This window comes from Metabacillus mangrovi (genome assembly GCF_009711125.1).
Lineage (GTDB): Bacteria > Bacillota > Bacilli > Bacillales > Bacillaceae > Metabacillus_B > Metabacillus_B mangrovi.
The window spans coordinates 114528-170826 of record NZ_WMIB01000004.1 but is presented as its reverse complement, the minus strand read 5'-3'; the positions used below and the strand labels follow the sequence as shown (position 1 = coordinate 170826).

The following is a 56299-nucleotide window of genomic DNA, read 5'->3' as shown; positions in this document are numbered from 1 at the left end:
GTGGAAAGCAAGTCACTGAAGCTGTATCTGTTCAGCTTCCGCAATCATGGAGACTTCCATGAAGACTGTATGAACATCATCATGAACGACCTGATCAAGCTGATGGATCCCCGTTATATCGAGGTGTGGGGCAAATTCACTCCTAGAGGCGGCATCTCCATTGATCCGTATACGAACTATGGTAAACCGGGTACGAAATACGAAGCAATGGCCGAGCACCGGCTGATGAATCATGATCTGTATCCGGAGAAGGTGGATAACCGGTAATAGAGAAGAAGTTCGCTATTATGATAAGCGGGCTTTTTTCTTTTTCTGCTGTGTTAGAGGAGAAGCCCCCGTACATGTTGAAAAGGTATAGTGAAAACAAGAGGGAGGCTGAAGGATGAACAAGTACAAAGTACGGTACCATTTCAGCAACGATTTTTATGTCATGAGAGAGGTAGAGGCGGAAGGGAACAAGGAAGGAGTGCTTGAAGCATACAGCAGCGGAGACCGGATCAGCTTTGAGGACAAGCGCGGGGATTTGATCAGTTTTCTGATGAAAGACGTGAAGCTGATCACAATCGAGGATGAGCGGACGAAGTATACGAATATAGCGGGGTTTTAATTGAAGAGACAGCAAATGCTGTCTCTTTTGCATCAACGGCCTGACCATCCGGCTCGAGCAGAAAGAAGAGGTGTCGAAAACCGCCGAAAAATCGATATAGGAGCATTTTCGGAGATAAATTTTTATTTTCGATAATAAACGGTGCTTTTCGGAGAAATATGGTAATTTTCGAAGATAAATCTATTTTTTCGAAGATATCCCGGTTTCCAATGAACCCTGCCGCTCATTTCAGTCCGTATTTGCTTCCGTCAGAGTCCGTTCCGGCCATTTTCTTTGATCAGTGAAAGCATAATCAGGTCAAAAAACGATCCGCCTGTATATTGATAGCCGTGCAGAAGTCCTTCCTGCCGGAACCCCATTTTTTCAAGCAGTTTAAGTGACGCAATATTTTCCGGTCTGACCGTTGCTCCGATTCGATGGAGCCCGAGCGTCCGGAAGCCAAAATCGGCGGCTGCATGCAAGGCTTCGGAGGCGAATCCCATCCTCCAGAAATCAGGATGCAGCTCATAGCCGATTTCTGCCCGCTTATGGATTTTGCTCCAGTTATGATAGCCGATGGTTCCAATGAGCCGGCTATCATATTCCAGTCCCCACCGGATGGAGCTGCCGCTCTCCCAGCCTTCTCTAAATTTACTGGCAAGCAGGACAGCTTCTGCTCTTTCTTTCAGAGGCTCCATGCCGTAGTATTCCAATACGTTTTTCCTTGAAAATATGTCAAGCAGAGCAGCCGCATCCTCATCAGCCACTTTTCGTAAAAAAAGCCGTTCGGTCCGCAATTCAGGAAATGTCATAGCAGCCTCCCCATTATGTATTCGTCTACCGGTTCCCCATCTGCTGTCAGGGAAGCCCGGATGGTTCCCTCGATCAGAAATCGCTTCTTCTTATATAGCGATACAGCGGCTTCATTATGAGTCATCACGGTTAGTTCCAGTCTTTTAAAAGATCTCTCCCGGCAAAAGTGTATAGCTGTATCCATCAGCCGGCTTCCAAGCCCTTTATTCTGGTGACTGGGCAGTAGTCCGATGACAATGGATGCTTTGTGCGAGGTTCTCTTAAGCTGTCCTGGAATGACGGTTACATGCCCTGTCAAGGTCCCGTTTTCTTCCCAGACCCATATGAATAAGGTGCTGTTTAAAGCAGCGGCAAGCCTTTTCGCATGCTGCCCGGCATCATCGGACCGCTCCCCCGGTTCATAGAGCATGGTTCCTGTCTGCTCATCAAGAGCAAGCATCAAGTTCAGATGCTGTTCCGCGTCCTCTACTGTCAATCTCCGGATCATCTGTTTCTCTCCCTTCCATTGATCAATTTTACCATTTTTCCTCCTTTTTGACCCTGCGGGAAAATAGTCATACCCCGCCTATAATTATGGAAGATTTCTAGTCCTGCAGATTCGTTTTTGGTTCAGTCCCGCTATAAAATAAAAGTTCCGGCGAAGTTTTTATCTGTTAATCAGATGCAGGGAGGAACGAACGGGAATGTTTAAAAAAACAAGTGCCGTGATAGGCTTGAGTTTGATGGGTGCAGCCTTATTTTCTCCTGTTAAAGGAGAAGCAGCGCTGGGAGACCGGCTCCTGTCCGAAGGGATGGCTAACAGTGATGTAAAAGAGCTGCAGACGTATTTGCTTACAAAGCAGGTTTATCCGTATCATGAAGCAACCGGCTATTACGGCAGCATTACAGAAGAGGCTGTCAAAAAGTTTCAGGCAGCAGCAAACATTACGGAAGACGGGCTGGCTGGAAGCGTGACCGCAGCAAAGTTAAAGGTATTAAAGCCCGGCAACATAGGAAAGCCGGTGGCTGATCTGCAGAATAAGCTCAAAGCATGGGGGGCTTATTCCGGCCCGGCAGATGGCATTTATGGAAGCGGCACAAAGCGTGCAGTCGCTTCTTTTCAGTCCTCCAAGGGGCTCGTTTCAGATGGGATTGCAGGTCCTGCTACATATCGTAAGCTAAATGAAAAAGCAAATCCTGCTGCCGGCTCCGTGAAGGAGCTGACAGTTCACAGTACAGCCTATACGGCTAGCTGCGATGGCTGTTCGGGAATAACGAAGATGGGGATTGATTTGAACCGGTTTGGGGAAGCGAAAGTGATTGCCGTTGATCCGAACGTCATTCCCCTCGGATCGATTGTGGAAGTAGAAGGCTACGGAAAGGCCATCGCCGGAGATATTGGCGGTGCGATCAACGGAGCAGAAATTGACGTCTTTTTTGAAGATTTGAGTGAAGCGCTTGAATGGGGAACAAAATCAGTAAAGATCAGGGTTTATCAGTAATGAAAAAGGAATGGCTTAGGCCATTCCTTTTTTAGAGATATAACGAGAAGGAGCCCGATCAGGATTCCTTTAGAATCTTGTAGTTTTTATGATTGACAACGGTGCGCCTCTCCAGTTCAAGGTCCAGAAAATTCTCCATATAGGTCAGATCCACAATGACCGAATTTTCGTTAACCTTTTCTACGATGCCGCGCAGTCCGTTTTTAAATTCAATCAGGTTTCCAACTTTAGCAATCTTCATTTCCCTCTCTCCTTCAATCGTACTGAATACCCCCATTAGAAAACATTTTGCACTATTTTGCCAATAAAGTAAAGGGTGAATTGACAGCGCTGTATCAAAAAGACAAGGTCCGGTTAAAGAGGCGGGCAATGGTATTGTGCTATTATGTTTCATAGGGTTGTATATGAATACGAAACGCCTGCTGATGATCAGGGGCTGCAGTTCGAAAAAGGGAAAGGGGACAGAAGAATTGGATACAGGTTTAGTGCTGGAAGGCGGAGGAATGAGGGGCGTCTATACAGCGGGAGTTCTGGAATATTTCATGGAAAAGAAGCTCTATTTTCCCTATGTCGTCGGAGTCTCAGCCGGAGCATGCATGGCCGCTTCCTATCTGTCACGGCAGATGGACAGAAACCGTACGGTGAATATTGATTATGCCGGGGACCCGAAATATCTCTCGCTTCAAAATTATATTAAGAGCAGACAGCTTTTTGGAATGGATTACATTTTTGATGAAATCCCAAACCGGCTTGTCCCTTTTGATTTTGAAGCTTTTTCAAACAGTACGGAGAAGCTCGTTATAGGAACGACCGATTGCCGGACAGGAAAACCGGTCTATTTCAGCAAACCGCAGTCGATCGGAGATCTGCTTACAGTCATACGGGCATCAAGCTCTCTCCCGTTTATCGCTCCGATGGTGCCTTACCGGGATATGCTGCTGATGGACGGAGGGATTGTGGATTCCATTCCGATCCGCAAGGCAGAGGCGGACGGGATGCAGAAAAACGTAATCATCCTCACCCGAAATGAAGGGTACCGAAAAGCTCCGCCAAGGGGCCAATGGATGGTGCGGAGATCTCTCAGGAAATTTCCGGAACTGGCCACTGCTATTCTTTCCCGCTATGCCATGTACAATGAAACGCTCGCATATATTTCCGAGCAGGAACAAAAAGGAAATCTATTTGTGATCAGACCGGAGGCAAAGCTTGAAGTAGGAAGAATTGAACGGAATCCTGTTAAGCTTGACGCTCTGTACAGACAGGGAATCGAGGATGCAGCAAATCAGTATTCCAGGCTTTCAGAGTGGCTTCGTTCCTAAACCGCAGAGCAGCGGCAGAAGATTGGCCGGTTTAAGCTGATTATCTGCGGGGAAAGTTAGGAGCAGAGGAGATGATAGAAATGAAAGTACTAATCGCAGGTGCTAATGGAAGCACTGGAAGATATGTTATTGAAAAAACCGCTCAAAAAGGGTACCATCCGATCGCGATGATCCGGGATGAGAAGCAGGCAGAAGATCTTGAAAAGCTTGGGGCCAGTACGATTGTAGCCGATCTGGAAGGAGAACTCAGTGAAGCGGTGCAGGGAGCTGATGCCGTTATCTTTGCAGCAGGCTCCGGTTCAGGCACAGGCGATGACAAGACAATCGCTGTCGATCAAAATGGGGCGCAGCGGCTCATTGATGCAGCGAAAAAGCATAATGTGAAAAAATTCGTTATGCTCAGTTCAATTGGTACGGATTCTCCGGAGGAAGGACCTGAGGAGATGAAAACATATTTGAATGCGAAAGCGGCAGCTGATCAATATTTGCGTGATTCCGAGTTGAATTACACGATCGTCCGTCCTGGTGCGTTAACGGATGACGAAGGCAGCGGCCAGATTGAAGCGGCGAAACAGGTAAATCATGAAGGCTCGATTCCCCGTGAGGATGTGGCAGAAGTGCTGGTAGAGTGTCTGAGTGAAGAATCAGCACGGGACCAGACTTTTGAAATCATCAGCGGAAATTCAGGCGTCAAAGAAGCCGTCCAGTCCATCATGTAAAGATTGCATTCAGGCCATTCTCTTTGTAAACTTAGGAAAGTTAGAGGAGGATGCCAAGTGGATCAAGATACCATTTCCAGGATGCTGGACGAGCTGAAGAGCGGGGAACGGAGTGAAATAACCGTTCCGAAAGACATTTTCCTTTCTGTGCGCGATGTCCTGGTGAACCGGCCGGACTTTAAGCACTTTCGGGGAATAGCAAAGCACAATGGGCTGACCATCTACCGTTATTCCGAATCCGCGAGAAGCTAGAGCGGCAGTTCGTACCGTTAAATTTACCAAATGAAACGAGAAAACCCGGGAGCTATACCATCTTCCGGGTTTTTTTCTGTTTACGTTTCCAGCTGCAGCTTCTCTTTAAGCTTGCGGAGGGCATCTCTTCTCCAGCCTTTGACTGCAGCGGGTGTTGTGCCTTCCTTTTCAGCTATTTCCGTAATGGTGTCTCCGAGGCAAATGTGATAATGAAACCACTTTTTCTGGTTCTCAGTCAGTCCCTCAGCAAGGACATCCCAATCTGGTTCATTCTCATGGGGAAAGGGAACACTCGTGCACATGTCCAGGTCCACAGACTCTTTCAGATCCTCCCGGCTTATGAGCTGATTCTGCCTCGTCATTTCATTCATCAGCCTTCCTTTAATAAAAAGATAAAAGTAAGCATCTTTGGACCCTTTCTCCGGAAGGTACTGATTAGATGCCTCCCAAAGCGCAATACACGCTGTCTGGAAAAACTCTTCATGGTTGCGGTAAATACAGAGACGTTTCATCAAATGGAGAATCATCGGTTTATACAAGTCAAGCAGCTCAGAAAACTTCATTTTTTTCCCCTGACAGGGATGCATCCACTCTAATTTTTGCCGGCAGTTAAAGAATAAAATTCTTTTTTTCTTTTGAAAAATGAATAAATGGCCCTTATGAAAAGGGATTTTTAATATAAATCGGGGATACGAAAGTTTCTTTTGGATGATGAAGGCAGAGTAACAGGTTCCATAAAGCGTTATGGAAGGAATTTGCTAATGAAATTCGTGCGATAACCTGTTAGCCTGATACGTATGACTTTTACAGGAGCCAGGAGGAGAAAAAATGAAACAAAAAGTAAATGCAATCTTCACTGCTGCCTGCGGACTGTTCATTTTATATGCAGCAGAAGCAGCTGCACAGGAAAAACATAAGGTGAAGCCCGGAGAAACGCTGAAGGATATCAGCTTTGCGTATATTGTAACGATCGAAGATTTAGAGAAATGGAACGAAATGAGCAGAAACGCAGCAGTAGAAGGAGAGGTCCTGCAAATACCTGACCGGAGAGCTGCAGAGGCAAAGGGAGCAGAAGAGGGAATCTCCGTTTCAAAAGAAGAGAAGGAACTTCTGGCAAAGCTTGTGCATGCTGAAGCGAAGGGGGAACCGCATGAAGGCAAGGTGGCGGTTGCCTCTGTTGTATTGAACCGTGTGGAAAGCAGCCAGTTTCCCGATACCGTGAAGGATGTTATTTATGAAAAAAATGCTTTTTCCCCGGTAGCAAACGGAAGCATTCATAAACCTGCAAATGAAGAATCAAAACAAGCCGCAGAGGAAGCGCTAAGAACCAAAACGGTAGACTATTTGTATTTCTTTAATCCGGAAACAGCGGAAAGTGAATGGATTAAAAAGTTGAAAGTTGAAGAAAAGATTGGGAATCATGCCTTTGCAGGCTGATAGGCAAGGACCGGCTCTCTCGGAGAATGTATCCGCAGAAGGAGCCGGTCCTTTTTGTATAACTTCCGGCCAACTACAGCAAAATAAACCGTAGATAATTTACACGGACCGGGGCTGAGTTTCAATGGATACGATGAAGAATATGGATGGTTCTCCTAAAACTTCGATACCGGAGATGATGGCTGTATTAAGGAGTTCTTCCGATTTTATTCAATATGGGAACAGCGGGGCCTCGGGGCGCTTCTGGATTTCGTACTTCCGCACGCTTGTCGATTCAAAAATACTGCAGGAAAGTGTCCTATCGGCTGTAACTTCCGGACAATGGAACGATTTGGACGAGCTGAAGCAAACCGTTCCTGTAGAAAATGCAATGGTAACCTCTGATCCCGATGTGATGAAGGAAAAGCTGCTGCAGGGTTTTATTATGATTACGCGTTCTGAATATGGAAAGAGCTGCCTCCTTGTCAGGGTCTCAATGGAAAAGTCGAGGCAGGTCAGTCTGCCTGAAGTTGAATTCAGTGTAGTAGGACCGAAGGAAGCATTTGTCGAGTCGATCGAATCGAACATCCATCTGATTCGTAAACGCCTTCCTTCCGAGCATTTGCGTATTAAGGAAATCCATCTGGGGAAGCTTACGTCGACAAAGACAGCGATTTTGTATCTGGAGAACATTGCAAATGACGAAAATGTCAGGTCTGTCTGGCAGAGGGTGAATGAAGTTGAAATCGATAACATCGTGGACAGTTCGCTGCTCGCCCAGATCATTTCAGATAACCAGCACACCCCTTTCCCACAGCATGTGGATACAGAGCGGCCGGACCGGGTCGTGTCCGTTCTTTCTGAAGGGAAGATTGCCATTATTGTAGACGGTTCTCCTCAGGTTTTAATCGGGCCGAGCACACTGGTCGAATTTTTTTCAGCTTTCGATGATTATTTTTTTAATTATATTGTGGCTTCCTTTTTCAGGATTGTCCGGCTCGCTTCTATGGCCTTCTCCATTTTGGTGACCCCAATCTATGTGGCTGCTTTGAACTTTCATTATGAGCTGATTCCAAGAGATTTGTTGAACACGCTTGTCAGTTCGAGGGAAGAGATCCCTTTGCCTCCGATACTTGAAGCACTGTTCCTCGAACTGACGATTGAGCTTCTAAGGGAAGCGGGAGCACGTCTCCCTACAAAGGTTGGCCAGACGATCGGGATTGTCGGAGGTATCGTTATTGGAACAGCCTCCGTTGAAGCGGGGCTTACGAGTAATGTCCTCTTGATTATCGTTGCTCTTTCCGCTTTAGCGTCATTTACTTCACCTGTATATAGAATGAGCAACACGGTGCGCCTAATGCGCTTCCCCTTTTTGTTATTCGCTGAATTTTACGGTTTACTCGGCATCGTTTTTTGCTTCTGTATCCTTGCAACCCATTTGCTGAGGCTTTCTTCACTGGGCAGGCCTTACCTGGAGCCGATTTATCCACCGAGGACAGCTGATATGAAAGATGCCATTATCCGTCTGCCTTTCTCACAGATGTTCAAGCGGCCTTTGCAGCTTAGAACGAAGCAGCCCATCCGTTTCAGCAAAAAGAAGGCAGAGAAAAAACAGGATATTGATGAGTAGGAGGCGGCGTTCATGCCAAAGATTGCAGAAAAATATCAAGTGTCCCATTTCCTTGTTTTTTACCTGATCCACTCCCTGCAATTTGGTGTCGGTGTCCTTGGTTTTCAACGGATCATCACAAAATCAACCGGACAGGATGCCTGGATTCCTGTCGTCTTGTCCGGGCTCTTTTCTCACTTGATGGTTTGGATGATTTATAAGATTTTAAAAGGGGCAGAAGGCAACATTCATGATATTCATCTCCGCATCTTCGGCAAATGGGCAGGGAAAGCAATCAATCTGCTCATATCTTTGTATTTCACCCTCTTGGCAGTAGAGGTGCTCCGGACGTATATGGAGATCATCCAGGTATGGATGTTCCCCGATATTAACCTCTGGGTGTTCAGCTCCTTATTCCTTCTTCTCGTTTACTATATTGTGAGCGGGGGCTTCAGGGTGGTGACCGGGATCTGCTTTTTTGGAGTCGTTCTGCCCAGCTATCTGATTTTTACGTTTATTTTCCCTCTGGAATTTGCCCAATGGAAAAACCTTTCTCCGGTGTTCGACCACTCTTTGATGGATATTTTATCTGGCACGAAGGGAATGGCATTAACCGTTCTTGGGTTCGAGGCTTTGCTCGTCTATTATCCGTTCATCAAGAAACCGGAAAAATCCCAAATCTGGGCTCACGGAGCGATTTTTTTCACAACATGCATCTATCTCCTCATTATGATTGTGACACTGGTTTTTTTCAGCTCAGAGCAGCTGCAGAAGAACATCTGGGCTACATTAACAATATGGAAAATCGTTGAGATTCCGTTTGTGGAGCGCTTTGAATACATCGGGATTGCCAATTGGGTTCTGATTATCCTTCCGAATGTATGTCTGGTGCTCTGGTGTGCCAGCAGGGGAATCAAACAAACCTTTAACTGGAGCCAGAAAAAGACACTGATCGGGATTATTGCCCTTACATTGCTGGCGGTCAATCTGTTTGAAACACGCGAGCAAATCAATCAATTTAATACGATTGTCGGAATGACCGGGACATATTTTTATCTATACATTCCCGTCATCCTCATTCTCCAGCTCGTCGCGAAAAGAATGAAAAAACAGGGGGGGACGGGATGAAAAAAAGGAAGCTTGCCGTTCTCTTTATCCTCCTTTTTCTTTTTCCTGCAACAGGCTGTATTAAAAAAGAAATCATTGACGATGTAAATATCATCCTGGCATCAGGCTACGACAAAGGAGAAGATGGACTGATTAAAGGAACAGTCATCATTCCTGTCTATCAGAAGCAGCAGCCGGTTCAAAGTGAGGTGCTCGAAGAAACTTCCACGCTGACCCGTGATCTCCTGACAGATCTGCAGCGGAAGTCATCTGATCCGCTTGTGTATGGAAAACTGCAGGTGGCCATATTCGGAGAGGAGCTGGCAAAGGAAGGCTTTGAAGAACTTCTTGATTCACTGCAGCGGGATGCGAGTGTAGGATCCAGGGTATATTTGGCGGTCGGACGGAAATCTGCATCGGAAATTTTAATGGGGCAATATGGTTCACGGGGAACGGCGGTTTACTTGAGCAATTTAATCCGTCACAACATGAATAGCCGGGATTTATCCAGGCAGAACCTTCACCTGTTCTTATATGAGCTGTACGACAAAGGAAAGGATGGGTACCTGCCTATCCTTTCGCTCTCCGGCAAGGATGAACTGGAGATTTCGGGTGTGGCTCTGTTTGATAAAGACCGGATGGTAGGAGAACTGCCGAATGAAAAAATGATCTTCTTTAAACTGCTGACCGATGAATACATGGAAGGAACGTATACATTCAAACTTGATGACGGTGACATGATTTCCGTAAAAAGCATTACGTCGGATAAGAACCTTGTCATGAAGTCAGAGGATCGTGTCGTATTTAAAATTAAACTTGAAGGCCATATAAGGGAGTTTACCGGAAAGAAGATCACGCCAGAAAAAATTAAAGAAGCTGAAAAGACCTTCGCGAAAACGGTAGAGAAAGAGTGTCTCGATCTTCTCGGTCAGTTTCAAGAGATGAATATCGACCCAACCGGAATCGGAGATGAAGCTTCCCACACTTTTCGCTCCTTTGATATAAAGGAATGGAAAAAAACCTATCAGGATGTGAAAACGGAGGTAGAGGCGGAAATAACGATTAATGAATCAGGGGTGATCGAATAATAAAGAGAGTGCCTGAATGCAGCGCTGAAAAAAGAAAGATAATTTGTCCATCACACTCATATGATGAAAATGCAGAGTTTCAGATGGGAGTGCATGGAATGAATTCTTTCGCAAAAGGTGCCCTGCTGCTCGCGCTGGCAGCATTTATCGGCGAGTGCCTGGAATTTTATCTGAATATGATCCTCGCTAAGGAGCTTGGGGAGCATGGGATGGGAATGTACATGCAGCTGCTCCCCTTCATCTTCTTTGTCGTGATCATTTCCAGTCTTGAGCTGCCGGTCAGCATATCGAAATTTACAGCAGAACAGAAAAAGGAATACCATTACAGCATGCTCCGCCACGCCCTTGCATTTGTATACAAGCTGACGGGGATGATTTTGATCATCCTGCTGGCTGTTCTCCCTTTTCTGCCCGTGTTTAACGGCTACCACCCCCTTGTCCGCTATTTGCTGTTTATCCTTGTACCTGTTGTATCCTTCTCATCCATCGCCCGCGGGTATTTTATGGGTGTACAGCAAATGGATAAGATCGCGATCTCCTCCTTCTTAAGAAAGGCTGTTCAGCTCCTTGCGCTTTTTCTTGTATTTCAAAGCATGCACTTTACGGAAAGCACCGCACTGTTTATCGCCCTCGCTGTATTAATCGGAAGTGAAGCAGTGGTTTTTTTCTACTTGTTTACCCAGTATGTGCTGCAGTTCAGGATGATGAAGAAGGGCAAGCATACACATATGAGTGAAGGGGAAGTCAGGAAAAATCTGATGGCTGTATCGGTACCGACTACAGCGCTGCGGATTTTCAATGCGGTCACTAATGCTTTTCAGCCCTTTTTGATTAAAGGAGCTCTAGCCGTATCCGGGGTGGGAGGGGTTCTTGCAACTGAACAATACGGACTCCTGGCAGGCGTCGCCATGAGCATCGGATTTTTCCCTGCTTTTCTTTCCCACTCCCTGATGATCGCCCTGCTTCCGAACGTATCTGAGTCCTTTGCCAGGCAGGAAGGGGAAAGATTGAGGAGCCTGCTGCAGCAATCGATGTGGATTACATGTCTTTACGGGATCCCGGCTGTATATTTAATGTACTGGTTTGCAGAACCGCTCACTCATTTGTTTTTTAAAGCACCGGAAGCTTCTCTATATCTTCAGCTGCTGTGGCCTTATTTTCTTTTCCACTTTTTCATTCACCCGCTTCAGGCTTATCTAATCGGGCTTGGACTTGTAAAAGATGCGTTCTATCATTCGGTCTGGTCGCATGCGGTTTCTTTTTTAATGATGTACATCCTCGGATCCATGCAGAATTTTCAAATGACGGGCATTATCCTTGGAATGAATGCGGGAATCATTCTGCTGTTCCTGCTCCATTATGTAACGATCTGCAGAAAAATCGGCCTCTCCCTGTTTCTGTTATCAGAAAGGCGTTTTACGTAGAATACACAAAACGAATAAAACGGCTTCCTGCTTGAATGGGAAGCCATTTTCATTTGTTTCTCAAAGCTTTAAGCTTGTTCAAGGTTTGAACACGGACGCATTTTGCTTGCCGGTGCCGTTGCAGCCGCTGCATTTAGAACTGAAGGGAAGAAAGGAAATACGCTTTTGCTTTCCTGATCCGCTGCACGTTCTGCAAATAATAACCAAAGCCATCATTTCCACCTCCTGTATGGTCAGTCTTTCCATATTTGAGAGAAATAATTTTATCAGAAAAATCAAAAAACTCATTTCGTTATTCTATGCTTCAACAGACGTTTTGCCCGCTGTTAAAGGTTCAAATTACAGAAAAACTAAATTGGAGAGATGTAAACAAAAACGATACAGCACGTTTGGATTCATCATTCAACGGAAGCAGATCTGGGGGTTGAGGGACTGGTAAAAGCGAGCCGGGAAGGAAGAGCATGGCTGAAAAAAGAAAAATAGAAAATCACTCATTTCCATCAGGCAGACCTGTATTAGCTGGCTGCCTTTTCGGTCATCAATTAATGTGACAAGGAAGCGAAGGATGAAGGCATTGGAGGGGATCTTAGAGGAACCGTATGGGAGGTGTATGTTCATTCATCTATTCATTCACAACGGCCAAAAAGGAAGCAGGTTGATGCATCCTAAATGGCCTGAGGCTGTCCAGTAGAATCAAGTGCCTGTTTCCGTTTCAGGTCTCCTGATGACAATGATGTACGCAAGAACAAAACAGACAAATCCTGCAATCCAGCCGATAAGCGAACTGTAATAGTAAAAATCAATAAGCGCCATTCCAATAAAAGGGCAGGCAAATCCGAACAAAGTTAAAAGCAGAACACTGCGTCTTTTAAAAAATTCAGCCATTTATCATACATCTCCTTGAGGAATGCGAACACCGTTATTATACAAAAAACGTATTAAAAGAGAAATAGGTACAGGTTATCTTTTCGATGAATTCCTGATTAGCTTTTCCCCGGGCAGACAAACCATACAGGCGGAGAACCGGGAGGGGAAGGCCTATTCATAGGACCTGCCCTTCCAATCGTATCCCTTCCGGCTGAAGGACGCATAGATGGAAACTGCCATCAATGCGATAAATATAGCGGCTGAAAGCGGTATTGCGGGAGCAAGCATCAGGCTCTGGCGGGAGCGCCAATCCACATACATCTTTTGAAGGACAGATAAAACGTATGGGACAAAATAGAGAGCTGTAAATGTCTGCTTGGCAGCCAGTTCATAAGCACCATATATAGCGAACAGTCCCGGGAAGATGCAAACGGCGGCAAAATACAGACAAAGAGCGGCTGCAGCAGGGAGGGAGCGGCCGAACCCAGGGAAAATATTTTTTTTGAAACCGTTCCAGGCTTCCTTTCCCGAGCGGTACATATAACACGTAACGTCTTCTGTGACATTTGCTAGGATCACCCGTTTTCCGGTGGCTTTCATTTTTCGGGCAAGATGAACGTCGTCCACAAGGGAATCTTTAATGGCAGCATGCCCTCCTGCTGCCAGATAATCTTCTCTTTTAAAGAGCATAAAGGATCCGTGAGCGGCAGCCGCAGCTGGAAAGCCCGTATAATTGGCAAGGTATAAAGGCAGGTGAACATAGATGAGATAATGCTGCATGGGCACAAGCCACTTCTCAAGAAGAAAGGTGACTGGAAATCTCGGAAAGCCAGTCAGCAATGAGGCGTTTTTGGATCGCATCATCGAAACCGCCTTCTCAAGTGTATCCGGCTGCAGCCTTACGTCTGCATCGAGAAAAAGCAGCAGGTCCGTCTCAGCGTGCCTGCTGAGAAGATGACATGCATGTACTTTCCCAGACCAGCCTTGCGGAAGCTTTTCCCCTTTAAGAAGGGTGAACCGTTTATCGGGTCCTGCATGCTGCTTTAAAAGCTCATATGTTTGATCCTCTGATTGATCGTCCAGGAGAAAAAACCTTACATTTGGATAGGTCAGCTTTTTCAGCATGGTGATCAGTGAAGGCACATTACGCTCTTCATTACGCAGCGGAACCAAGATGCTGACAGCATTTCCAGGTGCCGGACCAGACCTTTTCAGCTTCGGCATGAAAAAAGAATTAGCGATTGTAAATAAAAGCAGGATCAGCAGTACTGATGAATAGGCAAACAGCATCCGGTACATTCTCCTTTCCGGAAAATTCCCGCTCGCCCTGAACAATGGACAGCAGGGGATTCAAAAAAAGAAGGCAGGCCCGCAGAGGACCAGCCCTTCTTTCAAGTATACCGCTTAACAGGTGATCTTGCGACCATCAGCCGATTTCTTTCTGAGTGGCTTTAGCCAAGTCATCCTCGAGAATCAGATCAGCAGTCAGCTGGCCTGACAGGGTAACCATTGGAACCCCTCCTCCAGGATGGGTAGAACCGCCTGTGAAATACAGGTTGTGAAGCATTTTGCTTCTGCTCGGAATTTTAAATCCGCCGTTTTTCTTACGATCCGTTGCCACTCCGTAAATCGAACCGCCATTTGAGCCGTACAGCTCCTGAATATCATCCGGAGTGAACTGGTATTCCCATTCGATGTGGTCACGGAGACCGCTGACACCCATACGCTCGAGCTTATTCAGCACTTTTTCACGATATTGCTCCTTGATCTCTTCAAATGATTCCCCTGGCTTGAGCGGAGGGACATGGGTAAGAACAAACAGGTTCTCTTTGCCCGCCGGAGCCTGGGAAGGATCTGACTTGGAAGAAATCCCTATGTAGACGGTAGGATCATCAGCAGGAACGCCTTCGTTGAAAATCTGGTCAAATTCCTTTTTCGGATCTTCCGAGAAAAAGAAATTATGGTGGGCAAGGTGCTTGTATTCTTTGTCGACACCGAGAAGCAGCACCAGACCGGAAACGGTTGGAACGTATTTCTCCAGCTCTGCTGCCGTTTTCTTGCTGCCTGGATGATCCTCTAGAACCGTATTGTAAGCAGGGATGGCTTCCAGGTTGGAAACGACGAGATCCGCTTCGAGCGTTTCGCCATTCTCAAGCTCTACTCCTTTTGCTGTGTCTCCATCTGTTATGATCCTTTTCACCTTGCTGTTCAGAAGAACATTGACGTTCATCTCTCTCAAAAGTTTGCCCATCGCTTCGGCAATCTTGTACATGCCGCCTTCCACATAATGAATGCCGATGCCAAGCTGGACATACACGAGCTGGGACAGGATGGCCGGTGCCTGATAAGGAGATGAACCGATATACATGATCATGAAATTGAAGAGCTGCTGCAGATGCTTGCTGCTGAAATGCTTTTTTGTCACCTGATCCATGGATTTTATTGGATCCATCGCGAGCAGTTCTTTCATGGAATGCATGTTGCGGAGATCGTTGACACCCGTTAAGCTTCGTTTATAGAAGCTTTTCATGCTGTATTCATACATTTTGGTGCAGTAGGACATGTACTGAAAGAACTCATGAAGGTCATCCGGGTTGTGCTCTTTCAGCTGCTGCATCATTTTTTGAAGGTCGCTTGTGAGGTCAATCGTCGTTCCATCCTCAAAAAAAGTCCGCCATTGAGGTTCGATCCGTTTGATGGTTATGTAGTCATGAAGGTCACGGTTTGCGCTCCGGAACAGCTGTTCAAGTACCCATGGCATCGTCAGGATGGAAGGGCCTGTATCAAACTTGAAGCCTTTTCCTTCCCGTACGTTCAGTTTTCCTCCAAGTCTTTCTCCTTTCTCCACAACGGTTACATCATACTGGTCTGCTGCAAGCCGGATGGCAGCAGACATGCCGCCAAGGCCTCCGCCGATCACAATCACTTTCTTTCTCATGCTACAGTGCCTCCCATAATTCGATTTTTTATCATTCATACTGATCCTGAGTCCGTCTATCATTTTAACCAAAAGCGGGAATTATTCATTCATCGCATACAGAATATTTTCCACAAAAAAGCAATTAGGAAACCTCATTCAGCCCTTTCCCTGCGCATTTTTAATAAAAAAGGGTATAATGGAGAAACCATGCCAGTGAGGTGGATGTAGATGGCAATGATTATAGCTGCGCTGCTAGCCGGACTTTTTCTTTTTTGGAGGATTCCTGCATTTGAAGCGATTCCTTCAGACAGCAGCAGAAGATTGGTAAAAGACAAACTCACGATTATTATTCCGGCCAGAAATGAGGAAGAGAACCTTCAAATCCTCTTTCAATCCATAGCATCCCAGAGCGAAACGCCTTTTGAAATCATCGTAGCGGATGATGGATCTGAGGATCATACAGCCGCTGTAGCGGAGAAAAACGGTGCTGCAGTCATCAAAGTTCCTGAGTTGCCGGAAGGCTGGAAAGGCAAGTCCTGGGCGTGCTGGAACGGGGCGCTCCAAGCTTCAGGGGAATGGCTCCTGTTCATGGATGCTGATACATATTTTGAAAAAAACGGAATGGCCCGGCTGACAGGTTTATTCAGGCATATCGAACGCAAGTCTGTGCTGACTGTCCATCCCTTTCATGCGATGCAAAAACCGTATGAAACCGGGTCTGCCCTTTTTCATCTCATGACGGTCGGAGCGATCGGGGCTTTTGCTCCCGCTTGGGCAAGGAAAAAAGGAAATGGGGCTTTCGGCCAGGCTTTGCTCTGCAGGAGAGAGGATTATTTCGGATGGGGCGGTCATGAATCGATCAAAGATGAAGTCGTTGAAACGATGGCGATGGGCAAAAAAATCACAGAATCAGGAAAAGCAATCCTGTATGCAAGCGGAAGAAAAGCCATCTCGATGCGCATGTATCCGGAAGGACCGGTCAGTATGTTCAACGGCTGGGCAAAAAGCTTTGCCTCTGGAGCTGCAGCAGCAAAAATCCGTTTTCTGCTGCTGTCATCTATCTGGCTTGGGGGACTTTTCTCCTTTTGGGCCAAGATTCCGGTACTGTTCACGAATGAATGGCCTGCATATCTTCTTCTCTATACAGCAGCCGTGATTCAGCTATCGAGTGCACTTGCGAAATTTGGAAGGTTCCCGATTTGGAGCATCCTCCTCTTTCCGCTGCATCTTCTGTTCTTTTTGACGGTATTCTGTTTTTCCCTCTATAAAACGTTCATTCGCAAAAATGCAGTCTGGAAGGGCAGAAAGATCAGCGGCGGCCAAGAGGGAGCGTCGCGCAAATGAGTCAGGCCGTTCAGATTGCGTTAAATATCGTATGGCTCGCAGCTTTTCCTGTCGCGCTCTCCTGGATGCTATCCAAATTTTCACCGGAAGCATTCAAAGGGCCTTCCTTTTTGTTCAGGCAAAGAAGGTGGGAGAAGGAAGGCAGGATATATGAAAAGGCTGGGATCAAAAGGTGGAAAGACAGATTGCCTGAAGCCGGGGGCTGGTTTAGGAACGGGTTTCCGAAGAATAAATTAGCCGGCAGCAAAAGTACCCTGCTGAACCGGTTTATCCTGGAGACAAACAGAGGGGAAACGGCGCATTGGCTGCAGATTTTTTCAGCATCAGCTTTCTTTCTATGGAATGAGCCTTTTACGGCCTGTATTTTCATGCTGTATGCCATTTTATTCAATTTGCCCTTTATTGCCGTTCAGCGGTATAATCGGTTCCGTCTGATCAGAACACTTGAAAAAAGAAAAACAAAAGAAAGAACACCTATCACATACAGAAAGGCGAGAGATCATGAATAGAAGAATTGAAGAACTAAGAAGCTGGATGGAAGCAGAAGCGGTTGACATCACTTTTATCCATTCGCCGGAGAATGTATTTTACTTAACCAATTTTCTGACCGATCCACATGAGAGACTGATGGGTCTGTTTGTTTTCCGGGATAAGGAACCGTTCTTCATTTGTCCGGGAATGGAGACAGGACAGGCTGCAGATGCGGGATTCAAGGACGAGATCATCGGGTACGGCGACCACGAAAACCCTTTCCAAAAAATTGAGGAAGCGCTGAATTCAAGAGGGCTTGGCACCATTCAAAAGGCTGCAATAGAAAGTGAACTCCTTTCCTATGCAAGAGCGGAGGCATTTCGAAACATATCCGGATCTCCCCGGCTTGTGTCAGCTGAAGAGAAAATGAATGAGCTGCGGGTCGTTAAAGACCAAAAAGAGATCAGCATCATGGAGAAAGCGGCCGCTTTGGCTGACTTCGGCGTAGAGACAGGCGTGGCAGCCTTAAGGGAAGGCGTCTCCGAAATGGATGTTCTGGCGAAAATAGAGTATGAGCTGAAAAGAAAAGGTGCCCAGGCTATGTCCTTTTCAACCATGGTCCTGTTTGGAAAAAAATCCGGCCAGCCGCATGGCAACCCAGGTACCGCTGTTCTGAAAAAAGGAGACCTTGTCCTGTTTGATCTGGGAGTCGTACTGGACGGGTACTGCTCTGATATTACGAGAACCGTTATGTACGGAGAACCCGATGATCAGCAAAAAGCGATCTACGAAACAGTGCTGAAAGCTGAAATGGCGGCACTGGAAGCCGCAAAGCCGGGTACAAGGATCGGGGATCTGGATAAAATTGCCCGGGGAATCATTGAAGAAGCAGGCTACGGGGAGTTCTTCCCGCACCGCCTGGGCCACGGGCTGGGGATTAACGTTCACGAATTCCCGTCGATGGCTCATACGAATGACGGGCTTCTAAAGGAAGGAATGACGTTTACGATTGAACCAGGGATATACATTCCGGAAATTGGCGGCGTGCGGATCGAGGATGATGTGGTCATCACGGAGAACGGGGCACAGACGCTGACTTCCTACCCGAAAGAGCTGCAAATCATTAAATAGACAAAACCACAAGTATAGAGCGCCAGCTAAAACCCCCCTGGAATCGCTGCATCCCAGGGGGTTTTTCATGAGCTGCTGATCAAGCGAACAGCAAGTGGCCGGAGGCAGGTTCCGGTGCAGGTTTGCCGATGTAATATCCTTGACCCAGAGCGATTCCGATAGACTGAAGAAAGGTAAATTCTTCAGCGGTTTCAATCCCCTCGCCAAGTACGGTGATGGAAAGATCCTGGGCAAGTGCCTGGACATTTTTTAAAAAGGACTGTTTCTCTGAATCGTTATGACAGTCCGAAATAAAACTCCGGTCGATTTTGACGAAGTCAGGCTTTAGATGCTCGAGTACCTCGTAGGTGGAGTAGCCGCTTCCCATATCATCAAGAGCAACTTTCATTCCGTTCGCCCGGTAAGTGTCCAGGATGCTTTTTAAATGATCAATATCATTGATTTTTTCTGTTTCCACCACTTCAAAAATCAGATCTTCCGGGGAAACCCGGTATTGTTTGACCATCCGGAACGTATGCTGAAGACAATGAGCAGGATTGTAAATGGAGGAGGGGATAAAATTGATAAACGATTTTATGCCTCTCTTAACGCTTTTGGAACGTGCGATGATGGCAAGTTCTCTTGCTCTCCGGTCCAGGACGGACTGTAAGCCGGTCTTAATGGCTGTATCAAAAAGCTTATAGGGTGTGAAGGCAGGCTGAGCGTGCCGCAGCAAAGATTCATAACCGAAGATCTGACCGCTTTCCATCTGGATGATCGGCTGAAAAAAGCTTGAGAAATCTCCTTCCATGATGATGTCGACCGTTTCCTTCGACACCACCCTTTCAAACACATAACTGAAAGAGGAATAGGCTGTGGGAAGGCCGGGGTCTTCAGTGAGAGCCGCTCTCAGGTGCTGTACATCTGCTCTTTTATTGCATTCTTCGAGGAGAGAAGCAAGATGGTGTTCGGATTTGTAAGGCAGTGTATCAGATTCGCCCGTGGCTGAATCAATAATTAGGTACCCTGCGGAGGGAATGGCAAGATCGGGTGAGCAAGCTGAGCAATTCATTAAATAGACTCCTTTAATCAGATTTGGTTCATTCGTAATAAGTCTATTTTACCAGACTGCTTTATTGGTTTGAAGTACCATGCATGAAATATTGTCATTTTAAGCTTTTAAGGGTTTTGTTTTGAGAAAACCGATGCGGGGGATTATAGTAGAAGCAGCATCGTATATGAAGAGACATGATGAGGTGAAACGATTGAAAAAAATAGCAGTATTGACAAGCGGAGGAGACTCTCCGGGAATGAATGCAGCCATAAGGGCTGTCGTGAGAAAAGGAATTTTCAGCGGTCTTGAGGTGTACGGGGTTTATCAGGGCTACCAGGGACTCATGCAGGGACAGATCAAGAAGCTTGAGGTCGGTTCTGTAGGGGACATCATACACCGGGGCGGTACGATGCTTTATACGGCAAGGTCGGAAGAATTCAAAACAGATGAAGGACAGTATAAAGCGATCAGTCAGTTAAAGGCGCTTGGTATTGAGGGCCTTGTCGTAATTGGCGGCGACGGCTCTTATCAAGGGGCTGCCAAACTTACCGAGAAGGGCTTTCCATGCATCGGCCTGCCTGGAACTATAGACAACGATATCGCAGGCACAGATTATACAATCGGCTTTGATACAGCATTGAATACAGTCGTCGATGCAATTGATAAAATCAGGGATACAGCTACTTCCCATGACCGTACATTTATTATTGAAGTGATGGGGCGCAGGGCCGGAGACATCGCTTTATGGTCGGGACTTGCAGGCGGTGCCGAAACAATCCTGATTCCGGAACACCCGCATGAACTTGAGGAAATGATGGAACGGCTGAACAGCGGCATCAGCCGAGGAAAAAAACATTCCATTATCGTGCTTGCGGAGGGTGTCGGCAGTGCCGATGATCTCGCTGGAGAATTGATGGGTAAATTCGGGCTGGAGACACGGATTAGTGTACTCGGTCATATTCAGCGGGGAGGCAAACCTACAGGAAGAGACCGTGTGCTTGCCTCCCGCTTGGGTGCGAAAGCAGTGGAACTGCTGCTTGAAGGCAAAGGCGGAAGAGCAATCGGCATAATCAAGGAACAGATTGTTGACCTTGATTTACAGGAAATAGCCGGAAAAAAAGACCCTCTGCCTGAAAATCTTTATATACTTTCGCAAGAACTGTCGATTTGACGCAGCATACGTAAAACACCCCGGAGTGCCTGGAAGCATTCCGGGGTGTTTTGATTTGCGGCGGGGTTGAACAGCTTTGACCGAGGCTCAGCAGGAAGGTTTACTTTTTTTCAGCTTCAGGAGTACGGCCCTGACTGCGAACCCTGAAACAAGCCCCGGCACTGTAAAGATCATAGGAACCCATACAGGACCGGGCTGCACACCGAAAAAAACAATCTTTTCCGCAAGCATGACCCCTACTGTAACAAAGTAAGCTGAAAAGGCAAATGGAAGGAACGAGTACGGGGGAGAAGCACCGCCTGCATACTTATAGGCATCGTACATGGCGAAAAAGTATACACAAGGATAAAACATCAGCCACTGCAGGTCTGCTGACTGGAAAGCCTCTGCAATGTCACCGTTAAAACTGTGCTTGATGGCCAAATTGAACGCACCATTGACATTAATGACAATTTCCAATGCAATAAACACGATGCCTTTTCCGAAATGGCCGTTTAAAAGCTGGCCAAAGCCCGGAAAAGCGATGCTCCATAAAACGGCTTCCAATTTTCCCGTCTTTTTCATTGCCAGACTCCGATCATTGTTTTTAATAGGCTTCCCGATGAGAGAGAGAGCATACATCTCAGATGCGCTTTTTGAAAAAAAGGATTGAAATTATTCCCTTTATGGGCTAATTTTACTATAGAAAGATATGCAGGAAAGGAGATTGCCATATGCGCTATAACCGGTCTGAATCCTTCCGTTTTGTATTCTCTGATCCCATTGATGCTTCTTTCTCGATTGCAGAAAGAGGCGGAAAATCAGTCAGTACGAAACAGGGAAAGGCTGTAATCGCCGACATCAGTCCTTCAGGGCTGAAGCTGATGACCCATCTGGAGCTTCCAATGGAAGAGCCGCTGATCCTCTCCATTTTCTTTAAAATCAGAAATGAGGAATTAGAGATTAAAGGGGTGCCGATGTGGAAGAAAAGAGTCAACTCCGGCTTTCAATATGGAATCAGAAGCACAGAAGAGGATGAAATTTTACGAGACCGGATTGTAAAAGAGCTCAAAGATTACGCACAGCACAACCCTAAAATGTAAAAACTGAGAACGATTGAACCCCCTGGATGGCATCCGGGGGTTTTTTAGATTGGACTTGAAGTGTAAGAGGGGAAGGCACGTCTCTTCTCTATGGAGCCGGGAATGGCCGGAACTGACCGTGCGAAAGCATAACAGGTCTCGGCTGATAAAAAAAGATTCTGACATGCTTCGCTACTTTCTGCCCTCTTTCCTGTATTGCTATAGCGAAAGGGGGTGAGAAACATGGCACAAACAATCCTGATTGACAGACAGCTTCGCCTGGTATATGACTTAGGGCAAAATCCGGAAGGCAAACAAGTATTCAAATCGAAAACGTACAGCAATGTAAAATCATCAGCTGATGCGGATCAAATGCTTGCAGCGGCAGTCATCCTTTCCGGTCTTCAGCAGTATCCGCTTTTCGCAGCAGAACGACTTGATTCAAATGAAATCCGAAACTAATTAAGGAGTGGGACTAATGGCAAAAACCCTGGAAATGCAGTTTGTGAACGAAGAGGGCAAAACAGTGACCATATCTGTGGATGCTCCGAAAGAAACACTGACAAAGGAAGAAATCACAGCAGCAATGGATGGTCTTCTGAATGCGGGGATCTTTACTTCCGGCGGAGGAGATCTAACCTTGAAGAAGGGTGCGAGGACAGTTGACCGCACTGTAACCGAAATCAGCATTTAAAAGGCCGGGGATCTGACGAGTGTCAGGTCCCCGTTTTAAAGGAGGGGCAAATGATGGAGCAATGGCTGCAGCTGATTGGAAACACCGGTTTTCCGATTGTCGTCACCATGTATTTGATGCACCGGATTGAAGGCAAGCTTGACGTCCTTATCCAAGTGATGCATTCTCTGCCGGCCCGTATGTATGAAGAGGGCGCAGTCGATCGGATCAGCAGGGTTCATATCAGTGACAAAGCCCGGTAGCATAAGCCCGGGGCTAAGAGAATAGAAAGAACCGGCCCAGGACCGGGCCGGTTCTTTGTTTATGCTTCAGCGGCGGCTGAAGCTTTTTTTCTTTCTTTTTTAGACTGCTTGAAAAAGAACAGCTCATACACAACAGGCACGATAATCAAGGTTAATAGAGTGGAGGACGTTAATCCGCCGATAACCGTGATCGCAAGGCCTTTGGATATCAATGTCCCTGATGATGTCGTAAAGGCGAGCGGGAGGAGGGCAGCGATTGTAGCAAAGGCTGTCATTAATATTGGACGAAGCCTCGTTTTACCTGCCTCAATAAGTGCTTCCCGAATGACGAGTCCTTTCTCTTCCCGGTTTTGGCCGATCCGGTCAACAAGGACGATCGCATTGGTTGTAACAATTCCGATCAGCATCAGTAAACCGATCATCACACTGACACTCAACGGTTCTTTTGCCAGATACAAACCGAGAAGGGAGCCTATCGGTACAAAGATCAGTGAAGACAGGATGACGAATGGGATCCGTGCCTTACCGAACGTGATCAGCATCGTGATATAGACGAGTCCGATCGCAACGAGCATTGCCAGCCCGAGCTGCTGGAACGTTTCGACGGTCTCATCGCTTCCGCCTCCGCCTTCTAGAGAGACGCCATCCGGCAGATCAACATCTTGTTTGACCCCTTCTATTACTGATGAGGAAACTTCAGCAATGTTATCACCTGTAATTTGAGCACTTACTTGTGCATACACTTTTCCGTCCAAACGCTGAATGGAAGTGAAGATGTCTTTTTCCGTAACTTCTGCAACATCAGATAGTTTTACAGGCCCTTTTTGACTGAAGATGGTCGTGTCCTTGAGTGCATCTACGGATGTAACATCTTCATCATAGCTCAGCTCTACACTTCGTTCCTGTCCGTCAAGCTCGAGGTCACCAACGTCAACCGGTTTTGTCTGGTCTGACACGGTTCCAAGCACCTGGAAGCCAGAGACTCCGTATTCGTCCGCCTTATCAGGGTCTATTTCAACGACTGCCTGCTTTTGCTTTTCGGCAAAGTTATTCGATACGTATTTCAGGCTTTCATTCTTATTCAAATAATCTTCTACTTTTTTCGCTGCAGCGGATAATTGATCAAGATCATTTGAATACAGATCGATATTCACATTGTTATTGGATGGAGGACCGCCGCTGCTTTGTTCCTGAATGCCAAGTTTCGCTTCAGGAGCCTTGTTTTCAGCAATCTCTTCCATTTTGGTTTGAAGATCTTTGATGTATTCAGTCACTTCGGTTCCGTCTTTTAAGGTAATAAAGTAATTGGCTTTATTCTCCCGTTTAAGGCCGGTATTGAAGTCGCGGCTCCCTACACCTGTCGTAACTTCTTCGATCGGTTCTTCCTTATCAAACATCTTCTCAAGTTCCAGGGACACTTCATTTGTTTTATCCAGATTAGTTGAGGAAGGAAGCTCTACGCTTGCCACGAGTGTTTTTTGCTCCTCGTTTGGAATAAAAGTAAATCCGAGTCCGCTTACCAGAAAAACAGAGCTGAAAAGCATCAGGAACGATACGGCAATAACAGCGATCTTATGATTCAGAGACCATTCAATCACTCCGGCATAAAACTTCTGCAGAGGTCCTTCTTTTTCTTCCTTTGGAACCTTATTAAATGAAAATTTCGCAAGGATCGGTACAATCGTAATGGAAACGAGCAGTGATGTAAGCAATGCGAAAATAATGGTCAAAGCAAACGGAAGGAAGAACTCTCCGGTAATTCCGCCTACAAATCCAAGCGGAAGGAAAACGACCACTGTTGTAATAGTGGATGAAGTGATTGCTTTTAAGATCTCTTTTGTAGAGTCCTGGATGAGCTCGTTCGTTACAGGGCTGTTTGCTTTGCGCACACGGCGGAAAACGTTCTCGATGACAACGATACTGTCATCCACCACACGTCCTACGGCAACAGCCATTCCTCCTAAAGTCATGATATTCAGTGAAATATCAAGCTGGTTAAGGAAGATGGAAGTAACCAGCAGAGAGAGCGGGATGGAAATGATCGCTATGATGGTTGCCCTGAAATTACGCAGGAAAATCAAAACGGCAAGTGATGCGAAAAGTGCTCCAAGCAAGCCTTCTTTGATCAGTGTTTCCACTGATTTTTCAATTCCTTCTGCCTGGTCGAATCCGATGGAGTAATCAATTTCATCATCGTATTTTTTGAGTGTTGCAAGGACGCTGTCTGCTACTTCAACTGTGTTTGCATCCTGCTTTTTGGTGATCGCCATCGACAGGGAATCCTTGAGGTTGTATCTCGTTAATTCAGGACGGTCCGTAATCGTTTCGATTTCAGCGATATCCTTCAGTTTCACAGGTTCAGGCTGCTGGGCGCTCTGTGCACCGGAAGGGGGTGCTGACGGGGGACCCTGCTGCTGTCCTGCCTGGCCTTCTCCTGCACCTGCCTGCCCGGATCCTTGCTGGCCGCCGCTTTGCTGAGGGCCTGCCTGAGGAGGGGATGCCGGAGCAGATATCTGCATTTCTTTCAGTGATTCAACTTCATTTAACCCTTCCTGAACCCGGATAGGGATTTCCGTTTCTTTTTCCGTAATGTTTCCGGCTGGGAAGGATAAGTATTTTTCGTTGATTTTATCTTTGATTTGGGACAAAGCCAGACCATTTTCTTCAGCCTTCTCTTTGTCAACGGTAATACGGACAACTTCTTCCTTCAGTCCGCCAACCGAAACACTGTTGATTCCTTGAATCTTATTCAGTTCTGGAATCACTTCATCCTGAATGAGATTTTCGATATCAGCATCTTCTTTTTGAAAAAGTGAAATGTTGAAGATCGGGAAGGTGCCAAATGAAAAGCGGTTTACCTTAGTTTCTGCGGTATCCGGAAGGTTCGCCTCCTGTATCAGCGTGTTAAGCTGGTCTTCAACCTTGTCAATGTCCGTGTTAAACGGAAATTCAAGGTTAATGATCCCTACACTTTCGTAGGAGGAGCTCGTAATGCTCTTAACGCCATCGATCGCTTTGAACTCATCTTCAAGCTTGGAAGTCACCTGTTCGCTTACATCATCAGGAGATGCACCTGGGTAGACAGCTTCAACGGACAGCTGCGGGAACTCGATGTTTGGGAGAAGGTCCACTTTGAGCTGGGAAAAGCTGTAGAGTCCTCCAAGGATCAGTAAAAAGGAAATGATAAATACAGCTACTGCATTTTTTAAGCTAAATTTGGTCAGAAAATTCATGGCTACACCTCTCCGGTTTATGGTTATACAAAAGTTATACAAGATAACTATACATTCTTTTCAAAAAAAAAGCACCAGATAAACTGAAATATTTGTGTCGAAGTGAAAAAAAAGCTGCTGCATCAGCATGCAGTCAGCTTATCTTCTTCCTGGATGAGCGTGAGCCGGCGGAAAGAATCAGGTCTTTTCGGAAAATGCGCACCCCGCCCCGCAGGAGGCAATGGGCTGTTACATGATTACCTGCAATTTTAGTGACGATGATATTCCGCTGGCTCAGGACACCTTTTTCAGACATATAAATAATCTGGACCGGTTCTTGGTGATCTTTGCTGAACTGAAGATGATAATTCATGCTCTCAGCCTCCCGCTGTTCTTTATAGGCAGCAATACTGAAACAGGCTGGTAATTTTACTGCCTGCTCAACAGCCAAGTTTAAAAAAAGCTTTCTCTGTAACCAGTATATGCGAACGTATGTGCTTTATGCTACTATAAAGGAACGTTTGTTCTTAATTATATTGCTGGTTCATATGGAGGAAGATGGAAATGAGACACCGGATCATGTACACATTTGTTATACAAGGCAAAAGAGTCATTAAAATTATGGATTTTACGGAAGGGAGAATTGTGTCAGTCATGGAGGAGGAGTTGGCTGAAGGGGTCATTTATCAGGAACTTTTAGACGATCTTGCTGTTTTCCGGGAACGAATCAGATCAGGTCACTACGATTATGTTCCGCCAAGAGCGAAAAAATAAAGGAAAAGCCTGCCTGAAAGCGAATAATATACATAACAGATATGAGTTGAATTGGCAGCACATACACTATACAAAGGGGTGTTGGGTATGTCTGAAAAGGAACAGCTGAAAGAACTTCATAAACTGTCACAGGAGATCCTGCGAACCTTGCTTAAAGACGGGTATGAAGGGGACAGAAAAGATCTTATGCTTGCAGTAGAGCTGCTTTCGAGGTCGGTCGGGGACTTATCTGCGATGTACGGAAAAAGAGATGCCAGCCATGAAGATTTGCTCAAAGGAACCCTTGCTAAGCTGCAGATTTCCTATAATGCCGTTCAGCATCAATAAAGAACCCGCTCCGGTGACCGGAGCGGGTTCTTTATTAGCCGGCCAAGTATAACTTTTATCATTTAAAGGCACTGCTGTTCGGCAGATACTGGGCTATAGGACTTATTTTACCAAACACTTGTTCTGTTTACAGGCATGGATGTGCTATAATGGACTTGCAGCAGGTTGCCCGGATAACGGGAGAGTCCCCTTGCGGAAAGGGGGTGAGGCAGCGTGACCATTTATGAGAGTTTAATTCTGATGCTCACGTTCGGTTCAATGATCATCGCGATTCTTTCTTTTCCGAGAAAAAAATAGCCCTCTCTATTAGAGAAGGCTGAATCCCTGAGTAATTCTGCTGTGGCTGAAATAGATGTTGGCGCATCTATTCAGCCTTTAACTGAAATGTAATCCAATAAAATTATAACACAAGTGTCTGTTAACCTGCACTTTTTTCTTGCCTTTTCCGTCCGGCGGGACATGGCAGGGCGGGCAGAAGGCCGCAGTCCTGATGGCTTTTCACCGGCCTCCTTTTTTTCCTTCAGTCTTTCTTTTTCGTGCATCCCTCTCTTGTCCAGACCCGGTATCCAGGCCCTTGTTCTGCTTCAGCTGCATTTTTTGCTCCTTGCTGGCATCGCGTCGTTCATTCCTATCATGCAGGCTTCCTTTGCTTAAAGGTTGTACAGATGGGGTATTTATCCATCACATATGCTGTATCTTTTCCCGATGACAGATCGTATTCTTACTAATCCGCAAAGGAGTCGCGCTAATATGGAAAAAATTCGCACAGGACTGGTCGGCTTTGGATTATCTGGACAGGTTTTTCATGCACCATTCCTCCATGTACATCCAGGCTTTGAATTAACTAAAGTAGCAGAACGGTCCCAAAACCTGGCTAAAACCGCTTATCCCTATATTCAGCGGGTCCGCTCGTATGAGGAGCTTCTTGAAGATGAATCAATCGAATTAGTGATTATCACCACACCCAATGAATTTCATTACCCGATGATTAAAGACGCGCTCTATAAAGGAAAGCATGTGATTGTGGAAAAACCGTTCACGATTGCCTCAGCGGAAGGATATGAGCTCCAGGAACTGGCCAAAGAGAGGAGCCTGCTCCTGTCTGTTTACCATAACCGGAGGTGGGACGGGGACTTCATGACCGTACAATCGATAGTTAATCAGGAACTGCTTGGCAACGTTCATTCATATGAAGCTCATTTTGACCGGTTTGAAACAGAAGTGAATTCGGATCAGTGGCGGGAGAAAGCCCAGCCGGGTGCAGGGATTGTCTATGATCTTGGATCCCATCTGATTGATCAGGCCCTTACCCTGTTCGGGCAGCCATATGAAATCAGTGCGGATATATGGGTTCAGCGTGAAGGAGGGCATACCGATGATGCCTTTTCCATCCGGCTGCATTATCCTGGATTGACGGCGGAGCTGAAATCAGGAGTGCTCGTCCGTGAACCGGGGCCCCGATACCTCGTTCACGGCAGCAGAGGTTCTTTTGTGAAATATGGCATTGATCCACAGGAGGGACGCCTTAAACTGGGAGCGCTTCCGACGGATTTAACCGGAACTGAAGAGGAAAAGGAGTGGGGGATTCTCAATACAGAAATGAGCGGTCTTCATTACAAGGGCCGTGTAGAAACGATCCCGGGACAGTATATGGCATACTATGACCAATTCTATAAAGCTGTACGTGAAGGCGGGGACGTGCCGGTTACGGCAGATTCTGCAGCCAGGGTCATTAAGGTGATCGAATGTGCAAAAATGAGTGCAGAAGAAAAGCGGTCTGTTCCGTTTTTCTGATCCGGTCTGTTCCGGCTTCCTCTGGCCTTTTATTAAAAGGAAGATCTTTTTGGCGTCACCCTGTAAAGTATAAGCGGCTCTTTCTTTTGCCAACATAAGGGCAAAGGAGTGAATACCATGAAGAAGTACATGGCTTTACTGATGATAGCTGTAACGCTGCTTGCAGGCTGCAAGGAAGATGACCAGACTGCCCCCCGGACGTTTCTCATTCCCAAGGGCTATACAGGATGGGTGAAAATCGAATACACAGGCCAGAAAAATGTCTCTGCCTCCGAAAAGAAAGTACCTGTCCTTAAGGCAGATTCAAATGGGCTGATCAGAACAGAAGAAAGTCTCATTCATGAAGGCTGGGCGGACAGCGACTACTATTATGTGGACGATAACGGCAGTAAAACAAAGCTGAACCCTGATAAAATGATTCATGGCAATTCAAGCGGCAGAGAATCGGATAAACGGACAGAACAGTACTTTTTTGTCGGTACAGATGATCAATTCAGGAAAAACCAATATAAGCCCGAGCACCAATAATGGGACTTCACTCAATCCGGCGCTTTTCTACAATAAACGACAATATTCGTTGACGTACGGAGGAAAGACCTGTACGATATGAAGGGTTATAGCATGAAAAGGAGCTGGGTTGGTCGTGGAAACGCCCTTTATCGTTAAGAAAGTCCTTAATAATAACGTGCTGATTGCCGATCACCCGGAATTTCAAGAGGTTGTGCTAATAGGCAGGGGAATCGGTTTCGGCAGAACAAAAGGCGCCCGGATTGAAAAAGATGCCTATGAAAAGATGTTCGTGCTGAAAAATGAGCGTGAGCAGGAACAGTATAAAATGCTGCTTCCTTCCATTGATGAAGAAGTCATCGCAGTCATTCATGAGGTCATTGAGCATATTGAATCCAAGTTGCAGCAGCCTCTTAATGAACATATTCATATCGGTTTGACCGACCATATCTCCTTCGCTTTAAAAAGGCTGAAACAGGGGCTTGATCTTAGAAATCCTTTCCTTATTGAGACAAAGACGCTGTATCCTTTAGAGTATGAGCTTGCCAAAGAAGCGGTCGAGATCATTCAGGACAGGCTCAGTGTTGAACTTCCTGAGGGGGAAGTGGGATTTATCGTTCTCCATATCCATGGGGCGATTACGGATAAACCATTAAGCGAGGTAAACCAGGCGTCCCAGCTGATTGCGGTTCTGACTGGAATCATAGAAGATTCCCTGAAGATCGTGATTGACCGTGAAAGTGTCAATTACATGAGGCTTGTCCGTCATATCCGTTTCACGATTGACAGGGTGCTTGCCGGCGAAAAAGTCGAGGAACCTGAAAAAATGGCTAACCTGTTGAAAAACGAATATCCTCTATGCTATAATACGGCTTGGAAATTAATTAAAGTGATGCAGCAAACGCTTAAAAAACCCGTATATAATGCTGAAGCAGTCTATCTGACGATGCATTTATACCGTTTATCCAATAAAATATCGTAACCGGTATCAGCGTGTAACTGATTCGATCAGGCATGAGTGAACGAGGTGCAGTTCTCAGCTTCCCATTTGGAGAAGCGCCTATTTGGAGAACCTGCAATACCTTACTTCACCATGCCTTTTTGCGTTTCAAATAAAGGGGTCATATTCCTTTGTGAGAAAACGGTTTCAATCAGCATGTATGGATTTTTTAACCGCTGCTCGCGCACACTAAAATCAAGGAGGTTTGAATCGAATGTTTAAAAACTTATTCGGAGTCTTGCAGAAGATCGGGAAAGCATTGATGCTTCCGGTTGCAATTCTGCCGGCTGCCGGGATTCTGCTTGCATTTGGTAATGCGATGCAAAATCCGGAGCTGACTGCTAAAATACCTGCACTGACAAATGAAACGTTCACACTAATTGCAAAAGTTATGGAATCGTCAGGTGACATCGTTTTCTCGAATCTGCCGCTTCTATTCGCAGTAGGGGTTGCGATTGGACTCGCTAATGGTGATGGTGTTGCCGGAATTGCGGCAATCATCGGATACCTCGTCATGAACGTAACGATGAGTGCTGTTCTGACGCAAACAGGCCAAATTCCTACAGATGCTGTAGAGCAGGCTCAGTTTTTCCTTGCGGGTCACCCCGAATATGCGAAAGTGCTTGGAATGGCCACGCTTCAAACAGGGGTCTTTGGGGGTATTATTATAGGTGTGCTTGCTGCAGCCATGTACAACCGCTTCTATAATATTGAACTTCCCCAATACCTTGGATTTTTCGCTGGAAAACGCTTTGTTCCAATTGTAACCGCTGTTTCTGCACTGGTTATCGGTTTGATCATGCTGTTTGTCTGGCCTCCGGTTCAGACAGGCCTGAATGCTTTTTCAACAGGTTTGCTCGATGCCAATCCAACATTGGCCGCTTTCGTATTCGGTCTAATCGAACGTTCTTTGATTCCGTTCGGACTGCATCATATCTTCTATGCACCGTTCTGGTTTGAATTCGGCAACTATACAAATCAGGCCGGAGAACTGATTCGCGGAGATCAGCGGATCTTCATGGCACAGATTAAGGATGGAGCCGAGCTGACAGCCGGTACGTTTATGACAGGTAAATTCCCATTCATGATGTTTGGTCTTCCGGCAGCCGCTCTTGCCATTTACCATGAAGCGCGCCCGGAAAATAAAAAGTTCGTAGCAGGAATCATGGGCTCTGCTGCCCTGACTTCTTTCCTTACAGGGATCACTGAGCCGCTTGAATTCAGTTTCCTTTTTGTAGCACCTATCTTGTTTGCTATTCATGCAGTGTTTGCGGGTCTTTCTTTCATGATCATGCAAATCCTCAATGTAAAAATCGGTATGACCTTCTCAGGAGGAGTCATCGATTATGTTCTATTTGGAATTTTGCCGAACCGTACAGACTGGTGGCTGGTCATTCCAGTCGGACTCGTACTGGCTGTCATCTACTACTTCGGCTTCCGTTTTGCGATCCGCAAGTTCAATCTTGGTACTCCAGGACGCGAGAAAGCATCTGCTGAGGCAGAAGAGGGAAGAGCTGCAGCACAGCCGGGCGACCTTCCATTTGACGTTCTTGAGGCACTTGGCGGACAGGAAAACATTAAACACCTTGATGCATGCATCACAAGATTGCGCGTTCAAGTTCAAGACGTGAAACAGGTTGAAAAAGACCGCCTTAAAACCCTGGGTGCTTCAGGAGTTCTTGAAATCGGAAACAACATCCAGGCTATTTTCGGACCAAAATCCGATAACCTTAAATCGCAGATCCAGGATGTGATCGCCGGCAGACGCCCTCGTCCTGAAAAGCCTGTAAACATGGCTGATGAAGTCGAACAGCAAATCGAAGAAGTGAATCCAGAGGCGCTGCAGAACCATTTTGATGAAAATCATTTTGTTTCACCGATCAAAGGAAGAATCCTTCCGATCACAGAAGTGCCGGATCAAGTATTCTCCGGAAAAATGATGGGTGATGGTTTTGCTATCGAGCCTTCTGAAGGTACGGTTGTATCACCTGTAGACGGGAGAATATTAAATATCTTCCCAACGAAGCATGCGATTGGAATTCTTTCCGAAAGCGGACATGAAATCCTGATTCATGTAGGCATCGACACGGTTAACCTGAAAGGAGAAGGATTCCAGTCCTTCATCAGCGAAGGGGACACTGTGAAGAAAGGGCAGAAGCTGCTTGAAGTGGATTTGGAGTTTATTAAAGCCAACGCTCCATCAACCATCACACCAATCGTCTTCACGAACCTTAAAGAAGGCGAAGTGCTGGAACTGACTGCTGAAAATGATGTTAAACTTGAACAGAAGAACATTGTAAAAATCACGAAATCATAACAATCATGCAGTCCCACTTGTCAGATGACAAGCGGGACTGGTAAGATAACATATTGTGAACAATACAAAATATGCATAGCGATAAAGGAGAAGATAAACATGGCTGAAAAAACATTTAAAGTAACTGCGGAATCCGGAATTCATGCACGTCCTGCAACGGTATTGGTGCAAACTGCAAGCCGTTTTGATGCAGATATCAACCTTGAGTACAATGGTAAAACAGTGAACCTTAAATCGATTATGGGTGTTATGTCTCTTGGCATCGCTAAAGATTCCGAAATCAAAATCACTGCTGCCGGTTCTGATGAGAATGAAGCAGTAGCTGCTCTTGAAGAAACTATGAAAAACGAAGGGCTAGGGGAATAATGCTGGAACTTAAAGGTATCGGAGCTTCTGCCGGTATTGCGATAGCGAAAGCTTATCGCCTTGAAGAACCAGATCTTACTGTGTCCAAAACAACAGTAGCGGATCAGGATGCAGAGATTCGCCGGTTTGAAGAAGCCATTCAAAAGTCTAAACAAGAGCTGGAAAAAATTAAGGAACACGCTTTTAAGGAACTAGGAAAAGACAAAGCAGAGATTTTTGCTGCCCACTTGCTTGTTCTAAGTGATCCGGAGCTTTTAAATCCAGTTAAAGATAAAATCAGCAGTGATGCATCAAATGCTGAGTTTGCGATGAAAGAAACGGCAGATATGTTCGTCAGCATGTTTGAATCGATGGACAACGAATACATGAAGGAGCGTGCAGCGGATATCCGCGACGTGACAAAACGTGTCATCGCCCATCTGATCGGAGTTGAGCTTCCAAGTCCATCTCTGATTTCCGATGAAGTGGTCATTGTAGCAGAAGACTTGACTCCTTCTGACACAGCACAGCTTAACCGCCAATACGTACTTGGATTTACGACGGATATCGGCGGACGGACTTCCCACTCTGCCATCATGGCCCGTTCGATGGAAATTCCTGCTGTAGTAGGAACGAAAGAAGCTACAGCGAAAATCGAGAATGGAACGATGGTTATTGTGGACGGTCTGAGCGGAGATGTCATCATCAATCCTTCCTCTGAAACGATTGCGGCATACGAAGACAAGAAAAAGAAACACGAAGCTCAAAAAGCGGAGTGGGCCAAGCTTGTTAACGAACCAACCGTTTCAAAGGACGGACAGCACGTTGAACTTGCTGCAAATATCGGTACGCCGAAAGATGTTAAAGGCGTAATCGAGAATGGCGGAGAAGCAGTTGGACTCTACCGTACAGAATTCCTGTACATGGGACGTGACCAGCTGCCGACTGAAGACGAGCAGTTCGAGGCATACAAAGCGGTACTTACAAACATGGAAGGCAAGCCGGTTGTTGTCCGTACTCTAGATATCGGCGGAGATAAGGAGCTTCCATATCTTCACCTTCCTAAAGAAATGAATCCGTTCCTCGGTTTCCGTGCCATCCGTCTTTGCCTGGAAGAGCAGGATATTTTCAGAACCCAGCTTCGCGCTCTGCTTCGCGCAAGTGTTTATGGAAACCTGAGAATTATGTTCCCGATGATCGCGACCCTGGATGAATTCAGACAGGCAAAAGCGGTTCTGCTTGAAGAAAAAGCAGCGCTTCAATCTAAAGGAACAGCTGTTTCTGATGAGATTGAAATCGGAATCATGGTTGAGATTCCATCGACAGCTGTTATGGCGGATTCGTTCGCGAAGGAAGTCGACTTCTTCAGTATCGGAACAAACGACCTCGTTCAATATACGATGGCTGCCGACCGGATGAACGAACGGGTCTCCTATCTTTACCAGCCTTACAACCCAGCCATTCTCCGCTTGATCACAATGGTCATCGAAGCGGCTCATAGAGAAGGCAAATGGGTAGGCATGTGTGGAGAAATGGCAGGCGATCCAATTGCTATTCCAATTCTTCTCGGCCTTGGATTAGATGAGTTCTCCATGAGTGCGACTTCCATCCTGCCAGCAAGAACGCAGATTTTAAATCTTTCAAAAGAAGAAGCTGCGTCTTACAAAGAAAAGATTCTTGGTATGCAGACTACACAGGAAGTCATTGATTTCGTAAAAACCACTTTCAATGTGGAATAAGTTTTTCTGAAAAAAGACAGGTGCAGACCTGTCTTTTTTTGCATTTTTTTGTAGAAAACTGGGCCTTTATCAGGAAGAAAATGCTATAATGATGCTAAGTATAATGTCTGAATGAGTTGATCCTGACATGCTGCAAGCAAATCTGTAAGCGGGAAAAAGCAGCCGATGCCGCAGAAGCAGCTGCGAATCAGTAGATATTGGCGAAGATGAGGTTTTATATGGATAGAATGCAGCTGATTAAGAAACGAAACCGGTTTTTAATAAGATTGCTCCTGGCATTTTATGTGTTGGATCTGATCTTTATTTTTGCAATGAGCGGAGTCCGTGATTATTGGATTTACTGCCTGCTGTTCAGTTTCACTTTTATCTATCTTTTTACTGCTGAAAAGAAGCTGAAGCCGCAAATTGTGACGCTTTCTATCCTGCTGATCCTTTATGGATACCTGATCATGCTGAACTGGACCGTTCCGGCATTTGTAAATATTATGTTTCTTGCTCTTCCCCTTCTGATGAGCACCGTCTACCAGGACCGCAAGCTGCTGATTGGTTCGGGAGCAGCCACTGTTTTTCTGCAGCTGTATTTTTTCAATTCAAGCTTTGATTTGCTCCTTTTGGATCATACAAGAAAAGATATCGCGTATTATCTGATGTTTACGATGCTGATCATTTTCTTTCAGCTTTATTACCTGCGCTTTATCGGAAGGCTGTGGGAGCAGGTGCATGATAAACAGGAGGAACTGGCAAGCACGCTGGATTCAACGAAAGCCCAGCTCGAACTTCTTTTCTCGCAAAGCAAGGATGCGATCGTGCTTCTCGATTCCGAATTCAGAGTAATGGCTGTAAATCCTGCTTTTGAAGAGCTTTACAAGTGTCCGGAGGAAGAAATAACCGGGAAGCTCTATCCTTATGGAGATTACATAAACGGGACCGCCTTAAGCGACAGTCCTGACAATTGGGTTCAGCGGACGGACCGCTCCAGAGATGGCCGGCTGCTTGAGGTGGAAGTGGCTGTTTCCCCGATATTCAGCGAGAGGGGCACACTGATTGCCCGATCGGAGATTATCCGTGATATTACAGCAAGGAAAACCGAGGAACAGATCCTGATTCAGGCGGAAAAGCTGAAGACGGCAGGAGAAATGGCGGCTGGAGTCGCCCATGAAATCAGAAATCCTTTAACCGTACTCCGGGGTTTTCTGCAAATCCTGCATGAAAGCAAACCGGCTGATTACCCTTATACAGAACTGATGCTTGCAGAATTAAAAAGAGTGAACGATATTGTCAGCGAGTTTCTGGTGCTTTCCAAACCACAGACTGCCGTAAAGCTTCTGTTCAATTTAAGTGATGTATTAGACGAAACCATCGCTTTTTTCGGGACGGAAATGTCTTTAAAGAATATCGCTGTCAAAACAGAAGGAAATCCGCCCTGCATGGTGGAAGGAGACTGTAATCAGCTGAAGCAGATTTTAATCAATCTCCTCAAGAATGCAAGTGACGCCATGCCAAACGGGGGCAACATTTACATCACCCTTAAAAGGCTTGAGACCAAGAAGGCCGTACTGGTGATAAGAGATACCGGCACAGGCATTCCAGCCGGAGAATTAAAAAAGATTAAAGAACCTTTTTATACAACGAAGGAAAAGGGGACCGGCCTTGGTCTCGTTATTACTGAGCGGATTCTCGCCCAGCACGGCGGTTCGATGGAAATCACAAGCCAAGAAGGAAAAGGCACGGCTGTAACACTGACCCTGCCATGCATGAATTGACCTGCTAAAAACAACACAGTCCGAAACTTAACTTGCTGCAAAGATTTTAAAGGGAGACGCCCCTGGCGTTTTCCTTTTTTTATTTGGCTTTGTTAAAGCATAGTGTTGATTTTTCGCACTTGTTGATTGGAGCGAACGCCTGCTAGCTGCAATCAACCACCAAGTTTAACAGAGCTTTTTATTTAAGCAGGAGATAAATGCGAAGCAAAGAAAAACGAGCCCTGCAGGAAAATGACTAACGATTTTTTTCCATGGGCTCGAGTGCCTGAATAAGGAAATCTGGCTCCTTCCCCTTTCACAACATAAAAAAAGGGCATTTAGTAAAAATTAAGAGAGAAAAGTTTTAAAAAGGAGCTGACATACAAAAATGGACCGTGAGCAGGTAAAAGCAGGAGATACTGTTTATGTTATCTACCGGAACCCTCATGCAGCAAACGTTGCTGTGATAAAGGAGGCAGAAGTTGTTCAGCACCCTGCAGATGAGAATGATGTAGCTCTTTTCCTCTATGACACGTATCACGAATTGCTCCCGGATGATGCCGTGTTCACTGATTATAAAGAAGCTGAAAAGCTTTATAATGAATTGTTTGATCAAGAATCTTATGAAATGTAGAAGGAGGGAGCTTTTTGGTAAAGCCGTTTGTGCCGCAGCTTGTATATATTGAACCGAGAGCTCTGGAATATCCGCTTGGTATGGAGCTCAAAAAAAAATTCGAAGGAATGGGACTTGAAATCAGGGAAACCACCTCACACAACCAGGTGAGAAACATTCCGGGGAAAAATCACCTTCAGCAGTACCGGAATGCAAAGTCGACCCTGGTGGTAGGCGTTAGAAAAACACTGAAATTTGATACCTCGAAGCCATCGGCAGAGTATGCGATTCCCCTCGCTACAGGGTGCATGGGGCATTGTCACTACTGCTACCTGCAGACCACGATGGGAAGCAAGCCTTATATCAGGACATATGTAAATGTGGAAGAAATCCTCGATCAGGCTCATGAGTACATGGAAGAAAGAGCACCAAAGATCACGAGGTTTGAGGCATCCTGTACTTCCGATATCGTAGGGGTCGACCATCTGACACATTCTCTTAAGAGAGCAATTGAGTATTTTGGGCAGAGCGACCTTGGGCAGCTCCGTTTTGTAACAAAATTCCATCATGTTGATCATTTGCTTGATGCGAATCATAACGGAAAAACACGCTTCCGCTTCAGCATTAATGCAGATTATGTGATTAAACATTTTGAACCCGGTACTTCTCCTTTAGAAAAACGGATCGAGGCAGCGGTAAAGGTAGCGAACGCCGGCTATCCGCTCGGGTTCATCGTTGCCCCCATCTATATTCATGAAGGCTGGCAGGAGGGGTACAAACAGCTGTTCATCAAATTGAGCGAATCACTGCCGAAGCAGGCCACACGTGATCTGACTTTTGAAATGATTCAGCACAGGTTCACCAAGCCCGCTAAACGGGTGATCGAGAAAAACTACCCAAAAACGAAGCTTGAAATGAGCGAGGATGAACGCCGGTACAAATGGGGCCGCTATGGCATCGGGAAGTATATCTATCAAAAAGACGAAGAGCAGGAATTGAGAGATACACTCGAAGATTATATCGGACATTACTTTCCGGAAGCTAAGATTGAATATTTCACGTGAAAAAGAGGCAGCTGCCATGCTGCCTTTTATGCTTCATGCAGGATGCAGGACGGCTTAATATCCGCCGGCCAACTGTATATGATAAGATGAGGGTATCAACCGCAAGGGGTGGTAGGAATGGATTTAAATCTTCAGCATAAAACGGCTATCGTTGCAGCTTCGAGCCAGGGCCTCGGAAAGGCTGTTGCCGCGAAGCTCGCCCAGGAGGGAGCAAACGTTGTTCTCTGCGGCAGGGATGCGGATAAACTTGAAAAAGTGCAGCATGAATTGGCCTACCTTGGAGATGGACGAGTGGTAAGCAAGGTATGCGACTTAAAGGATGCCGGACAAATTAAAGAGCTCGTTCAGTTCACCGTTGATGAGTTCGGTGAAATCGATGTTCTTGTGAATAATGCCGGCGGCCCGCCAGCAGGAACGTTTGATGAACTGTCCGATGAGGATTGGCAGTCAGCATTTGAGCTGAACCTTCTCAGCCACGTACGGCTGATTAGAGAAGTTTTGCCGTACATGAACAGCGGCGGAGGAAGAATTGTAAACATCGCCTCTTCTTCGATTAAAGAGCCGATTTCCGGTCTGCTTCTTTCCAACACTTTCCGGCTTGGGATTGCAGGATTAACGAAAACTCTTGCACAGGAGCTCGCAGAAAGGAAGATTCTCATTAATACGGTTGCACCTGGGCGGATCGCGACAGAGCGGGTTGCCTTTCTGGACCGAACGGTGGCTGAAAAACAAGGGAAAACCGCAGAAGAAGTTACGGAAAAAAATAAAGCCATGATTCCGCTCGGGCGCTATGGAGAGCCGGAAGAGTTTGCAAATTATGCGGTTTTCCTTCTTTCAGGAGCGAATACATATGTTACCGGACAGACGCTTCTTGTCGACGGAGGACTGGTCAAATCTATATAAAGAAAGGGCGGGGAGAACGATGACACAAAAAGTGGCGTTCATCGGAACGGGTGTGATGGGGAAAAGCATGGCCGGCCACCTGATGGACAAGGGCTATGAATTAACCGTCTACACGAGAACAAAGGAAAAAGCAGCAGAGCTTCTGGATCGGGGAGCTGAATGGGCAGCAACTGTTAAAGAAGCCGTGGCGGATGCTGACTATGTCATCACGATGGTAGGCTATCCGAGTGATGTGGAGAGCATCTACCTGGGAGAGGACGGAATCATCAAGTCAGCACGAAAAGGTGCTTTCCTGATCGATATGACAACCTCAAAACCATCGCTTGCAAAAGAGATTGCCGAAGAAGCCTTAAAAAATGGCATGCATGCGGTTGATGCCCCTGTATCCGGCGGAGACGTCGGTGCGAGAGAAGCGAGGCTTGCCATTATGATTGGCGGGGAAAAAGAAGCTTACACCAAATGTCTGCCTCTGTTTGAAGCGATGGGCAATAATATTGTCCATCAGGGTCCTGCAGGTTCAGGCCAGCATACAAAAATGAGCAATCAGATCGCCATTTCATCCGGAATGATTGCTGCCTGTGAGGCTCTCGCTTATGCTGAAAAAACGGGACTGGACCCGGAAGATGTCCTGAAAAGCATCACCACAGGTGCCGCCGGGAGCTGGACGCTTCAAAATCTGGCCCCGAGAATGCTGCAGGGCAATTTTGAACCGGGCTTTTATGTAAAGCATTTCATTAAGGATATGAGAATTGCGAAAGAAGAATCTGAACAATTCGGCCTTAATACACCAGGTCTTGATCTGGCCCTCTCCCTGTTCGGGCAGCTGGAGGAGATGGGGGAAGAAAACAGCGGTACCCATGCGCTTTATAAACTGTGGAAGCAGCAGCAATGAGCTTCCATGCCCATGCAATGCAAAAAGACAGCCGCTGATAGCGGCTGTCTTGAGCATCTGCCTGATTATTTTCCGATGAATTGCTGAGTCCAGTAGTTGCCTTCTTCTACATGGCCTACACCAATGTGAGTGAATTCAGGGTTCATAATGTTTTTGCGGTGTCCTTCGCTGTCCATCCATGCTTGAACTACTTCTTCAGGGGATTTCTGCCCCATTGCAATGTTTTCACCTGCAGTTTTGTAATCCACACCGAACTGTTTCATCATATCGAACGGAGAACCGTAAGTCGGGCTGTTGTGGTCAAAATAGTTGTTTTTCTGCATATCTGCAGACTTTTCTTTTGCTACTTTGCTGACTTCTTCATCAACAGCGAGCGGCTTAAGACCTTGTTTCTCACGCTCTTGGTTTGTCAGTTCTACTACTTGCTGTTCAAACTCGCTCAGAGCGCCGGATTTAGCTGTTTCAGATTTAGGCTCGGAAGCCTGCTCTTTAGCCGGTGCAGCTTGTGCTTTTGCCGGAGCTGCAGCTTCTTCTTTAGCAGGAGCCTCCTGTTTTTGTTCAGGAACCGGTGCAGCTTCCTGTTTTTGCTCAGGAGCCTGAGCTTGAGGTGCACAGTCAGGATTTTGGGCAGGAGCCTGCTGCTGTCCAGCCTGTCCTTGTTTACCCATGAACTGCTGTACCTGTTCCTGAATTTGCTGCTGTCCGCTGCCATCTGCCGCTTTTTGAACCTGCTCAGGGCTTACGTTCAGTTTTTCGCTTAATTCTGCTACTTTAGCCTGCACATTTTGCTGGGATAGTTCCTGAGCGCTTGCCGGGTTGCCTCCACCGAATGCAGTGAATCCTGCCGCAGCTGCGACTGATATAATGAAAGATTTCTTAGTTGTTTTCTTCATAAAATAAAAACCTCCTAAAAAATTGTTTGTTCGTTTGCGTGATGTGCTTCTCTCTTGCACAAACTCATCATAACACGCTTGTTTTGTAATATTTATCCCACGGTTTTCCATTGACAGAACAGTCTTTGTAACATTCTTTTCCATTTTCATGGAACCCTCTCAGACTCTTATTCTTCCAGCTATCTTTTTGTAAGCAGACAGCATCATCTCTTTTTTTATTTCCGTAAAATGTAAACAGTTGAAGTTATTTCATTGATAAAAAGGTTGACAGTCAAAATAGGCCGTTCGACATATGACAATTATTACGAAAGTGTTACAATTAGGATGTTATTTTACAAACATAAACGATTTCAAAATCAAAAGCGGATATCAGCATCTTCCGCATTGGACAGATATCTTCATGCTGCATAGAACAGCAGGACAGGTGTATTCTGTACGTTTCAGATCCAAAAGATTGGAAGGGAGAAAAGGATTTTGACTGAGCAAACCGCACATACATCTGAGAACCGGAAGCTCAAAAGGGCACGCCATTTCCGGATTAACATTTTTTTCTTCTGCGTGTTTCTCATTTTCACCTTATTGATTGTACGGCTTGGAGTCGTACAGATTGTTAAAGGCGAAGAATATACGAAAGAAGTAACAAGAACGGAAGCGAATATTTCATCCTACCCGGCGCCGCGCGGCAAGATGTATGACCGGTACGGGAGGGTAGTGGTCGATAATGTCAGCGTTCCTGCTATTACCTATACAGTAGAAAAGAACACGAAAACCAAGGATAAATTAGTGACAGCTAAAAAATTGGCAGCCCTTATCCAAGTCGAGCAGGATGCGGTTGCCTTTACCGCAGGACAAAAAAGCGAAAGGGATATAAGGGATTATTGGCTTGCATCCCATGAAGAGGAAGCTAAAGCGTTATTAAAGGATTCCGAACTAAAAAAAAGCGGAAAAGATCAATATAAGCTTCAGGTCGAACGGGTACCGGACGCGGAAATTGCGCGCATAAAAAGCAGTCCGGAAGAACTTGAGCTGGCTGTGCTGTATAAACGCTTCTCTGCAGGGTATCAGTATGAGCCCCAGGTCATTAAATCCCAGATCCCCACTGCAGGGAAAGCCGCTGAAGCAAGCAGCATGCTTACAAATGACGAACTGGCAAGAGTGTCTGAAAATATAGAATCCATGCCGGGTATCAATATTATCACGGACTGGAACAGGCAGTACGCTTATGGAAACACGCTGCAAAGTGTACTCGGAGGAGTTACTACAGCCACACAGGGGATTTTGGATGAGCGGAAGTCCTTTTACCAGGCACGAGGATATGCCCGCAATGACCGGGTCGGCAAATCAAGGCTCGAATATCAGTATGAAGAATACCTCAACCCTAAAAAAGCGAAGGTAGAATTCGTGACCGATAAAAATGGCAACACCCTTACCGAACGGCTGGCTGATCCGGGACGGCGCGGTTTGGATCTGCAATTGACTTTTGATGCAGAGCTGCAGCAGGAAGTGGAAAAGATCCTTGAGGAAGAACTCAAAAAGGCTATTGCAGTAAGTCCTTATGCAGACAGAGCATTCGCCGTCATGATGGATCCTTATCAAGGTGACGTGCTGGCGATGGCTGGAAAGGGCTACGACCGATACAATTCGAAGAAGTATTATGATTTTTCATATGGAGCTTATACTACCCAGTACGAAATGGGGTCTGCCGTAAAGGGTGCGACCATTCTTGCCGGATTTCAGGAAGGCCTCAAGCCTGGGACGTCATTCAATGACAATATACCGATTTTGCTGAAAAATACCCCTCCCAAAAAATCTCTTCATCCGAGTGGATGGGTGGATGACAGGACGGCGCTCGAGGTCAGCTCAAACGTGTATATGTTCAGGACAGCGATGGAAATCGCAGATATTCCATATGTTCCAAACGGCAGCTTTCCTGCCGGCCCGGATGATCTTTTGAAAATCCGCAACCTGTATGATCAGTTCGGTCTTGGTGTCAAAACAGGAATTGACCTCCCCGGTGAAGCGGATGGACAGCGTTCAAACCCGGATACAGTCGGAGGGCTTTTATTGAATGTGGCGATCGGCCAGTATGACACATATACCCCGCTGCAAATGGCACAATATATTTCTGTGATCGCCAACGGAGGCTACCGGATTGAACCGAGGGTCGTTAAATCCATCCATGAGCCGCTGAATGAAAACAAACTGGGACCTTTAATTATCGAGAGAGAGCCGGAAATTTTGAATGCCATCGATAATACTCCGGACGAAATTGCCAGGATTAAAGAAGGCATGACAATGGTTACAAAAGGGTCCCGGGGAACAGCCCGAGCTTACTTTCAAGGAATGGATGTAGCAGGGAAAACAGGGACAACCGAGTCTTTTTACACGAACATTGAGCAGGGAATCAAGCTCAAGGAAGTCAGCAATGTCACCTTTGTCGGCTTTTATCCTGCAGAACAGCCGAAAGTAGCTTTCAGTGTAACGGTCCCCGGAGTAAGAGAAAAGACATCGGCAACCGCAGCGAGCAGAATCATCGGCGACCGGATCATGAAAGCTTACGTAAAGCTTGAGAAAGAATATGAAAACAAACCGGATAAAGCCCAAGTGAAATTGAGCAGCCCAGCTGATTCCGGCTAGCCTGAAATGCCATGACTCGCTTTACATGCAGGAGAATCCCCGAACACGTAAAAAAAAGCAAATACTGACAACGATACTGTGTGTTGATTTGGAGAAAACTAAGAGCCGGCACCGATTGCCTAATCTGATGAAGAGGTGATTCATAGTGGCAAAAAGAACAAAAAAACACCATGCAGATCAGAAAAACAAGAAAGGCTTTGACGCAGCCAAAACAGATTCTGAATTTGCTCATGAATCAGGAAGCCATCACGTAAATGAACTTCATCATGAAAAAGCGAAAAAAGAAAAGGCTGCCAAAAATCAGGGTCAGTATAAAGGAATGCACTAGATTCCTGCTGATGCCAATAAGGGCTGCCGTGTAACCAGGTGATCTGGTTTCCGGCAGTCCTTTTTCCTTTTCGTTTGATAACAGCATGAATAATGTTGGAAAGAATTGAAAGAGAAGGAAGGATATAGACAGATCTTCTCGAATCATTTAAGTAAATGAGTGGGTAGATTTGTAAACAGCCGCTTTTGGATAGATGGTGAGTTAGGCTGATTTCCTGGATGCAGAAGAATTACAATGAAAAACAGGTGAAAGAAAAAGGTGTTCATTAATGCTTTTCCGAAAGGGGGGGAAGCCATGGATTACAAGATAGAGAAAACCGCTACTATTTATGCAGTGCTTGATCACGGCGGCAACATTTTATACATATCAGCAAATGCCTCAGCCATAATGAAGCAAAGCAGTAAAGAGATTACCGGAGGACACCTCACGGATTTTGTACATAATGAAGATCTTGGCGCTTTAAAGACCTATCTTCATCATCAGCATCATATGTATCCATGCACATTCCGTTTAAAGACGGGTGATTCAGTCTATATCTGGATGGAAGCCTCTATGGACTATATCCATACAGGGCCCGGTGAGAACAGCAGTGGAGAAATTGTTTTGAAGATGGCTCCCTGCGAATTGGATCATGAGCCAGCATATAATCCGTCCTTATTGAATGATGGATCAGAGAGTGCTTATCTGGACCAGATGCCTGTCCCTCTGCTCATTATGGAAAACGGAACGATTCAATATGCAAACAGAGAAGCTGCCGGGCTGCTGCATGCGAATGAAGCGGAGCTGATTGGTCTGGATGCCCTGCAGCTTATCGGGGACGAGTACAAGGAGATTTTCAGAGACAGAATTGAAAGGCTTCGCCATGGGGGGAAGACCGGAGCTGCCGAACAGACGTGGCGCAGGCTGGACGGGACTCCCATCGAACTTGAGGTGAAATCCTCCTCCACCGTTTTCCAGCACAAAAATTCAGAGCTAATTGTGCTTTTGGACATTTCAGCCCGCAAAAGGTTTCAGCGGGTCCTGCAGAAAAGCCGGGAACGGTATCAGCGGCTTGTTCAAAATTCACTGGATACGATAGCTGTTATTCATAGCAGCAAGTGGGTATTTATCAATGAATCCGGAGTGAAAATGTTCAAAGCAGCCGGTTATCAGGATATGCTCGGTAAGGGTTTTACACAGTTTATGGACGGAGATCAGCAGCAGCATGCGATGGAGATGCTCGAGAGGGTTCTGAAGGGGATAACGGATTCAGAGGTTGGTGAAATCTCTTGGAGAACGTACGAAAATCAGCGCATTTATACAGAAATGGTCTGCATCCCGACCTCTTATTTCGGAGAGCCTGCCGTTCAGGTCATTCTTCGGGATTTATCTGAAAAGAAAAAAACGGAAGAATTAATTTTGCGCTCTGAAAAGCTTTCGGTAGCGGGCCAGCTGGCGGCAGGGATCGCCCATGAAATCAGGAATCCTCTCACAGCCATCAAAGGCTTTCTGCAGCTTATGAAAACGAAGGAGAATCAAAACGAGCAGTACTTTGAAATTATTTTCGGGGAACTGAACCGGATCGAGTTAATCCTCAGTGAACTATTGGTGCTCGCAAAGCCTCAAGCCAGTGTTTTTGTTAAAACAGATATGAAAAAACTGATCTTGGAAGTAACCACACTGCTGGAGACGCAGGCAAACTTAAAAGGGGTATATATAGAGAATAGACACGAGAGAGAGGAAGCCATTCTCCATGGAGATCCGAATCAGCTGAAGCAAGTTTTTATAAACTTGATCAAGAATGCGATTGACGCTATGCCAAATGGAGGGAAAGTGATCATCAGCTCCTTTTTTGAAGAGGAGGAAGTGATCATAAAGGTACAGGATGAAGGAGAAGGGATACCTGAGTCTGTTCTCACCAAAATGGGGGATCCCTTCTTTACCACGAAAGAAAAAGGGACCGGACTGGGGCTGATGATTACATATAATATCATTGAAAACCATTCCGGGAAGGTATCCCTCATTAGTGAGCCGGGGACCGGCACCACGTTTACGCTTGCTTTTCCCATTAAAAAAGGACGCCCGCAGAGATGAGCGTCCTTTTTTTCGTTAATAAGCAGGCTGCACTACATTGCGAATGTAGTGATCTAGCCGGTCCATCCCTTTTTCAAGCTCCTCAAGAGAGTAGGCGTAAGAGATCCTGATATAGCCTTCTCCATAGCTTGAAAAAGCACTTCCCGGTACAACCGCCACTCCGCCGTCACTGACTAATGATAAAGCAAAGTCGAATGAAGAAAGCCCGAATTTTTTTATGGATGGGAAGATATAAAATGCACCGGAAGGCCTTGCTGTTTCAATCCCCATTTTGATGAGCCTGCCATAAACATATTCCATTCTCTTCCGGTACTGGTCTCTCATGATAAGAGCATCGTCCATTCCGTTCGTCAATGCTTCATAAGCTGCCTTCTGGGAAATGGAAGATGCGCAAGAAACGTTGTATTGATGCACCTTCAGCATATGTTTTATGATGTTCTTCCTCGCAAATACAAACCCGATCCGCCATCCCGTCATACTGTGGGATTTGGACAGGCCATTAATGACAATTGTCTGTTCGGGCAGCATCTCTGCAATCGAATAATGGGCTTCAGTAAAGACGAGCTCGCTGTAGATTTCATCTGAGAGGATAAAAATGTCCCTGTTCCGCAGCAGGTCTGCGATTTTCTGGAGCTCTTCCTTATCTAATGTCATCCCCGTAGGATTCGATGGGTAGGGAAGGATCACACATCTCGTCTTATCCGTCAGCCTTGCCTCGATCTGCTCTGCCGTTAATTTAAATTGCGTTCTCGTCGTATCAGCATGAACCGGAACTCCGCCGCAAAGCCTGATAATCGGCTCGTACCCCGGATATACAGGTCCCGGGAGAATGACCTCGCTTCCGGCATCCAATATCGTCCTCAGGCTGATGTCAATCGCCTGGCTGGCCCCTGCAGTTACAATGATCTCATCTTCTGGACTGTAAGAAAGCCTGTATTTGGTATGTACATATTCACATGCTGCTTTCCTCAATTCAGCATACCCGGCATTATGGGTGTAGGAAGTGAAGTTTTCATCAATTGCTTTTTTTGCAGCTGCTTTTACATGATGGGGGGTAAAAAAATCTGGCTGTCCAATCGTCAAAGACACAACATCTTCATAATCGGCTACCAGGTTGAAAAATTTCCGGATGCCTGACATTTCGATGTCCTTTACCCTTGGCTGGATTAAATGTTCCATACAATCACCTTTTCTTCCTCGTGCTTATGTATCATTTTAACAAAACAGAGCGATCTTTTGTACAGATAACCTTTTTCCATACGAAAGTCCTTTTGAATGATGTGCTTCTTAAGGGTATACTTGGTGCAAGGGTTTATCCGGGAATGAAACGGGTACTTTATATGAAGTAAAACTGTAGCCGGAGTTGAACCAGATGATACGAACTGTTGCCGTCACAAATGCAGGAGAAATTGTTTACGATCTTCCTCTAAGCTCATTGAAGAAAGAGGAATATAAATGGTACTGGGCTGATTTTCAGGAGCCCACAGAAAAAGAAATTCAGCTGCTGTCGAAATTCTTCCGTTTTCATCCGCTGGCAATTGAGGATTGCGTAGAATTTACACAGCGTCCTAAAATGGACTTTTACGATGGTTATTTTTTTCTTGTCCTGCACGCCATTCACCAGAAAACACTGGATGCAGAAGAAGTGGATCTTTTTGTAGGAGACCAATATCTTGTTTCTTTTCACAAAAATCCGGTACGTGAAATCAGCAACTTATTTCTGAAAGTAAAAAAAGAACCGATTCTTCAGAGCGGTCCGCTGCAAATCATGTATCAGATCCTCGATAAGCTGGTCGATGACTACTTTCCGCCTGTTTACCGCCTTGAAGATGTCCTGAATCAGCTTGAAGATAAAACAGAAGAAAGAACGATCAGTTCAATTATGGAAGAGGTTTTTAACATCCGCACGGATTTGTCCAGTGTGCGCAGAAGCATCATTCCGATGAGAGATCTGCTGTACCGGATGATATCTTCTACAAAGCTGAACGGCCTGAAAGAAAAGGAGATCTACCTGCAGGATGTATACGACCATCTACTGAAGCTTGTCGAGATGATTGATGCGAACAGAGAGCTGACGGCAGATATCCGTGACAGCTATCTGTCCATCAGTTCGGATAAAATGAACCGGATCATGATGACGCTGACGGTGATGTCCTCCATTTTTCTTCCGCTTACTTTTATTGCAGGTCTGTACGGAATGAATTTTCAGTATATGCCGGAGCTGCAGGGAAGAAACAGTTACTTTGTCGTTTTAGCCATTATGATAGTGATTGCGCTGGCAATGGTCGGTTTCTTCTGGAAAGTCGGCTGGCTGAGGTACAAAAAATCGAAATTCTAAAGACTGTTTTTCACTAACTGTTAAGTGGGTGATTTTGTTGCACCGGGATGATACTTTTCTTACACCTGAAGAAAAGCTGCTTGTCGTTAAGCTTCGGGAAGAAACGTTTAATGCCCTGACTCTTGAACACATGAAATTTTATAAGGAAGAAATGGAAAAGATTTATGAGCAGGCGGAACGAAGAGAAAAATTCAAGGATAAAATGAAAAAGATGGAAGGTAAAATCCAGTCCCTCGTATAAGGGGACTGGATTTTCTTTTTACCTGCCACTTTATTTAGCGGGAGGATGGGATTTACGGCCCGATTGGTTTTCGTGTTTAGCCTCACTGGAAAATTCAGTATCCGTTATGGATTTTGCATGCTGCAGCCCGGATTTGGTTTTACGGTTTCTTTTGGTCATGAGGAAACCCTCCTTTCCTTTTTATCGTTTCCGGTAAGAAGAAAGTTAGCAGAATGACGGATCTTTTTTTTCTGGAAATCGTATTGTGAATTTTTTCTTTCCTGCGGCTAATGCCAGTTCTCTTCCCGTATAATGGAAGAAGAAAAGGAAATGGGGGTGCTGTTTTGATTAGAATCGCGGTCATCGGGCAGTCGGGTTCCATCCCGGAAGAAGTAGAAAGGATGGCAGAAGAAGCAGGCGCAGAAGTAGCAAGGAGGGGGGCAGTCCTTCTTACAGGAGGCGGAAGCGGGGTCATGGAGCATGCCTCTAAAGGAGCGAAGGAGGCAGGGGGACTTGTCATCGGCATCCTCGCTGGAGATCGGACAGATGTGGCCAATGATTATTTGGACGTGCCGATCACAACCGGGTTAGGATTTGATTTCCGGAGTTTAATCCTGGTTCATTCCTGCGATGCTCTGATCATGATCCGCGGCGGAAACGGCACACTTGGAGAGTTATCGGCAGCCTATATGAACTGCAAGCCAACCGTGGCGATTGAAACATCGGGGGGCTGGGCTGAAAAAGTGAAACAGACAGCTTTTGAAGGCTGTTACCTTGATGAGAGGAGAACGGTGGAAATTCATTATGCCCATTCAGGAAAGCTTGCTGTGGACAGAGCGTTTGAATTATTGGCAAGCAAATGGAATGAAGAACGCAACACAGGAGTAACCGGAGATTAAAAAGGCTGAAAGGAAAAACTCCTTTCAGCCTTTTCGGGTTCAGCTTTACTGGATCAGAAGCATGTGAAAGAACGGATCTGACGAAGATCAATACCGAAGTAGCCCCATTGACGGAAGCCCGGGAACCAGCGGAATCCGGCCACAGAATTCCTGCCTACAAAGGTCGGGTAAAACCAGAATTGCTGTCCGTTGTTAAGCCATACATACGTGTTCCGGTAAAGGCATCTGCGTATGCCGCCAGGATCTACTGCAAACACAGCGGCCTGCTGTTCAGGCGGCGTAAATCCGGGAGGCGGTCCAGGCGGCTGCCCCTGTCCGCCCCCGCCTGGAAACCCGCCAGGTGGAGGAGGGGGTGGAGAAGGCAGCTGCCTTCCGTAATAATAATCATACTCATAATCGTAATCGGCCACACCGTAAGGATTCCAAGCTTGCGAATAGTATGGGTACATAAATGCCCTCCTTCATGAAAGCTGTCTATGTACGATATGCATCCTGCCGAAAATAGGTGTTTGCCCAATTTTCATGAAAAACACGAATGAATATGCCAGCTGCTGCCCGGCACGGACTTGCATTGTTTCTTAGCATCCGCCGCGGCCTGGCTTAAATCACCGGTGGTTAAAAACGTTGTGAACTGGTTTGTGACAATGGCGATCGACAGGGAAACGAGCGGGATTTTTTCAATTTGATTGCTGCGTGTCAGGCCGATTGTGTATCCTTTTCTCCAATCCTCTTCTGTGTAATACTTTTGAGATACAACTGTGAATTCGTGAAGGATCCCGTTGCAGATCTGTTCAAATTCATAGCCGGGGAGGACAGCTACAAAATCATCCCCGCCGATATGCCCCAGAAATGTCGGACCGGCAGGGGAGATATCGGTATACTTGGTTAAAATATTTGCGGTTTCCTTAATAAGCAGGTCTCCGAGCTTGAAGCCAAATTGATCATTGTATTCTTTGAACCGGTCGATATCGGCATAAAGAAGGGAGTATGGCAGACCTGAACTGATCGTTTCGGTTAGTTTTTGTTCGATCAGGACATTGCCGGGCAAACCTGTGAGCGGATTGGTCCAAGTCGCTGTATTTGCCTGCACTTCTGCAAATTTTGTGAGGAGATTTTTGATGCTGATAATGCCGGAGTAGTTTCCTGATGAAGTAACAATGATGTAGTCATATAAATGCTCCTGATTGCGCTGCATCGCCAGCGAACTGACTTCAGACAGACTATCTTCACTGTCTACAATAAGAGGGCAGGGATCCATGATCAACTCAATCGGTCGGCCCATGAATAAATCATATCCATATTTTGCGGAAAGCTTTAAATTGTAGCGGGACCTCATGACCAGTCCTGCCGGCTTTGAGCCGTTCAAGACCACAATGCCCTGGGCGTCCGGCTGTTCCGCGAACAGGTTGCCAGCGGCCTGGGTTTTCACATCTCCCGTGATTACAGGAGTGTCTTCAGCTATGTCTCCAATTTTTATCATAAACATGACTCCTTGACTAATTCACGCTATGCCTCAATGCTACTATTTTACTATATAATTCGACATCCGGATATTAAAGTTTTGTAAAGAAGCGCTTGCATACGCAAGATGCTGATTGGATTTCTCACGTTTAGGATGAAAAGGTTCCTTAAATTTCGTAAGGGAATCGCAATTTTAGACAAAGCATATCCGCTTTTTTTATGCTGATTCGGCTGAGTGGCTTTCTTACGGAAAAAAACACGCAGAAATGCTGGAATTCGTGGTATATTTTGAAGGTCAGACTCTGGACGGGGGTAGCAGGTGCTCATCTATTTAAAACCTTTAATCGTAAACATGGCGATTTTATTTTCTTTTACTTTTAACGCTAATTTGATGTTTCCGTTTCACGCAAGAAAAAAGCTGAAGGTGAAACAGCAGATCATATATGGGGCAGTCAGCGGTTTTGCAGCTATGCTCTGCATGCTCTACCCGATAGAAGACCTTGGAGAAACGTTTTTTGACTTCCGGATGATTGCCATTCTAATCGTAACCCTTTATTCAGGGTGGCTTGCCGGAGGAATTGCTTTATTCCTAGCTTGCGCAGTGCGCTATGGCTTCGGCGGGGAATACATGTTTGTTGGTATTGCCATTAATGCGGCTGCTTATTTCATTGCTCTGCTGTTTCGGAAATTCTATATCCGCTCGAAAATCAGAATGGCTGCCGGCGCATTGATCACAATCGCATATTTCTTCTTCTATATTTGGATTGTGTCCAGATTTATTACATTTCTGCCATTTGAGTTTTATATGATTTATTATCTATTCTTTTTCTCTGTTACTATGGCCGTACTGGCCGTAATTGAAGCCCTGATCCGGATCAACCGCAACCTCGATCAGATGGTGTATCTGGATAAGCTGACGACCATCGGGCAGATGGCAGCGTCCATCGCCCATGAAATCCGTAATCCTGTAACCGCAGTCCGCGGTTTCATCCAGTTTTTGCAGGAGGATACGCCGGATCCTAAACTTAAAGAATTCAGTCCCCTCATTCTAGCAGAACTGGATCGGACAAATAAAATCATTACAGATTATCTCAAGCTCGCGAAACCATTGGATTTTGAACTGGCAAAAGTGAACATGGATGAGCTCCTCGCAGATTCCGTTGAGCTCCTTAAGCCAATGGCAACTTATGAAAATGCTGAAATTATTTTGAATATGTCCCCAAGCCCCAACGTTTATGGAGATGCAGAGCATTTGAAGCAGGCGGTCATGAATGTACTGAAAAATGCGATTGAATCTCTGGAAAACGGAGGCGTTGTCACCGTCAGCAAAAAACCTGATTATTATAACGGAAAAGTTATACTGACAATTGAGGACAACGGGAAGGGAATGACGGAGGAACAGCTCCACAATATCGGGCTTCCCTTTTATACGACGAAAACAAAAGGTACTGGCCTCGGAACAATGATTACAAACCGGCTGATCCATGATATGGATGGAAGGATCGAATACTCCAGCAAATTAAACGAGGGAACGGCAGTGACAATTGTTTTAAACGCCCATACAAAAGCGGACTGAACAAGCAGCATGCTTTGTCATCAAACAAAAAAAACAGGGTCAGCGCGTATCGCGCGAGTCCCTGTTTTTTTATAGGCTGTGTTTTAGCCTGTTTTAGTTTTTACACACCTGCTAATTGGTAAAGCGTTATTAAGCCGGAGTCAGCAGCAAAGCTTCAATGCAGCTTTATGCGATTAATGCACGGTATGAAAGACCATGCTCGCGAGAAAGAGCAAGGCAACGATATACAAAGGGAACGCAATTTCCCTGGACCGCTTCATGGCTATTTTCAAAATGGGATAGGCGATAAATCCGAAAGCCATCCCATCAACAATGCTGTAAGTAAGCGGGATTAAAGCAATGATCAGAAATGCCGGAAAGCTCTCTGAGAAATCCTGCAGATCGATGTTCTGGATATTCTGGATCATAAGGCCGCCGATCAGGATCAGGATCGGGGCTATGGCGGAGTCCGGGATCATCTTAATGTAAGGTAGAAACAAAAGAGTGCTTAAGAACATCATCCCGGTCATTACAGAGGTAAGCCCGGTCCTTCCTCCGGAGGATATTCCCGCTGCTGTTTCAACGGTGCTCACCGTAGGGCTTGTGCCAAGGAAACCGGAGGCAGCTGCGGATATCGAATTAGCCTGCAGTGACCGCTTAAAACGGTCCGGCCGGCTTATCATTGCGGTATGGCCGTGAACGAGGCCGATATTCTCGAATACAATAACCATCGTCAGCGAAAAGACAGCGATCCAGAAAGCGAGATCTGCGATTCCTGCAAACGAAATGGATTGGATGGTTTCTAAATAAACGTGAAAACCTTCCATTTGGCCAGTGCCTGCAGGACTGGTCTTTACTGTACCCATCAAAGCTGCAATGACGGTACCTGCGATGATCGTGATCAAAAAGTGTCCGGGCACTCCCTTGGCAAATAGGATGACAGCCAGCAGCAAAGTCAGAATTGAGGCTGCAGCTGCCGGATCGGCAAGATCACCAAGCTGAACAAATGTTGTTTCGCTTCCCTTTACAAGTCCGGCTTTTTGAAGACCGATGAATGTAAGAAAAATTCCGATGCCAACGGTTATCGCTTCTTTCAGACTGGATGGAATCGCAGCAGAAAGAATGTCAGTCAGCCTGGTAAAGGCTACTGCAGCAAAAAGAAGCCCTGATACCGCTGTAACAGCAAGCCCCTGCTGCCAGGAAAGCCCCATTGACTGGCAAATTGTATAGGTGAAAAGGGCATTGACCCCCATTCCCGGCACTAAAATAATGGGTGTGTTCGCGAAAAGCCCCATCATCAGACAGCCTGCGAAGGATGCTAAAATCGTAGCGATCATTCCTGCCTCCAGCGGAATTCCTGCATCAGAGAGAATCGATCCGTTTACTGCAATAATATAGACAACAGTCAAATACGATACGATTCCGGCAGTAATTTCCCGCTTGAATGTAGTTCCATTTTCCTTAAGACGAAATATTGATTTCAATCATAATCCTTCCTTGTTTGTCATCCCTCGACCCAACCCGTACAATCGGCTCTGCGCCAATTCACAATAAGCATTATAACAGGAGGAAACGGTTTTTGCACCACTGTGGAAAAGAAGTCCAAGCCCCATATGTAAAAAATACGTAAATAGAAAGGTGCAAGGGCAAAGGGACTAGAATTAAACCAGAGTGTAATCAATCATTTATAGGGAGCCGATGTGATGCCTACTACTCAGCCAGCACCAAACCGACGGTCGAAGGCAGGAATACCGTGGCCTGTATTCTTTTCACTGCCTGTCTTTTCCTGGGCGCTGTATGATTTTGCCAACACCATTTTTTCATCCAATATGATCACCATCTTTTTTCCGTTTTACCTTGAAGAAGCAATTGGCGGCAGGAGCGAGGAGATGCAGCAAATAGCTGGCACCTATTTAGCCTATGCCAATGCAGCAGCCGGTTTTTTCCTTGTGCTTTTTTCACCGCTGTTCGGCGTGCAGATCGACCGGACAGGCAGAAAGAAGTGGTACATCATCCGTTTTACCGCTGTAACAGTCATTTGTACGCTGCTGATGGGGGCTGCAGCGTCCGCTCAGCTTCCGGGAACCATGTTGGGAGTACCGGTCAGTCTTGCCATCGTAATCTTCCTGTTTGTGCTGGCAAAATTCTTTTACTCCTCCAGCCTGATTTTTTATGACGCGATGCTGCCCAGTGTGAGCACTCCAAAAACGCTTCCCCTCGTCTCAGGTTTCGGAGTAGCGGTCGGATACATAGGAACTCTTGCAGGCCTTACCGTATATCCTTTCATCGGCGGCGAAAATTTCCATCATGCATTCATTCCCACCGCTATTTTGCTTGCTGTCTTTTCTCTTCCGCTGTTTTTCTTCACAAAAGATGAACCGAAGAAACGGGAGGATTCCGGGAAAAACCTGTTCAGCGGCTACAGGGAAATCATCCTGACGTTCAGGGATCTGAAAAACTACAAGCCTGCCTTTTTGTTTATGATCGCCTATTTCTTTATCAACGATGCTTTGGCCACAGCGATAGCGATGATGGCGATTTATGCCAAAACAATCGTCGGGTTTTCCAACAGCCAATTTATATTGCTGTACCTCGTTTCCACCGTTGCAAGTATTGGAGGGTCTTTTCTTTTTGGCTTTATTGCAAAAGCAGCCGGTGCAAAGAATGCAGTCACAGCAGTTGCCTGTATCCTCCTTGGAGCCTTGGTGATTGCTGTCAGCGCAACGGAACAGTGGATGTTCTGGGCAGCCGGCAGCCTGTTTGGAATTGCGCTTGGAGCCGTATGGGTAACTTCCAGAACCTTGATCATTGAATTGACGCCTGAAGGGAAAAGAGGACAATTTTTTGGATTGTTTGCGTTCTCGGGTAAAGTATCCTCAGTCATAGGACCCGCGATTTATGGCACAATTACGCTTGTTTTGGCACCGTATGGAGACATCGCCAGCAGGGCAGCCCTTGGATCGCTGATCATCATGACGATTGCCGGATTAATTGTTCATCAGAAGGTCGTTTACTCTCCGCCTGCCCGCAGGGATTGAAACAGGCATCAACGTGCATATACTTTTGTATGCAGTGCGGGGGGATGTGGAGATATGGGACGCAAATTATGGGGAATCGATTCAGCCAGGAAAGCAGATCAGGACCTGTATAATTGTGTGAAAAAATATTATGGTTCCCCTAAATTCTGGGGGCGATATTTAGCGGATGTACCCGGGGTGTCCAGGGGTCTTTCCAAACTGGAAATCAGTTTTCTTCACAGCAGAAATATAAAGGTTATGCCTATATGCACCGTTTTCGATCAGGCCGTCTCCTATGAAAAGGGAACCATTGCTGTCCGAAATGCTGTATTTCATGCCAAGAGACTTGAAATCCCTGAAGGTACTGCTATTTTCGCCAACATCGAGCATTTTTTTACAGTCGAGGGGGAATGGATTGCAGCATGGGCGGAAATGCTGCTTGAATCCGGTTACCGGCCCGGCTTTTACCATGATCCCCTTAAAGGTGATTTTGGGGATGCATATTGCAAGGCCGCCGGTAAAAACAGCAAAATTGCGGCTCAAAGCATCCTCTGGAGTTCGAGGCCGGAAGCAGGGACGGGGAAAGCATACGAAGCACCCGACTATAATCCTGCAACGACCCTGTGCAAAGGAAACACTTGGGTTTGGCAATACGGCAGGGAAGCGAAACAATGTTCCATAAACATGAACCTGGCAGAGGATAAAATGCTGAAATTTTTATATTAACCCGGCATCTGCTTTATGAGCCGGGTTTTTCAGCCGATATAAATGGTATATTGCACAATGGAGGAATACTGTATGGATTCAAACAAAGGCATTTTGCTGGACAGCGGAACAAATGAGCTGGAACTGGTTGAGTTTCTCATTGGGGAAAACCATTTCGGAATCAATGTCATTAAAG

At 46.0% G+C, this 56299-nt stretch carries 61 protein-coding genes (2 of these 61 only partly in view); 43 read left to right on the top strand and 18 right to left on the bottom strand.

Annotation, left to right across the window (positions count from 1 at the left end):
* Both queF and GKZ89_RS07065 read left to right on the top strand, forming a co-directional pair.
* A protein-coding gene (gene queF / locus GKZ89_RS07070; RefSeq protein ID WP_155111694.1) for a preQ(1) synthase crosses the window boundary here: on the top strand, positions 1–267 show its 3' portion. It extends 231 nt beyond the left edge of the window; 267 of the gene's 498 nt are visible here — the last part of the coding sequence; its start codon lies off the left edge, out of view; the stop codon is at positions 265–267.
* 115 nt (positions 268–382) lie between these two features.
* Positions 383–607 carry a hypothetical protein gene (locus GKZ89_RS07065; protein WP_155111693.1) on the top strand — a complete coding sequence of 75 codons (225 nt, stop codon included), beginning with the start codon at positions 383–385 and terminating at the stop codon, positions 605–607.
* Between the two features lie 248 nt (positions 608–855).
* Here GKZ89_RS07065 and GKZ89_RS07060 read toward each other — a convergent pair whose 3' ends face one another.
* On the bottom strand, positions 856–1398 hold the full coding sequence (locus GKZ89_RS07060) for a GNAT family N-acetyltransferase (RefSeq protein WP_155111692.1): 543 nt from the start codon (positions 1396–1398) through the stop codon (positions 856–858).
* The gene (locus GKZ89_RS07055; protein WP_155111691.1) at positions 1395–1886 is read right to left on the bottom strand and encodes a GNAT family N-acetyltransferase; all 492 of its coding nucleotides are present in this window, start codon (positions 1884–1886) and stop codon (positions 1395–1397) included. The genes GKZ89_RS07060 and GKZ89_RS07055 overlap by 4 nt, the downstream gene beginning before the upstream one ends.
* A 196-nt stretch (positions 1887–2082) precedes the next feature.
* Between GKZ89_RS07055 and GKZ89_RS07050 the strand changes: the two genes are divergently transcribed.
* Complete coding sequence (locus GKZ89_RS07050) at positions 2083–2880, top strand: peptidoglycan-binding protein (protein WP_155111690.1); 798 nt, start codon at positions 2083–2085, stop codon at positions 2878–2880.
* A 58-nt stretch (positions 2881–2938) separates the two neighbouring features.
* Here the strand turns inward: GKZ89_RS07050 and GKZ89_RS07045 are convergent, their stop codons facing one another.
* Complete coding sequence (locus tag GKZ89_RS07045; RefSeq protein ID WP_035408884.1) at positions 2939–3121, bottom strand: YkvS family protein; 183 nt, start codon at positions 3119–3121, stop codon at positions 2939–2941.
* Between the two features lie 184 nt (positions 3122–3305).
* On the opposite strand from GKZ89_RS07045, the gene GKZ89_RS07040 reads away from it, so the two are divergent.
* The 3 genes from GKZ89_RS07040 to GKZ89_RS07030 all read left to right on the top strand — a co-directional run bounded on the left by GKZ89_RS07040 (position 3306) and on the right by GKZ89_RS07030 (position 5170).
* Positions 3306–4199, top strand: coding sequence for a patatin-like phospholipase family protein (locus tag GKZ89_RS07040; protein WP_155111730.1), 894 nt, complete (start codon positions 3306–3308; stop codon positions 4197–4199).
* Positions 4200–4279: 80 nt separating this feature from the next.
* Positions 4280–4918 carry an SDR family oxidoreductase gene (locus GKZ89_RS07035; protein ID WP_155111689.1) on the top strand — a complete coding sequence of 213 codons (639 nt, stop codon included), beginning with the start codon at positions 4280–4282 and terminating at the stop codon, positions 4916–4918.
* A gap of 57 nt (positions 4919–4975) precedes the next feature.
* Positions 4976–5170: a hypothetical protein gene (locus GKZ89_RS07030; protein ID WP_155111688.1), complete on the top strand. Its 195-nt coding sequence runs from the start codon at positions 4976–4978 to the stop codon at positions 5168–5170.
* 80 nt (positions 5171–5250) lie between these two features.
* On the opposite strand, the gene GKZ89_RS07025 is transcribed toward GKZ89_RS07030, so the two are convergent.
* Positions 5251–5733 carry a sigma-70 family RNA polymerase sigma factor gene (locus tag GKZ89_RS07025; RefSeq protein WP_162356562.1) on the bottom strand — a complete coding sequence of 161 codons (483 nt, stop codon included), beginning with the start codon at positions 5731–5733 and terminating at the stop codon, positions 5251–5253.
* A 265-nt stretch (positions 5734–5998) separates the two neighbouring features.
* Between GKZ89_RS07025 and GKZ89_RS07020 the strand changes: the two genes are divergently transcribed.
* The 5 genes from GKZ89_RS07020 to GKZ89_RS07000 all read left to right on the top strand — a co-directional run bounded on the left by GKZ89_RS07020 (position 5999) and on the right by GKZ89_RS07000 (position 11814).
* Complete coding sequence (locus GKZ89_RS07020; protein ID WP_155111686.1) at positions 5999–6607, top strand: cell wall hydrolase; 609 nt, start codon at positions 5999–6001, stop codon at positions 6605–6607.
* A 133-nt stretch (positions 6608–6740) separates the two neighbouring features.
* Positions 6741–8216: a spore germination protein gene (locus tag GKZ89_RS07015; protein ID WP_241680159.1), complete on the top strand. Its 1476-nt coding sequence runs from the start codon at positions 6741–6743 to the stop codon at positions 8214–8216.
* A 12-nt stretch (positions 8217–8228) separates the two neighbouring features.
* The gene (locus GKZ89_RS07010; protein ID WP_155111684.1) at positions 8229–9323 is read left to right on the top strand and encodes a GerAB/ArcD/ProY family transporter; all 1095 of its coding nucleotides are present in this window, start codon (positions 8229–8231) and stop codon (positions 9321–9323) included.
* Positions 9320–10390, top strand: coding sequence for a Ger(x)C family spore germination protein (locus tag GKZ89_RS07005; protein ID WP_155111683.1), 1071 nt, complete (start codon positions 9320–9322; stop codon positions 10388–10390). The genes GKZ89_RS07010 and GKZ89_RS07005 overlap by 4 nt, the downstream gene beginning before the upstream one ends.
* Before the next feature lie 98 nt (positions 10391–10488).
* Entirely contained in the window at positions 10489–11814 is a 1326-nt protein-coding gene (locus tag GKZ89_RS07000; protein WP_155111682.1) for a polysaccharide biosynthesis protein, read from the top strand.
* Positions 11815–11892: 78 nt separating this feature from the next.
* On the opposite strand, the gene GKZ89_RS21390 is transcribed toward GKZ89_RS07000, so the two are convergent.
* The 4 genes from GKZ89_RS21390 to GKZ89_RS06985 form a co-directional block, all read right to left on the bottom strand.
* Positions 11893–12027, bottom strand: a complete 135-nt coding sequence (locus GKZ89_RS21390) for a hypothetical protein (protein ID WP_277753204.1) — start codon at positions 12025–12027, stop codon at positions 11893–11895.
* 480 nt (positions 12028–12507) lie between these two features.
* A complete protein-coding gene (locus GKZ89_RS06995; protein ID WP_155111681.1) occupies positions 12508–12699 on the bottom strand; it encodes a hypothetical protein in 192 nt (63 codons plus the stop codon).
* A 153-nt stretch (positions 12700–12852) separates the two neighbouring features.
* Entirely contained in the window at positions 12853–13971 is a 1119-nt protein-coding gene (locus GKZ89_RS06990; RefSeq protein WP_155111680.1) for a glycosyltransferase family 2 protein, read from the bottom strand.
* Positions 13972–14107: 136 nt separating this feature from the next.
* Positions 14108–15619 (bottom strand): phytoene desaturase family protein, encoded by a 1512-nt coding sequence (locus GKZ89_RS06985; protein ID WP_155111679.1) that lies wholly within the window; start codon positions 15617–15619, stop codon positions 14108–14110.
* A 210-nt stretch (positions 15620–15829) separates the two neighbouring features.
* Here GKZ89_RS06985 and GKZ89_RS06980 point away from each other — a divergent pair, with 210 nt between their 5' ends.
* From GKZ89_RS06980 to GKZ89_RS06970, 3 genes are read left to right on the top strand one after another with little or no spacing between them, the layout of a single operon-like run.
* Positions 15830–16945 carry a glycosyltransferase family 2 protein gene (locus GKZ89_RS06980; protein ID WP_155111678.1) on the top strand — a complete coding sequence of 372 codons (1116 nt, stop codon included), beginning with the start codon at positions 15830–15832 and terminating at the stop codon, positions 16943–16945.
* Entirely contained in the window at positions 16942–17454 is a 513-nt protein-coding gene (locus tag GKZ89_RS06975; protein WP_155111677.1) for a glycosyl-4,4'-diaponeurosporenoate acyltransferase CrtO family protein, read from the top strand. Before GKZ89_RS06980 ends, GKZ89_RS06975 begins: the two co-directional genes overlap by 4 nt.
* On the top strand, positions 17447–18547 hold the full coding sequence (locus GKZ89_RS06970; protein WP_155111676.1) for a M24 family metallopeptidase: 1101 nt from the start codon (positions 17447–17449) through the stop codon (positions 18545–18547). Before GKZ89_RS06975 ends, GKZ89_RS06970 begins: the two co-directional genes overlap by 8 nt.
* Positions 18548–18626: 79 nt before the next feature.
* Here GKZ89_RS06970 and GKZ89_RS06965 read toward each other — a convergent pair whose 3' ends face one another.
* Positions 18627–19598 (bottom strand): EAL domain-containing protein, encoded by a 972-nt coding sequence (locus tag GKZ89_RS06965; RefSeq protein ID WP_155111675.1) that lies wholly within the window; start codon positions 19596–19598, stop codon positions 18627–18629.
* 193 nt (positions 19599–19791) lie between these two features.
* On the opposite strand from GKZ89_RS06965, the gene pfkA reads away from it, so the two are divergent.
* Positions 19792–20751: a 6-phosphofructokinase gene (gene pfkA, locus GKZ89_RS06960; RefSeq protein WP_155111674.1), complete on the top strand. Its 960-nt coding sequence runs from the start codon at positions 19792–19794 to the stop codon at positions 20749–20751.
* Positions 20752–20838: 87 nt separating this feature from the next.
* Here pfkA and GKZ89_RS06955 read toward each other — a convergent pair whose 3' ends face one another.
* Positions 20839–21315 carry a hypothetical protein gene (locus GKZ89_RS06955; RefSeq protein WP_155111673.1) on the bottom strand — a complete coding sequence of 159 codons (477 nt, stop codon included), beginning with the start codon at positions 21313–21315 and terminating at the stop codon, positions 20839–20841.
* Positions 21316–21464: 149 nt separating this feature from the next.
* On the opposite strand from GKZ89_RS06955, the gene GKZ89_RS06950 reads away from it, so the two are divergent.
* The 4 genes from GKZ89_RS06950 (at position 21465) to GKZ89_RS06935 (ending at position 22748) form a co-directional block, all read left to right on the top strand.
* Positions 21465–21833, top strand: a complete 369-nt coding sequence (locus GKZ89_RS06950) for a PilZ domain-containing protein (RefSeq protein WP_155111672.1) — start codon at positions 21465–21467, stop codon at positions 21831–21833.
* Between the two features lie 222 nt (positions 21834–22055).
* Positions 22056–22274, top strand: coding sequence for a DUF1659 domain-containing protein (locus GKZ89_RS06945; RefSeq protein WP_155111671.1), 219 nt, complete (start codon positions 22056–22058; stop codon positions 22272–22274).
* A gap of 16 nt (positions 22275–22290) precedes the next feature.
* Positions 22291–22506, top strand: coding sequence for a DUF2922 domain-containing protein (locus GKZ89_RS06940; RefSeq protein ID WP_155111670.1), 216 nt, complete (start codon positions 22291–22293; stop codon positions 22504–22506).
* A gap of 53 nt (positions 22507–22559) precedes the next feature.
* Positions 22560–22748, top strand: coding sequence for a YvrJ family protein (locus GKZ89_RS06935; protein ID WP_155111729.1), 189 nt, complete (start codon positions 22560–22562; stop codon positions 22746–22748).
* 59 nt (positions 22749–22807) lie between these two features.
* Here GKZ89_RS06935 and GKZ89_RS06930 read toward each other — a convergent pair whose 3' ends face one another.
* Both GKZ89_RS06930 and GKZ89_RS06925 read right to left on the bottom strand, forming a co-directional pair.
* Complete coding sequence (locus GKZ89_RS06930; RefSeq protein ID WP_155111669.1) at positions 22808–25981, bottom strand: efflux RND transporter permease subunit; 3174 nt, start codon at positions 25979–25981, stop codon at positions 22808–22810.
* Positions 25982–26114: 133 nt separating this feature from the next.
* Positions 26115–26333 (bottom strand): hypothetical protein, encoded by a 219-nt coding sequence (locus GKZ89_RS06925; protein ID WP_155111668.1) that lies wholly within the window; start codon positions 26331–26333, stop codon positions 26115–26117.
* A 191-nt stretch (positions 26334–26524) separates the two neighbouring features.
* Here GKZ89_RS06925 and GKZ89_RS06920 point away from each other — a divergent pair, with 191 nt between their 5' ends.
* The 14 genes from GKZ89_RS06920 to GKZ89_RS06860 all read left to right on the top strand — a co-directional run bounded on the left by GKZ89_RS06920 (position 26525) and on the right by GKZ89_RS06860 (position 39977).
* Entirely contained in the window at positions 26525–26734 is a 210-nt protein-coding gene (locus GKZ89_RS06920; protein WP_155111667.1) for a hypothetical protein, read from the top strand.
* Positions 26735–26821: 87 nt separating this feature from the next.
* Positions 26822–27061 (top strand): hypothetical protein, encoded by a 240-nt coding sequence (locus GKZ89_RS06915; RefSeq protein ID WP_155111666.1) that lies wholly within the window; start codon positions 26822–26824, stop codon positions 27059–27061.
* A gap of 213 nt (positions 27062–27274) precedes the next feature.
* Positions 27275–27358, top strand: coding sequence for a putative holin-like toxin (locus GKZ89_RS21570; RefSeq protein ID WP_430696903.1), 84 nt, complete (start codon positions 27275–27277; stop codon positions 27356–27358).
* A gap of 453 nt (positions 27359–27811) precedes the next feature.
* Positions 27812–28855, top strand: coding sequence for an oxidoreductase (locus tag GKZ89_RS06910; RefSeq protein WP_155111665.1), 1044 nt, complete (start codon positions 27812–27814; stop codon positions 28853–28855).
* Between the two features lie 117 nt (positions 28856–28972).
* Entirely contained in the window at positions 28973–29383 is a 411-nt protein-coding gene (locus GKZ89_RS06905) for a DUF6843 domain-containing protein (RefSeq protein ID WP_155111664.1), read from the top strand.
* A 115-nt stretch (positions 29384–29498) separates the two neighbouring features.
* Positions 29499–30344, top strand: coding sequence for a glucose PTS transporter transcription antiterminator GlcT (glcT, locus tag GKZ89_RS06900; protein WP_162356560.1), 846 nt, complete (start codon positions 29499–29501; stop codon positions 30342–30344).
* Positions 30345–30576: 232 nt separating this feature from the next.
* Complete coding sequence (ptsG, locus tag GKZ89_RS06895) at positions 30577–32679, top strand: glucose-specific PTS transporter subunit IIBC (RefSeq protein WP_155111662.1); 2103 nt, start codon at positions 30577–30579, stop codon at positions 32677–32679.
* A gap of 99 nt (positions 32680–32778) precedes the next feature.
* Positions 32779–33045, top strand: a complete 267-nt coding sequence (locus GKZ89_RS06890; RefSeq protein ID WP_155111661.1) for a phosphocarrier protein HPr — start codon at positions 32779–32781, stop codon at positions 33043–33045.
* Positions 33045–34763: a phosphoenolpyruvate--protein phosphotransferase gene (ptsP, locus tag GKZ89_RS06885; protein ID WP_155111660.1), complete on the top strand. Its 1719-nt coding sequence runs from the start codon at positions 33045–33047 to the stop codon at positions 34761–34763. Before GKZ89_RS06890 ends, ptsP begins: the two co-directional genes overlap by 1 nt.
* Positions 34764–34981: 218 nt before the next feature.
* Positions 34982–36526, top strand: a complete 1545-nt coding sequence (locus tag GKZ89_RS06880; protein WP_162356557.1) for an ATP-binding protein — start codon at positions 34982–34984, stop codon at positions 36524–36526.
* A gap of 367 nt (positions 36527–36893) precedes the next feature.
* On the top strand, positions 36894–37139 hold the full coding sequence (locus GKZ89_RS06875; protein WP_155111658.1) for a transcriptional regulator SplA domain-containing protein: 246 nt from the start codon (positions 36894–36896) through the stop codon (positions 37137–37139).
* Positions 37140–37153: 14 nt separating this feature from the next.
* Entirely contained in the window at positions 37154–38182 is a 1029-nt protein-coding gene (gene splB / locus GKZ89_RS06870) for a spore photoproduct lyase (protein WP_155111657.1), read from the top strand.
* A gap of 117 nt (positions 38183–38299) precedes the next feature.
* Positions 38300–39085 (top strand): SDR family oxidoreductase, encoded by a 786-nt coding sequence (locus tag GKZ89_RS06865; protein WP_155111656.1) that lies wholly within the window; start codon positions 38300–38302, stop codon positions 39083–39085.
* A gap of 19 nt (positions 39086–39104) precedes the next feature.
* Complete coding sequence (locus GKZ89_RS06860) at positions 39105–39977, top strand: NAD(P)-dependent oxidoreductase (protein WP_241680154.1); 873 nt, start codon at positions 39105–39107, stop codon at positions 39975–39977.
* A gap of 65 nt (positions 39978–40042) precedes the next feature.
* Here the strand turns inward: GKZ89_RS06860 and GKZ89_RS06855 are convergent, their stop codons facing one another.
* Positions 40043–40870 (bottom strand): CAP domain-containing protein, encoded by an 828-nt coding sequence (locus GKZ89_RS06855; RefSeq protein ID WP_155111654.1) that lies wholly within the window; start codon positions 40868–40870, stop codon positions 40043–40045.
* A 444-nt stretch (positions 40871–41314) separates the two neighbouring features.
* Between GKZ89_RS06855 and GKZ89_RS06850 the strand changes: the two genes are divergently transcribed.
* The 3 genes from GKZ89_RS06850 to GKZ89_RS06840 all read left to right on the top strand — a co-directional run bounded on the left by GKZ89_RS06850 (position 41315) and on the right by GKZ89_RS06840 (position 45908).
* A complete protein-coding gene (locus GKZ89_RS06850) occupies positions 41315–43507 on the top strand; it encodes a peptidoglycan D,D-transpeptidase FtsI family protein (RefSeq protein ID WP_430696901.1) in 2193 nt (730 codons plus the stop codon).
* A gap of 145 nt (positions 43508–43652) precedes the next feature.
* Entirely contained in the window at positions 43653–43835 is a 183-nt protein-coding gene (locus GKZ89_RS06845; protein ID WP_162356555.1) for a hypothetical protein, read from the top strand.
* A gap of 294 nt (positions 43836–44129) precedes the next feature.
* A complete protein-coding gene (locus GKZ89_RS06840) occupies positions 44130–45908 on the top strand; it encodes a PAS domain S-box protein (protein WP_155111652.1) in 1779 nt (592 codons plus the stop codon).
* Positions 45909–45923: 15 nt separating this feature from the next.
* On the opposite strand, the gene GKZ89_RS06835 is transcribed toward GKZ89_RS06840, so the two are convergent.
* The gene (locus tag GKZ89_RS06835; RefSeq protein ID WP_155111651.1) at positions 45924–47087 is read right to left on the bottom strand and encodes an aminotransferase A; all 1164 of its coding nucleotides are present in this window, start codon (positions 47085–47087) and stop codon (positions 45924–45926) included.
* A 193-nt stretch (positions 47088–47280) separates the two neighbouring features.
* Here GKZ89_RS06835 and corA point away from each other — a divergent pair, with 193 nt between their 5' ends.
* Positions 47281–48246: a magnesium/cobalt transporter CorA gene (corA, locus tag GKZ89_RS06830; protein WP_155111650.1), complete on the top strand. Its 966-nt coding sequence runs from the start codon at positions 47281–47283 to the stop codon at positions 48244–48246.
* Positions 48247–48280: 34 nt separating this feature from the next.
* Complete coding sequence (locus GKZ89_RS06825; protein WP_155111649.1) at positions 48281–48487, top strand: hypothetical protein; 207 nt, start codon at positions 48281–48283, stop codon at positions 48485–48487.
* A 30-nt stretch (positions 48488–48517) separates the two neighbouring features.
* Here the strand turns inward: GKZ89_RS06825 and GKZ89_RS21385 are convergent, their stop codons facing one another.
* Entirely contained in the window at positions 48518–48646 is a 129-nt protein-coding gene (locus GKZ89_RS21385) for a hypothetical protein (protein WP_277753203.1), read from the bottom strand.
* 164 nt (positions 48647–48810) lie between these two features.
* On the opposite strand from GKZ89_RS21385, the gene GKZ89_RS06820 reads away from it, so the two are divergent.
* Positions 48811–49365, top strand: coding sequence for a TIGR00725 family protein (locus tag GKZ89_RS06820; protein ID WP_155111648.1), 555 nt, complete (start codon positions 48811–48813; stop codon positions 49363–49365).
* A 53-nt stretch (positions 49366–49418) separates the two neighbouring features.
* Here GKZ89_RS06820 and GKZ89_RS06815 read toward each other — a convergent pair whose 3' ends face one another.
* Together GKZ89_RS06815 and GKZ89_RS06810 are read right to left on the bottom strand one after the other, a co-directional pair.
* Complete coding sequence (locus GKZ89_RS06815; RefSeq protein ID WP_155111647.1) at positions 49419–49814, bottom strand: hypothetical protein; 396 nt, start codon at positions 49812–49814, stop codon at positions 49419–49421.
* Positions 49815–49885: 71 nt separating this feature from the next.
* Positions 49886–50845 carry a GGDEF domain-containing protein gene (locus GKZ89_RS06810; RefSeq protein WP_162356554.1) on the bottom strand — a complete coding sequence of 320 codons (960 nt, stop codon included), beginning with the start codon at positions 50843–50845 and terminating at the stop codon, positions 49886–49888.
* Positions 50846–51145: 300 nt separating this feature from the next.
* On the opposite strand from GKZ89_RS06810, the gene GKZ89_RS06805 reads away from it, so the two are divergent.
* Complete coding sequence (locus GKZ89_RS06805) at positions 51146–52402, top strand: ATP-binding protein (RefSeq protein ID WP_162356553.1); 1257 nt, start codon at positions 51146–51148, stop codon at positions 52400–52402.
* 173 nt (positions 52403–52575) lie between these two features.
* Here the strand turns inward: GKZ89_RS06805 and GKZ89_RS06800 are convergent, their stop codons facing one another.
* Positions 52576–53865, bottom strand: a complete 1290-nt coding sequence (locus GKZ89_RS06800; RefSeq protein ID WP_155111645.1) for an NCS2 family permease — start codon at positions 53863–53865, stop codon at positions 52576–52578.
* Between the two features lie 219 nt (positions 53866–54084).
* Between GKZ89_RS06800 and GKZ89_RS06795 the strand changes: the two genes are divergently transcribed.
* The 3 genes from GKZ89_RS06795 to GKZ89_RS06785 form a co-directional block, all read left to right on the top strand.
* Entirely contained in the window at positions 54085–55419 is a 1335-nt protein-coding gene (locus GKZ89_RS06795) for an MFS transporter (protein ID WP_155111644.1), read from the top strand.
* A gap of 54 nt (positions 55420–55473) precedes the next feature.
* Positions 55474–56124, top strand: a complete 651-nt coding sequence (locus GKZ89_RS06790; RefSeq protein WP_155111643.1) for a glycoside hydrolase family 25 domain-containing protein — start codon at positions 55474–55476, stop codon at positions 56122–56124.
* Positions 56125–56196: 72 nt separating this feature from the next.
* Positions 56197–56299, top strand: partial view of a chemotaxis protein gene (locus GKZ89_RS06785; RefSeq protein ID WP_155111642.1) — the start only. Its footprint extends 800 nt past the window's final position; 103 of the gene's 903 nt are visible here — the first part of the coding sequence; the start codon lies at positions 56197–56199; the stop codon falls past the right edge of the window.

Coding starts and splice junctions, on each gene's coding strand:
- GKZ89_RS07065 (WP_155111693.1), top strand. CDS start 383: ATGAACAAGTACAAAGTACGGTACCATTTCAGCAACGATTTTTATGTC.
- GKZ89_RS07060 (WP_155111692.1), bottom strand. CDS start 1,398: ATGACATTTCCTGAATTGCGGACCGAACGGCTTTTTTTACGAAAAGTG.
- GKZ89_RS07055 (WP_155111691.1), bottom strand. CDS start 1,886: ATGATCCGGAGATTGACAGTAGAGGACGCGGAACAGCATCTGAACTTG.
- GKZ89_RS07050 (WP_155111690.1), top strand. CDS start 2,083: ATGTTTAAAAAAACAAGTGCCGTGATAGGCTTGAGTTTGATGGGTGCA.
- GKZ89_RS07045 (WP_035408884.1), bottom strand. CDS start 3,121: ATGAAGATTGCTAAAGTTGGAAACCTGATTGAATTTAAAAACGGACTG.
- GKZ89_RS07040 (WP_155111730.1), top strand. CDS start 3,306: ATGATCAGGGGCTGCAGTTCGAAAAAGGGAAAGGGGACAGAAGAATTG.
- GKZ89_RS07035 (WP_155111689.1), top strand. CDS start 4,280: ATGAAAGTACTAATCGCAGGTGCTAATGGAAGCACTGGAAGATATGTT.
- GKZ89_RS07025 (WP_162356562.1), bottom strand. CDS start 5,733: ATGAAGTTTTCTGAGCTGCTTGACTTGTATAAACCGATGATTCTCCAT.
- GKZ89_RS07020 (WP_155111686.1), top strand. CDS start 5,999: ATGAAACAAAAAGTAAATGCAATCTTCACTGCTGCCTGCGGACTGTTC.
- GKZ89_RS07015 (WP_241680159.1), top strand. CDS start 6,741: ATGAAGAATATGGATGGTTCTCCTAAAACTTCGATACCGGAGATGATG.
- GKZ89_RS07010 (WP_155111684.1), top strand. CDS start 8,229: ATGCCAAAGATTGCAGAAAAATATCAAGTGTCCCATTTCCTTGTTTTT.
- GKZ89_RS07005 (WP_155111683.1), top strand. CDS start 9,320: ATGAAAAAAAGGAAGCTTGCCGTTCTCTTTATCCTCCTTTTTCTTTTT.
- GKZ89_RS07000 (WP_155111682.1), top strand. CDS start 10,489: ATGAATTCTTTCGCAAAAGGTGCCCTGCTGCTCGCGCTGGCAGCATTT.
- GKZ89_RS21390 (WP_277753204.1), bottom strand. CDS start 12,027: ATGGCTTTGGTTATTATTTGCAGAACGTGCAGCGGATCAGGAAAGCAA.
- GKZ89_RS06995 (WP_155111681.1), bottom strand. CDS start 12,699: ATGGCTGAATTTTTTAAAAGACGCAGTGTTCTGCTTTTAACTTTGTTC.
- GKZ89_RS06990 (WP_155111680.1), bottom strand. CDS start 13,971: ATGCTGTTTGCCTATTCATCAGTACTGCTGATCCTGCTTTTATTTACA.
- GKZ89_RS06985 (WP_155111679.1), bottom strand. CDS start 15,619: ATGAGAAAGAAAGTGATTGTGATCGGCGGAGGCCTTGGCGGCATGTCT.
- GKZ89_RS06980 (WP_155111678.1), top strand. CDS start 15,830: ATGGCAATGATTATAGCTGCGCTGCTAGCCGGACTTTTTCTTTTTTGG.
- GKZ89_RS06975 (WP_155111677.1), top strand. CDS start 16,942: ATGAGTCAGGCCGTTCAGATTGCGTTAAATATCGTATGGCTCGCAGCT.
- GKZ89_RS06970 (WP_155111676.1), top strand. CDS start 17,447: ATGAATAGAAGAATTGAAGAACTAAGAAGCTGGATGGAAGCAGAAGCG.
- GKZ89_RS06965 (WP_155111675.1), bottom strand. CDS start 19,598: ATGAATTGCTCAGCTTGCTCACCCGATCTTGCCATTCCCTCCGCAGGG.
- GKZ89_RS06955 (WP_155111673.1), bottom strand. CDS start 21,315: ATGAAAAAGACGGGAAAATTGGAAGCCGTTTTATGGAGCATCGCTTTT.
- GKZ89_RS06950 (WP_155111672.1), top strand. CDS start 21,465: ATGCGCTATAACCGGTCTGAATCCTTCCGTTTTGTATTCTCTGATCCC.
- GKZ89_RS06945 (WP_155111671.1), top strand. CDS start 22,056: ATGGCACAAACAATCCTGATTGACAGACAGCTTCGCCTGGTATATGAC.
- GKZ89_RS06940 (WP_155111670.1), top strand. CDS start 22,291: ATGGCAAAAACCCTGGAAATGCAGTTTGTGAACGAAGAGGGCAAAACA.
- GKZ89_RS06935 (WP_155111729.1), top strand. CDS start 22,560: ATGGAGCAATGGCTGCAGCTGATTGGAAACACCGGTTTTCCGATTGTC.
- GKZ89_RS06930 (WP_155111669.1), bottom strand. CDS start 25,981: ATGAATTTTCTGACCAAATTTAGCTTAAAAAATGCAGTAGCTGTATTT.
- GKZ89_RS06925 (WP_155111668.1), bottom strand. CDS start 26,333: ATGAATTATCATCTTCAGTTCAGCAAAGATCACCAAGAACCGGTCCAG.
- GKZ89_RS06920 (WP_155111667.1), top strand. CDS start 26,525: ATGAGACACCGGATCATGTACACATTTGTTATACAAGGCAAAAGAGTC.
- GKZ89_RS06915 (WP_155111666.1), top strand. CDS start 26,822: ATGTCTGAAAAGGAACAGCTGAAAGAACTTCATAAACTGTCACAGGAG.
- GKZ89_RS06910 (WP_155111665.1), top strand. CDS start 27,812: ATGGAAAAAATTCGCACAGGACTGGTCGGCTTTGGATTATCTGGACAG.
- GKZ89_RS06905 (WP_155111664.1), top strand. CDS start 28,973: ATGAAGAAGTACATGGCTTTACTGATGATAGCTGTAACGCTGCTTGCA.
- ptsG (WP_155111662.1), top strand. CDS start 30,577: ATGTTTAAAAACTTATTCGGAGTCTTGCAGAAGATCGGGAAAGCATTG.
- GKZ89_RS06890 (WP_155111661.1), top strand. CDS start 32,779: ATGGCTGAAAAAACATTTAAAGTAACTGCGGAATCCGGAATTCATGCA.
- ptsP (WP_155111660.1), top strand. CDS start 33,045: ATGCTGGAACTTAAAGGTATCGGAGCTTCTGCCGGTATTGCGATAGCG.
- GKZ89_RS06880 (WP_162356557.1), top strand. CDS start 34,982: ATGGATAGAATGCAGCTGATTAAGAAACGAAACCGGTTTTTAATAAGA.
- GKZ89_RS06875 (WP_155111658.1), top strand. CDS start 36,894: ATGGACCGTGAGCAGGTAAAAGCAGGAGATACTGTTTATGTTATCTAC.
- GKZ89_RS06865 (WP_155111656.1), top strand. CDS start 38,300: ATGGATTTAAATCTTCAGCATAAAACGGCTATCGTTGCAGCTTCGAGC.
- GKZ89_RS06860 (WP_241680154.1), top strand. CDS start 39,105: ATGACACAAAAAGTGGCGTTCATCGGAACGGGTGTGATGGGGAAAAGC.
- GKZ89_RS06855 (WP_155111654.1), bottom strand. CDS start 40,870: ATGAAGAAAACAACTAAGAAATCTTTCATTATATCAGTCGCAGCTGCG.
- GKZ89_RS06840 (WP_155111652.1), top strand. CDS start 44,130: ATGGATTACAAGATAGAGAAAACCGCTACTATTTATGCAGTGCTTGAT.
- GKZ89_RS06835 (WP_155111651.1), bottom strand. CDS start 47,087: ATGGAACATTTAATCCAGCCAAGGGTAAAGGACATCGAAATGTCAGGC.
- corA (WP_155111650.1), top strand. CDS start 47,281: ATGATACGAACTGTTGCCGTCACAAATGCAGGAGAAATTGTTTACGAT.
- GKZ89_RS21385 (WP_277753203.1), bottom strand. CDS start 48,646: ATGACCAAAAGAAACCGTAAAACCAAATCCGGGCTGCAGCATGCAAAA.
- GKZ89_RS06815 (WP_155111647.1), bottom strand. CDS start 49,814: ATGTACCCATACTATTCGCAAGCTTGGAATCCTTACGGTGTGGCCGAT.
- GKZ89_RS06810 (WP_162356554.1), bottom strand. CDS start 50,845: ATGATAAAAATTGGAGACATAGCTGAAGACACTCCTGTAATCACGGGA.
- GKZ89_RS06795 (WP_155111644.1), top strand. CDS start 54,085: ATGCCTACTACTCAGCCAGCACCAAACCGACGGTCGAAGGCAGGAATA.
- GKZ89_RS06790 (WP_155111643.1), top strand. CDS start 55,474: ATGGGACGCAAATTATGGGGAATCGATTCAGCCAGGAAAGCAGATCAG.